45 protein-coding genes (2 of these 45 cut by a window edge) are annotated in these 57,671 nt (G+C 71.4%); 19 read left to right on the forward strand and 26 right to left on the reverse strand.

Annotation, left to right across the window (positions count from 1 at the left end; all coding sequences use genetic code 11):
• Positions 1-56, forward strand: the end of a protein-coding gene (locus tag G515_RS0116685) for an IclR family transcriptional regulator (protein ID WP_028661066.1). It extends 757 nt beyond the left edge of the window; the window shows 56 of its 813 coding nt (coding positions 758-813); its start codon lies off the left edge, out of view; the stop codon is at positions 54-56.
• Positions 57-149: 93 nt separating this feature from the next.
• Here the strand turns inward: G515_RS0116685 and G515_RS22015 are convergent, their stop codons facing one another.
• The 3 genes from G515_RS22015 to G515_RS22020 form a co-directional block, all read right to left on the reverse strand.
• The gene (locus tag G515_RS22015; RefSeq protein ID WP_211221067.1) at positions 150-1,862 is read right to left on the reverse strand and encodes an FAD-dependent monooxygenase; all 1,713 of its coding nucleotides are present in this window, start codon (positions 1,860-1,862) and stop codon (positions 150-152) included.
• Complete coding sequence (locus G515_RS0116695) at positions 1,859-3,184, reverse strand: MFS transporter (RefSeq protein WP_028661067.1); 1,326 nt, start codon at positions 3,182-3,184, stop codon at positions 1,859-1,861. The genes G515_RS22015 and G515_RS0116695 overlap by 4 nt, the downstream gene beginning before the upstream one ends.
• Before the next feature lie 168 nt (positions 3,185-3,352).
• Complete coding sequence (locus G515_RS22020; RefSeq protein ID WP_051218500.1) at positions 3,353-4,258, reverse strand: fumarylacetoacetate hydrolase family protein; 906 nt, start codon at positions 4,256-4,258, stop codon at positions 3,353-3,355.
• A gap of 88 nt (positions 4,259-4,346) precedes the next feature.
• On the opposite strand from G515_RS22020, the gene G515_RS0116705 reads away from it, so the two are divergent.
• From G515_RS0116705 to G515_RS22030, 5 genes are all read left to right on the forward strand, one after another.
• Entirely contained in the window at positions 4,347-5,051 is a 705-nt protein-coding gene (locus tag G515_RS0116705) for a FadR/GntR family transcriptional regulator (RefSeq protein ID WP_028661068.1), read from the forward strand.
• A gap of 115 nt (positions 5,052-5,166) precedes the next feature.
• Complete coding sequence (locus G515_RS0116710) at positions 5,167-6,408, forward strand: DUF3500 domain-containing protein (RefSeq protein ID WP_028661069.1); 1,242 nt, start codon at positions 5,167-5,169, stop codon at positions 6,406-6,408.
• A gap of 79 nt (positions 6,409-6,487) precedes the next feature.
• Positions 6,488-7,339, forward strand: coding sequence for an ATP-binding cassette domain-containing protein (locus G515_RS22025; RefSeq protein ID WP_084653668.1), 852 nt, complete (start codon positions 6,488-6,490; stop codon positions 7,337-7,339).
• A 3-nt stretch (positions 7,340-7,342) separates the two neighbouring features.
• Positions 7,343-9,883: an ABC transporter permease gene (locus tag G515_RS0116720; protein WP_028661070.1), complete on the forward strand. Its 2,541-nt coding sequence runs from the start codon at positions 7,343-7,345 to the stop codon at positions 9,881-9,883.
• Between the two features lie 107 nt (positions 9,884-9,990).
• On the forward strand, positions 9,991-11,019 hold the full coding sequence (locus G515_RS22030; protein ID WP_051218502.1) for a M28 family metallopeptidase: 1,029 nt from the start codon (positions 9,991-9,993) through the stop codon (positions 11,017-11,019).
• Between the two features lie 27 nt (positions 11,020-11,046).
• On the opposite strand, the gene G515_RS22035 is transcribed toward G515_RS22030, so the two are convergent.
• The 4 genes from G515_RS22035 to G515_RS0116745 form a co-directional block, all read right to left on the reverse strand.
• Positions 11,047-12,189, reverse strand: coding sequence for a CapA family protein (locus G515_RS22035; protein ID WP_051218503.1), 1,143 nt, complete (start codon positions 12,187-12,189; stop codon positions 11,047-11,049).
• 98 nt (positions 12,190-12,287) lie between these two features.
• Positions 12,288-13,046, reverse strand: coding sequence for a SurA N-terminal domain-containing protein (locus G515_RS0116735; RefSeq protein WP_051218504.1), 759 nt, complete (start codon positions 13,044-13,046; stop codon positions 12,288-12,290).
• Between the two features lie 201 nt (positions 13,047-13,247).
• Positions 13,248-14,393, reverse strand: a complete 1,146-nt coding sequence (locus tag G515_RS0116740) for an acyl-CoA dehydrogenase family protein (protein WP_028661072.1) — start codon at positions 14,391-14,393, stop codon at positions 13,248-13,250.
• 10 nt (positions 14,394-14,403) lie between these two features.
• The gene (locus tag G515_RS0116745) at positions 14,404-15,576 is read right to left on the reverse strand and encodes an acyl-CoA dehydrogenase family protein (protein ID WP_028661073.1); all 1,173 of its coding nucleotides are present in this window, start codon (positions 15,574-15,576) and stop codon (positions 14,404-14,406) included.
• A gap of 368 nt (positions 15,577-15,944) precedes the next feature.
• Between G515_RS0116745 and G515_RS0116750 the strand changes: the two genes are divergently transcribed.
• From G515_RS0116750 to G515_RS0116760, 3 genes are all read left to right on the forward strand, one after another.
• Entirely contained in the window at positions 15,945-17,738 is a 1,794-nt protein-coding gene (locus G515_RS0116750; protein ID WP_211221068.1) for a thiamine pyrophosphate-requiring protein, read from the forward strand.
• A 77-nt stretch (positions 17,739-17,815) separates the two neighbouring features.
• Positions 17,816-18,076 carry a hypothetical protein gene (locus G515_RS22040; protein WP_211221069.1) on the forward strand — a complete coding sequence of 87 codons (261 nt, stop codon included), beginning with the start codon at positions 17,816-17,818 and terminating at the stop codon, positions 18,074-18,076.
• Positions 18,073-19,551, forward strand: a complete 1,479-nt coding sequence (locus tag G515_RS0116760; protein ID WP_028661075.1) for an MFS transporter — start codon at positions 18,073-18,075, stop codon at positions 19,549-19,551. The genes G515_RS22040 and G515_RS0116760 overlap by 4 nt, the downstream gene beginning before the upstream one ends.
• A gap of 61 nt (positions 19,552-19,612) precedes the next feature.
• On the opposite strand, the gene G515_RS23365 is transcribed toward G515_RS0116760, so the two are convergent.
• Positions 19,613-19,786 (reverse strand): hypothetical protein, encoded by a 174-nt coding sequence (locus G515_RS23365; protein WP_157571158.1) that lies wholly within the window; start codon positions 19,784-19,786, stop codon positions 19,613-19,615.
• A gap of 650 nt (positions 19,787-20,436) precedes the next feature.
• On the opposite strand from G515_RS23365, the gene G515_RS0116770 reads away from it, so the two are divergent.
• Positions 20,437-20,682 (forward strand): hypothetical protein, encoded by a 246-nt coding sequence (locus tag G515_RS0116770; protein ID WP_157571159.1) that lies wholly within the window; start codon positions 20,437-20,439, stop codon positions 20,680-20,682.
• Between the two features lie 9 nt (positions 20,683-20,691).
• Here G515_RS0116770 and G515_RS22815 read toward each other — a convergent pair whose 3' ends face one another.
• From G515_RS22815 to G515_RS0116790, 4 genes are all read right to left on the reverse strand, one after another.
• Positions 20,692-27,123 (reverse strand): DUF7927 domain-containing protein, encoded by a 6,432-nt coding sequence (locus G515_RS22815; protein WP_157571160.1) that lies wholly within the window; start codon positions 27,121-27,123, stop codon positions 20,692-20,694.
• A gap of 310 nt (positions 27,124-27,433) precedes the next feature.
• Positions 27,434-28,276 (reverse strand): hypothetical protein, encoded by an 843-nt coding sequence (locus G515_RS0116780; RefSeq protein ID WP_028661077.1) that lies wholly within the window; start codon positions 28,274-28,276, stop codon positions 27,434-27,436.
• 1 nt (position 28,277) lies between these two features.
• Positions 28,278-28,952 carry a hypothetical protein gene (locus G515_RS0116785; RefSeq protein ID WP_157571161.1) on the reverse strand — a complete coding sequence of 225 codons (675 nt, stop codon included), beginning with the start codon at positions 28,950-28,952 and terminating at the stop codon, positions 28,278-28,280.
• A 179-nt stretch (positions 28,953-29,131) separates the two neighbouring features.
• Positions 29,132-30,910, reverse strand: a complete 1,779-nt coding sequence (locus G515_RS0116790) for a peroxidase family protein (protein WP_051218506.1) — start codon at positions 30,908-30,910, stop codon at positions 29,132-29,134.
• A 166-nt stretch (positions 30,911-31,076) separates the two neighbouring features.
• Here G515_RS0116790 and G515_RS0116795 point away from each other — a divergent pair, with 166 nt between their 5' ends.
• The 5 genes from G515_RS0116795 to G515_RS0116815 are packed head-to-tail and all read left to right on the forward strand — an operon-like array spanning position 31,077 to position 36,392.
• Complete coding sequence (locus G515_RS0116795; RefSeq protein WP_028661080.1) at positions 31,077-31,856, forward strand: SDR family NAD(P)-dependent oxidoreductase; 780 nt, start codon at positions 31,077-31,079, stop codon at positions 31,854-31,856.
• A 26-nt stretch (positions 31,857-31,882) separates the two neighbouring features.
• Positions 31,883-33,253, forward strand: a complete 1,371-nt coding sequence (locus G515_RS0116800) for an FAD-binding oxidoreductase (protein ID WP_028661081.1) — start codon at positions 31,883-31,885, stop codon at positions 33,251-33,253.
• Positions 33,250-33,681 (forward strand): ester cyclase, encoded by a 432-nt coding sequence (locus G515_RS0116805; protein ID WP_028661082.1) that lies wholly within the window; start codon positions 33,250-33,252, stop codon positions 33,679-33,681. Before G515_RS0116800 ends, G515_RS0116805 begins: the two co-directional genes overlap by 4 nt.
• A gap of 15 nt (positions 33,682-33,696) precedes the next feature.
• On the forward strand, positions 33,697-34,959 hold the full coding sequence (locus tag G515_RS0116810; RefSeq protein ID WP_028661083.1) for a hypothetical protein: 1,263 nt from the start codon (positions 33,697-33,699) through the stop codon (positions 34,957-34,959).
• Positions 34,941-36,392: a Dyp-type peroxidase gene (locus G515_RS0116815; protein WP_051218507.1), complete on the forward strand. Its 1,452-nt coding sequence runs from the start codon at positions 34,941-34,943 to the stop codon at positions 36,390-36,392. The genes G515_RS0116810 and G515_RS0116815 overlap by 19 nt, the downstream gene beginning before the upstream one ends.
• 15 nt (positions 36,393-36,407) lie before the next feature.
• Here the strand turns inward: G515_RS0116815 and G515_RS0116820 are convergent, their stop codons facing one another.
• On the reverse strand, positions 36,408-36,788 hold the full coding sequence (locus tag G515_RS0116820) for a hypothetical protein (protein WP_028661085.1): 381 nt from the start codon (positions 36,786-36,788) through the stop codon (positions 36,408-36,410).
• A 154-nt stretch (positions 36,789-36,942) separates the two neighbouring features.
• On the opposite strand from G515_RS0116820, the gene G515_RS24025 reads away from it, so the two are divergent.
• On the forward strand, positions 36,943-37,179 hold the full coding sequence (locus G515_RS24025) for a S8 family serine peptidase (protein ID WP_425411235.1): 237 nt from the start codon (positions 36,943-36,945) through the stop codon (positions 37,177-37,179).
• A gap of 9 nt (positions 37,180-37,188) precedes the next feature.
• On the opposite strand, the gene G515_RS0116830 is transcribed toward G515_RS24025, so the two are convergent.
• From G515_RS0116830 to G515_RS22820, 4 genes are all read right to left on the reverse strand, one after another.
• Positions 37,189-38,550 (reverse strand): lanthionine synthetase LanC family protein, encoded by a 1,362-nt coding sequence (locus G515_RS0116830; protein ID WP_028661086.1) that lies wholly within the window; start codon positions 38,548-38,550, stop codon positions 37,189-37,191.
• The gene (locus G515_RS0116835) at positions 38,547-39,500 is read right to left on the reverse strand and encodes a T3SS effector HopA1 family protein (protein WP_157571164.1); all 954 of its coding nucleotides are present in this window, start codon (positions 39,498-39,500) and stop codon (positions 38,547-38,549) included. The genes G515_RS0116830 and G515_RS0116835 overlap by 4 nt, the downstream gene beginning before the upstream one ends.
• Positions 39,497-40,369 (reverse strand): phosphotransferase family protein, encoded by an 873-nt coding sequence (locus G515_RS0116840; protein WP_169570671.1) that lies wholly within the window; start codon positions 40,367-40,369, stop codon positions 39,497-39,499. Before G515_RS0116840 ends, G515_RS0116835 begins: the two co-directional genes overlap by 4 nt.
• Positions 40,370-40,482: 113 nt before the next feature.
• A complete protein-coding gene (locus tag G515_RS22820) occupies positions 40,483-42,147 on the reverse strand; it encodes a S8 family serine peptidase (protein WP_051218509.1) in 1,665 nt (554 codons plus the stop codon).
• Between the two features lie 370 nt (positions 42,148-42,517).
• Between G515_RS22820 and G515_RS0116850 the strand changes: the two genes are divergently transcribed.
• The 3 genes from G515_RS0116850 (at position 42,518) to G515_RS23375 (ending at position 44,083) form a co-directional block, all read left to right on the forward strand.
• On the forward strand, positions 42,518-43,516 hold the full coding sequence (locus tag G515_RS0116850) for a DUF2278 family protein (protein WP_028661089.1): 999 nt from the start codon (positions 42,518-42,520) through the stop codon (positions 43,514-43,516).
• A gap of 197 nt (positions 43,517-43,713) precedes the next feature.
• A complete protein-coding gene (locus G515_RS0116855) occupies positions 43,714-43,869 on the forward strand; it encodes a hypothetical protein (protein ID WP_028661090.1) in 156 nt (51 codons plus the stop codon).
• Positions 43,870-43,930: 61 nt separating this feature from the next.
• Positions 43,931-44,083: a thiazolylpeptide-type bacteriocin gene (locus G515_RS23375; RefSeq protein ID WP_157571166.1), complete on the forward strand. Its 153-nt coding sequence runs from the start codon at positions 43,931-43,933 to the stop codon at positions 44,081-44,083.
• 63 nt (positions 44,084-44,146) lie between these two features.
• Here G515_RS23375 and G515_RS0116865 read toward each other — a convergent pair whose 3' ends face one another.
• The 9 genes in view from G515_RS0116865 to G515_RS23665 are tightly spaced (at most 11 nt apart) and all read right to left on the reverse strand, a layout consistent with a single transcriptional unit that may run on beyond the window.
• The gene (locus tag G515_RS0116865; RefSeq protein ID WP_028661091.1) at positions 44,147-45,364 is read right to left on the reverse strand and encodes an amidohydrolase; all 1,218 of its coding nucleotides are present in this window, start codon (positions 45,362-45,364) and stop codon (positions 44,147-44,149) included.
• Between the two features lie 8 nt (positions 45,365-45,372).
• Entirely contained in the window at positions 45,373-47,196 is a 1,824-nt protein-coding gene (locus tag G515_RS0116870; RefSeq protein ID WP_051218510.1) for a TOMM precursor leader peptide-binding protein, read from the reverse strand.
• Positions 47,193-47,942: an ABC transporter permease gene (locus tag G515_RS0116875; RefSeq protein ID WP_028661093.1), complete on the reverse strand. Its 750-nt coding sequence runs from the start codon at positions 47,940-47,942 to the stop codon at positions 47,193-47,195. The genes G515_RS0116870 and G515_RS0116875 overlap by 4 nt, the downstream gene beginning before the upstream one ends.
• Positions 47,939-50,179: an ATP-binding cassette domain-containing protein gene (locus tag G515_RS23660; RefSeq protein WP_211221070.1), complete on the reverse strand. Its 2,241-nt coding sequence runs from the start codon at positions 50,177-50,179 to the stop codon at positions 47,939-47,941. Before G515_RS23660 ends, G515_RS0116875 begins: the two co-directional genes overlap by 4 nt.
• On the reverse strand, positions 50,176-51,216 hold the full coding sequence (locus tag G515_RS0116885; RefSeq protein WP_028661095.1) for a lantibiotic dehydratase C-terminal domain-containing protein: 1,041 nt from the start codon (positions 51,214-51,216) through the stop codon (positions 50,176-50,178). Before G515_RS0116885 ends, G515_RS23660 begins: the two co-directional genes overlap by 4 nt.
• A gap of 1 nt (position 51,217) precedes the next feature.
• A complete protein-coding gene (locus G515_RS22055; RefSeq protein WP_036555904.1) occupies positions 51,218-53,890 on the reverse strand; it encodes a lantibiotic dehydratase in 2,673 nt (890 codons plus the stop codon).
• On the reverse strand, positions 53,887-55,476 hold the full coding sequence (locus tag G515_RS0116895) for a SagB family peptide dehydrogenase (RefSeq protein WP_028661096.1): 1,590 nt from the start codon (positions 55,474-55,476) through the stop codon (positions 53,887-53,889). The genes G515_RS22055 and G515_RS0116895 overlap by 4 nt, the downstream gene beginning before the upstream one ends.
• An 11-nt stretch (positions 55,477-55,487) precedes the next feature.
• Positions 55,488-57,425: a TOMM precursor leader peptide-binding protein gene (locus G515_RS0116900; RefSeq protein ID WP_051218511.1), complete on the reverse strand. Its 1,938-nt coding sequence runs from the start codon at positions 57,423-57,425 to the stop codon at positions 55,488-55,490.
• Positions 57,415-57,671, reverse strand: the 3' end of a protein-coding gene (locus tag G515_RS23665) for a TOMM precursor leader peptide-binding protein (RefSeq protein ID WP_051218512.1). 2,068 nt of this gene lie beyond the right edge of the window; the window shows 257 of its 2,325 coding nt (coding positions 2,069-2,325); its start codon lies beyond the right edge, outside the window; its stop codon occupies positions 57,415-57,417. Before G515_RS23665 ends, G515_RS0116900 begins: the two co-directional genes overlap by 11 nt.

The raw sequence follows: 57,671 nt of genomic DNA on the forward strand, positions 1-57,671 counted from the left end.
CCACCCGCGCGATCTCCCGCACCCTCGGCGCGCGCCGGTCGATCGGGCTGACGTGACCGCGGCGGACCCCCTTCGACCCCCGAGCCGACGCGGTGGCCGGCCTGGTGGCCGGTGCCAGCGCCCGGGCGCGAGCCCGGGCGCATCCGGGGTCACCCGACGGGCTGCGTGAGCGCTCCACTCCCCCGGCGTACCGAGACTTCCCGACCCGTGGCGCGGAGCAGGGCGTCGAGGAGTCCACCGGCGTTCTCGCCGCGCCAGGCGACGTGCTGGTCGGGCCGCACGAGCACGAGACCCGCCTCCCATGCCTCGCCCGCGCCGATCCCGTCGGCTCCGCCGACCCGGCGCACGGTGAGCGGGATGCCGACCCGCTCGGCCGCCTCGACGACCCGCGCCAACTCCGCGTCCGGCAGGTCGCGCTGCTCGTCCACGAGCAGGGTGAACCCGTCGCCGAGCAGGTCGTACAGAGCCGACCCGTCGGGGAGCCAGTGGTGCGGCAGCAGGCAGCCCGGCGCGGCGGAGGCGACGTAGGTGACCGGGTGCGGCGCGGGTGCCGTGCTCCCGGCCGGCGTCACCAGCGGCGAGTCGGGGTAGGAGTAGCCCAGGACCAGACCCAGGGAGAGGAACTCGGACTCCTTGACCGCGAGCGCCTCGCCGGCACGACGGCGGGCGACGCGGCCGCGTTCGTCCTCCGCGTCCAGGGCGGGGTCGATGAAGTCGTCGGCGAGTGCGGTGCCGTTGGTCGCCGCATCGTCGATGGTACGGCGGGCGACGGGGCGCCGCTCGGCCTCGTAGCTGTCCAGCAGGTCCGGTCCGGCCCAGCCGCGCAGTTCCGCGGCGAGCTTCCAGGCGAGGTTGGCGGCGTCGCCGATGCAGGTGTTGAAGCCGTGCCCGCCCCAGGGCGGGTTGGCATGGGCGGCGTCACCGACGAGGAACGTGTCGCCGTGCCGGTACGTCGGCGAGAGCAGCATCCGGGCGGTCCAGGGATCCTCGGCGAGGACGTCGAGGTCGACCGTCCCGGCCGCCGGGCTACCGATGAGCTCGCGCAGGATCGTGTCCCTGGGGACGCCGGCGAAGGCCGGGGCGTCCGCGTCGTACCCCTGGATGATCGCCCACCAGAGCCCGTCCTGGTCCATCTGGCCGACCATGCCCGCGTAGCGGCGTCCCACGACCCAGTACTGCACCGCGGGAGCGAGCTCCACCAGGTCGGCCAGCCGTTCGGAGCGGAACAGCAGGCCGAGGTTCGACTTGCTGGCCGACCCGCCCTCCAACCGGACCCCGAGTCCGCGTCGTACCGCGGAGGAGATGCCATCGGCGCCGATCAGGTAGCGGGCCGAGATCCGGTGGACGCCGCCGCCGGCCCCGCGGAGGGTCGCCCGGGTCCGCCCGGTTGCCACGCCTTCGGCCGCCTCGAAGGAGACTCCGAGGACCAGGCTCACCCGGTCGCTCTCCTCGGCCGCCTGCCGGAGCACCTGCTCGACCACCGGTTGGGCGACCTGCTGGCCGCATTCGGGCTGGTGCGGGTAGGCGCCGTCGTACAGCTGGAAGGCTTCGGGGAACCGGGTGAGCTCGTGCCCGGTGAGCGCGGTGCAGAACGCGACGCTGTCGGAGTAGGACACCGGCAGTGGGGCAGCCGCCCGGAGCCGGTCGGCGAGTCCGAGGCGGCGCAGGTGGGTCATCGTGCGGGCGTTGGTGGTCTTGGCCCGCGGCCGCAGCCAGTCGAGCTCCTCGCGCGGCTCCACGACGACCGAGCTGATCCCGCGGTGGGCGAGGTCGAGGGCCAGGAAGAGGCCGCTCGGGCCGCCGCCCGCGATCAGGACGTCGGTCTCGTCGGGCAGGGGGGTCAGACCGTGGTGCAGGGTCAACGGAGGATCTCGCTGTTCTGGGACGGGGATTCGGGACGGGGTCGAGCAAGGGAGGCCGACGGCGCGGTGCGCGGGACGAACAGCATCAGCAGTCCGCCCAGGAGCGCGGTCAGTGCGAACGCGACCGCGGTGGCCGTGAGCGGCTGGGCGAATCCGACCGCCCAGGCGCCGAAGGTGGGGCCGATGATGCCGCCGAGGCGGCCGACCCCCAGGGCCCAGCCGAGCCCGCTGGCGCGGGCGTGGACCGGGTAGAACCTGGCGATGAAGTCGTTGAGAATGTTCTGGGTACCGAAGCCTCCGAAGCCGGCCAGCAGGAGCAGCACGACGAGGGGTGCCGTCGCCGGCTGCAGCGAGACCACCAGCAGCGCGGCCGCCGCGACGACGAAGCCGACCACGACCACCGGCTTGGGGCCGACCCGCTCGGCCACCACGGCGGCGACCACCGTGCCGATCACCGCGCCCAGGCAGTAGACCAACAGGAACTGGATCGAGGAGCCCAGCCCGTAGCCGGACCCGCTCATCGCCTGGGGCAGCCAGGTGGTGATGCCGAAGACGGTGAGGAGGCTGCAGAACGTGGTCCCCCAGATCAGCAGGGTCGGGAGCAGCATCGGCCCCGACACCAGGGTGGCCACCGAACTCCGTCGCGCCCCCGTGGCGGACGGCCCCTCCGAGCCGATCGCCGGTGCCTGCAGTCCGTACGCCGCACGCACCCGCTCGGCGGAGGCAAGGTCGCCGCGGACGGCCAGGAAGCCTGGGGATTCCGGGAGCAGCCGGACCAGGAACGGCACCACCAGCAGCATCGACCCCGCGAGGGCGTACACCGGCCGGAATCCGTGCTCGGGCACCAGCCACGAGGCCAGCAGGCTGGCCAGCACCATGCCGACCGGCGGCCCGGTGAGGACCAGACCCAGCGTGCGGGACCGCACGGCCGGGTCGGTGAACTCGCTGGCGAGGGCGACCGCGGTCGGCAGCAGGCCACCGACCCCGACGCAGGTGAGCACCCGGAAGGTGACGAAGAGGCCGACGCTCGGGGCCAGAGCGGTGAGGATCATGCCGAGGGAGAAGGCGGTCACGCTGAGGATGAAGATCCGCCGGCGGCCGACCCGGTCGGTCAGGGTGCCGGCGAGCAGCGAACCGACCAACATCCCGGCCAGGGCGAGACTGCCGATGTGCCCGGCTTGATCGGGGGTGAGCCGGAAGGGCTCACCCCCGATCAGGGCCGGCAGGGTGGCGCCGTAGGTCATCAGGTCGTACCCGTCGGCCACCAGGCACAACCAGCACAGCACGTACACGGGGATCCTCGAACGATGGCTGGTCGGCATGGTTCTCCTCGACGGGATGCGGTGGGATGCCGTGGTCTGCGCCACAGCACGACCCGAGGGTGGCGGCGATCACAGTCAGCGAGAACCCCGGTTTCCGATCATCGGGAGAGCTGGCCCGCCTCAGGCCTCCTCAGACCTCCTCGGCCACCCGCGGGCGGGACGGCCCGGTCACGCCGTCGCCCCTCCGGGAGCCACCGGCACGCCGGCCAGCTCGGCGCGGGCAGAGCCGGCCACCACGTGGTTGCGCAGCACGCCCAGCTTCTCCACCTCGACCTCGACCACGTCGCCGGGCTGCATCAGCCACGGTGGCGTGCGTGCGTAGCCCACGCCGGACGGCGTACCGGTGGCGAGCAGGTCCCCAGGACGCACGGTGAAGGTGCGCGAGATCAGCGCGAGGGTGTCGCCGACGGTGTAGACCATCTCCTCGGTGCTCCCCTGCTGCACCGTCTCGCCGTTGACCCGGGTCTCCACCCGCAGCCCCTCACGGAGGTCGCCCACCTCGGCGGCGGGCACCATCGGACCGAGCGGCCCGGAGCGGTCCGCGTTCTTGCCCAGAATCCACTGCGAGGTGAGCTTCTGGGCGCGGCGTGCGGTGACATCGTTGAAGGTCGAGTAGCCGAGCACGGCGGCCAGCGCGTCCTCCGGCGAGGAGTCGACGAGCGTCTCTCCGACCCAGGCGACGATCTCACCCTCCCAGTCCAGCCCGGCCTCGTCGGCGGGCACGGGGATGGCGGCTCCGTCCACCGTCAGGGAGGCCGGCCAGCGGGCGAACAGAGTGGGGTACTCCGGCAGTTCCTCGCCGGCGAAGGTCCCCTCGGCGACGTGCTTGAGGTAGTTCAGGCCGATGCAGATCACCCGAGCGCCGGGCAGCACCGGCGGGACCAGTTCGACGTCGTCGACAGCCACCCGCTCGGACGACACGGACTCCGAACCGGCCCGGTCCAGCATCGCCGCCGGCGCAGCCCAGAACTCCTCGAGCCCTGCGATCACCGCGACCTCGCGGCCGTCCTCACTCAGCTGTCCAACCTGCACCGAACCGTCGGCGCGGCGGAACCCCACCATGCGCGTGGTCATGACGTGTCCTCACTCTCGCGTTCCAGCGCCGGGACCGGCGCGACATTCACACTAAAACATTTAGATGGTTTGTGGTAGAACTGGGGTCGTGGCCACGACCCGTCCCGTCCTCGGCGATCTCAGCACCGCAGCGGCGCCGTCCCGTGCCGAGCAGCTCGCGAGCGCCGTCGAGCGACGCATCCGCGAGGAGTCGCTCGCGCCGGGCTCCCCGCTCGGCACGCTCGAGGACCTCCAGGGCGCCAGCGGCTACTCGCGTCCCACCGTCAACGAGGCGGTCCGCGTGCTGCGGGACCGAGGCCTGGTCCGGATCAAGCCGGGACGTGGCGGCGGACTCTTCGTGGCCGAGCGCGGCCCCGTCGTACGCCTGCGGCACACGCTGCTGGCCGTCGACGAGGAGCCGACCACCGTGACCGAGGCGATCGAGCTGCGCGACCACCTCGAGCTCCTCATCGACCTCGGTGCCGCCCGCTGCCGTACCGAGCGGGACGTCACGGCCCTGCGCGCCCTGCTCGCGCGGATGGCCGAGGCATCCGACTGGGCCGGCTTCATGGCCGCCAACTGGGCCCTGCACGAGCGGATCGCCGCCGTCTCCCCCAACGCCATGGCCCGCGCCGTGTACGTCGGGACACTCGGCCACCTCTCCAGCACCTCGGCGGCCTACGACGAGGGCCCCGACTCGCGCGCCTATCGCGCTAGACGCCACCAGGCCCATGTCGACCTGGTCGCGGCGATCGCCGACGGCGACGAGCAACGCGTCCGTACGGCGGTCGAGCGCCATGCCACACCGTCCTGAGACAGATCAGGCCCCGGGAGGCGCCAGCCGGTCCCGACCGCTCAGCGGTCGTAGTCCTGTGTCGTAGTCCTCAGGTTTCCAGTTCCACCCAGTTCCGTATCAGGGAGTCAGCCACATGTCGGAGTTCCGTAGCTACCTCTATCCCCCCGGCCACCCGCGCATCGCCGACCTCGTCGGCGTGGATGCCTACGCCTACCGCGACCTGGCCCGCGAGGATGATTTCACCGGCGGCCTGATCCGCGGCTGGACCCCGCTCTACCGCAACCCCTTCGTCGGCGTGACCGAGGAGGGCACCGTGCGCGAGGGGCTGCACCCGTTCGAGCCGGCCCGGCCCGGCGAGGAGGCGCCCACCAGCGGCATGGTCGCGGCGGCCGAGCATCTGCTGGGTCTCCTCGACGAGGCGACCAGCGCACGGCTGCGCCATGCCGTGGACGCCGTGGAGTGGCAGACCTGGGCGAACCCGGAGTTCATGCAGTTCGACACCGGCCTCCGGCTCGACCAGCAGCCGGAGGAGGTGCGGGAGGCCGCCCTGGCCCTGGTGCGGGCCTCGCTGAGCGAGGAGGGGTATGAGATCACCCGCCGGATGATGCTGATCAACGGCTTCCTCGGCGACGTGGTCGGGCTGCCCGAGATCCTCAACGACTTCAGCTACAACATCGCGCTCTACGGCACTCCTGACCAGCACGCTCCGTGGGGCTGGCAACTGTTCGGTCACCACGCCGCGCTGAACTGTCTGGTGGTCGAGGGCCGGATGAGCCTGAGCCCGGTCTTCCTGGGGGCCGAGCCGGACCAGATCGACGAGGGGCCCCACGCCGCCACCGGCTCGCCGTTCGCCGCCCGGATCGCCCCGGCGATCGAGCTGATGGCCGCGCTACCCGAGGACCAGCGGCGCGCGGCGGTGGTCTATCAGCAGATGGTGGACCCGGCGATGCCCGAGGGCCGGGTCCACCCCGGCGACGAGCGCCATCTGGCCGGTGCCTTCCAGGACAACCGGGTCATCCCGCTGGAGGGCACTCCCGTCGCGGCGATGCCCGAACCGGCCCGCCGGCTGATCCTCGACCTGCTCGAGGAGTTCCACCGGCTTCTGCCTGCGGGGCCTCGCGCCGCCCGGATGCGGGAGCTTGAGAGCCACCTGGAGGAGACCTGGTTCAGTTGGATCGGCGGGCACGCTCCCGGGGACGTGTTCTACTACCGCATCCAGTCCCCCGTGGTCATCGCCGAACTCGACCACCATTGCGGTGTCTTCCTCGACTACGACCAGCCCCAGCCCTTCCACATCCACACCGTGCTACGCACCCCGCACGGCAACGACTACGGCCGGGCCTGGGTGCGGCAGTGGCAGGCGGCGCACGACTGACCCCAACGGTCCGGCGCAGCGGTCCCGCGCACGCGATCCGGCCAGCGCGGGCCCAGGGACACCATCTGGGTCATTTCCCATGTACGCCGCCCGCCGGATCCGGCAGGCTGGGACCGTGACCCAGGAACCAACGGTGGCCGCCCACGCGACCGATCTGCGCAAGGTCTACGGCTCCGGCGACTCGGAGGTGCACGCCCTGGACGGGGTGAGCATCGAGCTCCGGGCCGGCGAGTTCACCGCGATCATGGGCCCCTCGGGCTCCGGCAAGTCGACGCTCATGCACTGCCTGGCCGCGCTCGACACACCCTCGGGCGGCGAGGTGGTCGTGGACGGCACCGCGCTGTCGAGTCTGAGCGACAAGGCGCTGACCCGGATCCGTCGGGAGCGGATCGGGTTCGTCTTCCAGGCGTTCAACCTGATCCCGACGCTGACCGCCGAGGAGAACATCACCCTCCCCCTGAGCCTGGCCGGTCGCAAGCCCGATCCGGCGTGGTTCGACCTGGTCGTGGACACCGTCGGCCTGCGGGACCGGCTGGACCACCGCCCCAGCGAGATGTCCGGTGGCCAGCAGCAGCGCGTGGCCTGCGCCCGGGCGCTCATCGCCCAGCCCTCGATCGTCTTCGCCGACGAGCCCACCGGCAACCTGGACAGCACCTCGGGCGCGGAGGTGCTCGGTTTCCTACGCCGCAGCGTCGACGAGTTCGGGCAGACGATCGTGATGGTCACCCACGACGCGGTCGCTGCGTCGTACAGCGACCGGGTGGTGTTCCTCGCCGACGGCAAGTTCGTCGATGAGATCACCGCCCCGAGCCGGGAGGAGATCCTGGCCCACATGGCCGAGCTCCACGCCCCGACCGCACCGGCCTCCCCGACCGCCCCGACCGTCTCGCCGGAGGGCGAGGCGGACGCGCCGCCCGCCAGGAACGAGTAGGACGTGCTGCGCCTGACGCTGCGCAACCTGTTCGCGCGCAAGCTGCGGCTGCTGATGAGCGGCCTCGCGATCGTGCTCGGTGTGGGGTTCCTGTCCGGGGTCCTGGTCTTCAGCAACGGGCTCTCGACCACCTTCGACCGGATCATCAACGGCTCCACACCCGATGGCCTGGTGCGCGCCGAGGGCGGCGAGTCGTTCTCCGGCGGCGCCCTGGGCACCGCCACCGCCACCCTCGCGCCGGGCGACGTCGAGGCGTTGGCCGCGCTGCCCGAGGTCGAACGCGCCGACGGTGGTGTCGACGGCTTCGGGATGAGCCTGCTGGCCTCCGACGGGTCGCTGGTCGGTGGGACCGGCGCACCGACGCTGGCCTTCAACCGCAACGAGGCGCCGAACATGGCCGGGGAGCCCATCCTCGAGCTCACTCAGGGAGCCTGGCCCGACTCCTCGACCGAGGTGGTGCTGGACGACGCCTCCGCCGACCGGGGTGGCTACGCGCTGGGCGACCAGGTCCGCCTGATCGCGCCGTACGGCGAGCTCGAGCGTGCTGCGACCCTGGTCGGCACCGCCGAGCTCAACGGCGGCGGCACCGCCGGCGCCACCCTGCTGGTCTTCGACACCGAAGGGGCGCAAGAGCTCTTCCTGGACGGCCAGGACCGCTACACCTCGGTCAGCCTGACCGCCGCCGAGGGCGTGTCCCAGCAGGAGCTGGTGGATGCGGCCGAGCGGGTCGTCCCGGACGGGTTCGTCGCGGTCTCCGGCGATGATGTGGTGGAGGAGTCCGAGGACGCGATCGGGGCCTTCCTCGACGTGATCTCGACCTTCCTGCTGGTCTTCGCCGTGATCGCGGTCGTCGTCGGCGGGTTCATCATCGTCAACACCTTCACGATCCTGGTCGCCCAGCGCACCCGTGAGCTCGCTCTGCTCCGGGCGCTCGGAGCGTCGCGGGGCCAGGTGACCCGCTCGGTGCTGGTCGAGGCCGCGGCGCTGGCCCTGCTCGCCTCCACGGTCGGCATCCTGCTCGGCTGGGCCCTCGCCCGCGGGCTGGCGGCGGTCTTCCGTGCGGTCGGGCTGGACATCGCCGGCGGTGCCCTGACCCTCACCCCCGGCGCCGTGCTCACCAGTTACGCCGCCGGCCTGCTGGTGACCCTGGTGGCGGCCTATCTGCCGGCGCGCCGGGCGGGCAGGGTCGCCCCGGTAGCGGCGATGCGGGTCGACCAGGTGATCCACAAGGGGTCCTTGCGCCGTCGCACGCTGTACGGCGCGATCGCGCTCGCGGTGGGTGCCGGCTTCGTGGCCGCGGGGCTGGCGGGCGCCCCGAACGGCACCCTTCTGATCGGGATCGGCGCGGTCCTGTGGATCCTCACCGTCGCGGCGATCAGCTCCGTGGTCGGCAGGCCCGTGCTGATCGCCTGCCGCGCGGCGTTCGGCCGCCTCTTCGGCACCACCGGCCGGCTCGCCGGCGAGAACGCGCTGCGCGACCCGCGCCGTACGGGTGCCACCGCCTCGGCACTGATGATCGGCCTGGCGCTGGTCTCGACGATCGGGGTGCTGGCGGCCTCGCTCAACACCTCCGTCGACGACCTCGTGGACGAGGAGTTCACCGCCGACTACCTCGTGCAGAGCACCGCCTTCATGCCGTTCTCGACCGAGATCGGCGACCGGATGGAGCAGGTCGAGGGCGTCGAGACGCTCAGCCGGCAGCAGTGGGCGGGGGCGACCCTGGACGGGGACCTCGTCGTGGTGTCGGGCAACGACGACGCCTTCACCGACGTGTACGACCTCGATGTTCTCGAGGGTGACCCCGAACTCGGGCAGAACGGCGCGCTGGTCTTCGAGGAGACCGCCTCCCGCCACGGTTGGCACCCCGGCGACTCCTTCCGGCTCTCCTTCCCCGGCGGAGCCGTCGCCGAGGTCACCGTCGCGGCGGTGATCGCGGAGAACCCGTCCACCTCCGACATCTCGGTGCCGCTGGCACTGCTCACCCGGGAGGGCCTCACCCGGCAGGACAGCACCCTGAGCATCCTGGTCGAGGACGGCGCCGACCGCGCGAGCGTGGAGGCCGATCTGGAGGACGCGGTGGGTGCCGCACCGGTGGTCGGTGTCTTCGACAAAGAGAGCTTCGCCGAACAGATCCGCGGGCAGGTCAACCAACTCCTCTACATGATCTACGGCCTGCTCGCGCTGGCGATCGTGATCGCCGTGATCGGCATCGTCAACACGCTCGGCCTGAGCGTCATCGAACGCACCCGCGAGATCGGTCTGCTCCGCGCGGTGGGCCTCGATCGGCCGAGTCTGCGTCGGATGGTCACCCTGGAATCGGTGGCGATCGCTGTCCTGGGGGCCGTCCTCGGCCTGGTGCTCGGCGTCGCGATCGGCACGATCCTGCGCCAGCAGTTGCGCGAGGACCTCACCAGCCTCGCCATACCGATGGGCCAACTGGCCGCCTTCCTCGTGATCGCCGTGATCGTCGGGGTCCTCGCCGCAGTCATCCCGGCCATCCGAGCGGCCCGGCTCAACGTGCTCGAGGCCATCGCGGAGGAATAGGCGGCAACGGCGGTCGCACGCCACCGGTCGCCGGCAACCCCCGGGTCACCTTCGCGGGACCTTCGCCTCGGCCCGCAGGCGTCCTCACGCCTGTCAGACTGGTCTGCGTGACCCGGGCCGTCGTGGGGCTGTTCGTGCTGGTGCTCCTCACCGGCTGCTCCGGGGAGGACGCCGAGGACGCCGGCTCCGGATCGGCTCCCGCGGTTCCGCCCGCCACGGCCACCGCCGCGCCCGCCCCGCCGTCCGCCCGGCCGACCGCCCCACCGACCGCACCACCGACCGCACCACCGACCGAGACCAGCACGCCCGCAGCCCCCGAGCCCCCGCTCGTCCGGCCGGGGGACGCCCGGCCGGCGACGGCGATGGCCGCGGTGCGACACCTCGCCGGGGCGATCGGGCCGCGACCCGGCACCTCGGCGGCGTACCTCCGTGCGGCCCGGTGGACGACGGCCGAGTTCGGGCGGTACGGGTGGCGGGTGCGCGGCCAGTCCTTCCCCACGCCGCCCGGGGTCTCCTGGGGCGTACCTGTGCGCGGCGGCGACTCGATCAACCTGATCGCGACCCGCGGGAGGCTCCCGCCGGGCCGGAGGTGGCTGCTGGTCGGCGCCCATCTCGACACCGTGCCGCAGGCACCGGGCGCCGAGGACAACGCTTCCGGCGTGGGTTCGCTGCTCGCGGTGGCCGAGGCGCTCGCCGACCGGCGGACCAGCCTGCCGGTCGTGCTGGTCGCCTTCGGCTCCGAGGAGCCCCGCGGGCCCGGGGACGACGACCACCACTACGGCTCCCGGTTCTACGTCGATTCCCTCTCCCCCGCCCGGCGCCGCAGCCTGCGCGGCATGGTCTCCCTGGACCGGGTGGGTGTGGGCGGCGTCCTGCCGGTCGGCGCGGCCGAGGGTCGCAACCGGGTCGCCCGCGAACTGCTCGCCGCAGCCGGCCGGGCCGGCGTGCCAGCGCGGTTCGAGGGTGAGCAGCGCTCCAGCGACCACTGGTCCTTCACCCGGGCCGGCCTCCCCGCCGCCCGCCTCGGCAGTACGCCGTACGCCGACTACCACTCCCCCGGCGACGTGCCCTCCGTGGTCGATCCCGACCAGCTCGACCGCACCATCCGCACCACGCTGGCCTGGCTCGCCCGATGATTCCCGGCCGAGGGCTCCAGGGAGGGCTCACGGTGCCCACCGGCCCGAGGAGGTGCCTCGTAGATCGGCCAGGATCTCTTCGGCGCGGGCCCCACGCACCACCCGCGGCGCGAACGTGCCGGGCGTCATCGCGTAAGGAACGAACCGGATCCGCCGCAGTTCACCACCGCGCCAGGTCGTCTCCAGCACGATGCCCTGCATCGTCTCGGCCATGAAGTCCATGTCGAAGACGAAATTGCCCAGCGAGTGCACCACCGGCACCCCGCGGACGCTCTCGACGCCCTGCACCCAGTGGGGGTGGCCGCCGACCACCAGGTCCGCGCCGGCCGCGACCAGCCGCCGCGACACCGCTCGCTGGATCGGTTCGGGCTCGTGGGTGTACTGCGTGCCCCAGTGGGGCAGCACGATCACCGCATCCGCCTGCCGGTCCGCCTGCCGGATCACCCGGGCGAGGTGGGCGAGGTCCGCCCGGACCAGCGGGCCGGTCCGCGGCGGCATCCGGACGCCGAGGGCTCCCGCGTCCGTGCTGGTGGCGCGGGGCGTCTCGCCGATCGCGTTGAAGCCGAGCAGAGCGAACGTCGTACCGCCCACCCGGAGGTACGCCGGCCGGCTCGCCGCCACCAGATCCCGACCGACCCCGAACGGCACGATCGGGCTCTCCCTGATCCGTGCGACCGTGTCGAGCATGGCGCGCCGGCCGTAGTCGCCGGAGTGGTTGTTGGCCAACGACAGCGCATCGAACCCGGCACGCCGCAACGGCCCCAGCACGGCCGGCCCGGAACCGAACGAATCATCGCCCTGGGTCGGGGCGCCGTCGGTGGAGAGTGTCATCTCCAGGTTTCCCACGGTGAGGTCCGCGTTGCGCAGTCGGGGCGACATCGGGGCCAGCGCGTCCGACGCGTCGGGCACACCCCGGGTGAGCATCAGGTCGCCGACCAGGGTCACCGAGACCGGGCCCCGCGGCACCGAAGGGGGCGGGGGCTTGATCGCCTCGGGTGAGTTCGCGGGCAGCGGGTCGGGTGGTGGCACCGCCGGCGCGGACGACGTGCTCGCCCCGGGGGAGGCGGGCGGAGACGAGGAGTCGCCCGGCGTACTGGTCGTACAGCCGGTCGAGCAGCCGGCCGCCAGCGCGCCGATCACTGCCGGGAGCATCCAGCCGGGTGCGCGCATCGCTCCACGGTACGGCGCCCGGCTGTGTCCGGCTCGCTGCGGCCGCTCGCCTCGGGCCGCGGGTGGGTTGTCACCCACCCGGGGCACTCAGGCGCCGGTCACAGGTTGATCGTGACCTTGCCCTTGCTGCGAAGCGAGGTCACCAGCTTCTGCGCGACCTCGTTCTGCTTCTCCGACTTGGCCTGCTCCACCAACTGGGAGCGGACCTTGTCGAAGGCGGGGAGTCCGCCCTTCTGGCCGCTGGCCTGCTGCTGCTTCTTCGCCTGGTCGTAGATCTTGTGCAGCTCGGCGTCGGTCGGCTTGGCGTCGCCGCCCTCCTTGGCGAGCAACTGCTCGATCTCCTTCTGCTCGCCCACCTCGGTGCGCACCTCGTCCGCGTCCATGCCCTGCTTCTTCAGCGCTGCGAGGAACTGGTCCGCGCTCTTCAGCCCGTTCTGCTTCGCCAGGTCGGCCAGGGCCGTCTCCACCTCGTCGGCGGAGGTCGTGAAGCCGCGCCGCTCGGCCTCCTGGGTGAGCAGGAGGGTGCCGACCATGGTCTCGGCGACCTGCTTCTTCAGCTGGTCCTGGTCGACGGGCGAGCCGGACTGCTGCGCCTGGGTGGAGGCCTGTTGGAACTGGCTCTCATACATCTGGCCGAACTCGCCCTTGGAGATCTTCTCCCCGTTGACGCTGGCCACCACGTCCGGCACACCGCTCAGGTCCGCCTTCGCAGCCTCCGGCGAGGAGGATGCCGAGGCCGACCCGGACTTGGCCCCACCACTGTCACCGCTGTCGTCGCCCCCGCAGGCTCCGGCCCCGAAGAGGACCCCTGCCACGAGCAGGCCCGACACTGTCTTCTTGATCGAGTTCATGCGCATCGGTCCCACCGTGTCACACGAGCCAAACCGGCCCCTCATCCTCGATCCGGCGAGACCCACCCCATGCCCGGCCCGGCCCGGCACGCACGTACGGCGGCCCCTCGACCACCGGGTCGAGGGACCGCCGTACGTGAAGGCTCCTCCGGGACCACCGCCCGGGACTGGGACCCGGGACCAGGACCCGGGACCACGGCCCAGTGACTACGGGACGGGCTCGAGCTCCGCGTAGTCGCCGACCCGGCAAGCCAGCAGGCCGAGGTGGTGGTTGCCGTCGCCGAAGAGGTGGTCGAGGGCGGTCAATCGGCTGGTGTAGGCACCGATGCTGTACTCCGCGGTCATGCCGATGCCGCCGTGCAACTGGATGGCCTCCTGACCGACCTGTCGGCCGGCCCGGCTGATCCGCAGCGACGCCCGGGCCGCCGCCTGGGCGACAAACTCGTCGGTCGACGACTCGGCCAGCACCATCGAGGCCCACACGGCCACACTGCGGGAGAGCTCGAGCTGGACGTAGAGATCGGCCGCACGGAACGTCAGCGCCTGGAAGGTGTTGAGCGGGACGCCGAACTGCTTGCGGCTGGTGAGGTACGACGAGGTCGTGTTGATCGCGACCTCCATCAGCCCGATCGCCTCGTTGGCGGCCGCGATCCGGGCCCCGTCGAGCACCCGAGCGATCACGCCGGTCCTGTCCTCGGCCGCCCCGAGCGGGGTCGCGGCGGCGCCGTCGAGGACGACCCGGGCGGCCCGCCCGCCGTCGTGGGTGCGGTAGCCCTCGCGGGACACGCCCTGGGCGGACGGGTCGACCACGAACAGGCCGGTGCCGCCCTCGGGCAGCGCCGCGCTCACGATCAGGACGTCGGCCCGGGCGCCCTGGATCACCGGCTCCTTGGTGCCGGAGAGCGTCCAGGTGTCCCCGCCGTCGGTCGCGGTGACCACCGACGCGGTCGGCTCCCAGCGGGAGCCGGGCTCGGCGTGGGCGAAGGCCACGATGCTCTCACCGGCGGAGATGCCGCCCAGCAGCTCGGTCTTCTGCACCTCGGTGCCGGCCGCGGCGATCGCGCCACCGGCCAGCACGACCGTGGTGAGGAACGGCTCGGGCGCGACCACGCGGCCGAGCTCCTCGGCCACGATCCCGACCTCGATCGCGCTCGCGCCCATGCCGCCGTACTGCTCCTCGAAGGGCAGGCCCAGCAGGCCCATCTCGGCGAGCTGGCCCCAGACCTGCTCGCTGAAGCCGGGGTCCGCGGCGACCGCACGGCGCCGCTCCTCGTAGTCGGAGTAGGCCTTGCCGATCAGGCCGCGGACGGCCTCGCGGAGGGCCTGCTGCTCGTCGTCGTAGTTGAAGTCCATCGTTGTCCCCTCAGAGTCCCAGGATGGTGCGCGAGATGATCTGACGCTGGACTTCGTTGGAGCCGCCGTAGATCGTCGTCTTGCGGGTGTTCAGGTACGCCGGCGTCGACCGCCGGGCCCACAGCGGGACCGTCGAGTCGTCGTCCGCGCCGCTGGCCAGCGAGGCCGGACCGGCGAGGTCGACGGTCAGCTCGGTGACCGCCTGCTGCAACTCGCTGCCCTTGAGCTTGAGCACCGAGGAAGCCGGGTCGGGCTTGCCGTCCGCGGAGTTCGCGGCCACGCGCAGCGCGGTGAGCTCGAGCGCGAGCAGGTCGGTCTCGAGCTCCACGAAGCGCGTGGAGAACTGCGGGTCGTCCAGGAGGGTGCCGTCCCCGACCTTGATCGAGGCTGCGAACTCCTTGGCCTGAGCCAGGCGCGCCTTGGTGGTGCCGACCCGGGCGATGCCCACCCGCTCGTTGCCGAGCAGGAACTTGGCGTAGTCCCAGGCCCGGTTCTCCTCGCCGACCAGGTTCTCGACGGGCACGCGTACGTCGGTGAACCAGACCTCGTTGACCTCCTTGCCGCCGTCGATCAGCTCGATCGGGCGGACCTCGAGGCCGGGCGACTTCATGTCGATGAGCAGCATCGAGATGCCGGCCTGCTTCTTCACCTCCGGGTTGGTGCGGACCAGGGTGAAGATCCAGTCGCCGAACTGCCCGAGCGTGGTCCAGGTCTTCTGACCGTTGACGACGTAGTGGTCGCCGTCGCGGACCGCACGGGTCTTCAGCGAGGCGAGGTCGGAGCCCGCGTCGGGCTCGGAGAAGCCCTGGGACCACCAGATGTCCATGTTGGCGGTCGCGGGCAGGAAGCGCTCCTTCATCTCCTGCGTGGCGAACTGCGCGAGGACCGGGCCGATCATCGAGGCGTTGAACGCCAGCGGCTCGGGCACGTAGGCCCGCTGCAACTCCTCGTGCCAGATGTGCTTCTGCATGAGGGTCCAGTCCTTGCCGCCCCATTCGGTCGGCCAACTGGGCACGGCCAGGCCGTTCTCGTTGAGGATCCGCATGCTCTGGACGAGCTGCTCACGGGTGAGTTCGCCGTTGTCCCGGACGACGTCGCGGATCTCCTGGGGGATCTTCGTCGTGAAGAACTCCCGCAACTGGTCTCGGAACTCGGCGTCCTCGGCTGACAGGGTCAGCTGCATCGGTGCACCTCCTGCTTCAGGGATGGTCAGTGGCCGGATCTGATCATGGCGCGCCCGAAAAAGCGACCGCTCAGTAAGTCAGACAGATCACATCAAACCTTACGCCCAGTACCCCCGCGCACGCACCCGGTCCCAGAGGGACATCGCCGACCTCGTCGTACCCTCGCCCACGACTTCGCGAGTCCGCTCGGCGCACCCATCGGGAAGGCCGGTGTGGATTCCGGTCCGCGTTGGGTACGCCGTCCCCATGGAAGCCTCGATCCACCCCGACGGCCGCGGCCGTCGTGGGCGTGCGTGTGCGGTCCATTCCGATCAGGCCGGGGCGATTCGTCGACCAGCGCCGGCAACCGTCCCGAAGGAGCATCGCCATGCCCACTGTCGCTGATCACCTCCTGACCCGGCTGAGGGACTGGGGAGTCACGCAGGTCTTCGGCTACCCCGGCGACGGGATCAACGGGATCCTCGGCGCCTTCTCCCGAGCCGATGACCAGCCGCGCTTCATCCAGAGCAGGCACGAGGAGATGTCGGCCTTCGAGGCGGTCGGCTACGCCAAGTTCAGCGGCCGGCCGGGGATCTGCCTGGCGACCTCCGGCCCCGGTGCCATCCACCTGCTCAACGGGCTCTACGACGCCAAACTCGACCATGTCCCGGTCGTGGCGATCGTCGGGCAGACCAACCGCAGCGCCATCGGCGGCTCCTACCAGCAGGAGGTGGACCTGCTCAGTCTGTTCAAGGACGTCGCCAGTGACTACGTCCAGATGGTCACCGTCCCCGAGCAGTTGCCCAATGTCGTGGACCGGGCGATCCGCATCGCGACGGCTCGACGCGTGCCCACCGCCGTGATCGTCCCCAACGACGTCCAGGAACTGGACTACTCCCCTCCGACCCACGACTTCAAGATGGTCCCCTCCAGCCTGGACATCACCATGCCCCAGGTCTCACCCGACGACGCGGGAGTACGCCGGGCGGCCGACCTGCTCAACACCGGGGACCGGGTCGCGATCCTGGTCGGTCAGGGCGCACGGGGCGCGGCCGCCGAGATCGAGGAGGTGGTCGGCCTCCTCGGCGCAGGTGTGGCCAAGGCACTGCTGGGCAAGGACGTGCTCAGCGACGAACTCCCCTGGGTCACCGGATCGATCGGTCTCCTCGGCACCCGCCCGAGCTACGAGATGATGCGCGAGTGCGACACGCTGCTCACCGTCGGCAGCAACTTCCCCTACAGCCAGTTCCTGCCGGAGCTCGACCAGGCCCGCGCGGTCCAGATCGACGTCGATCCCTCGTTCATCGGGATGCGCTACCCCTACGAGGTCAACCTGGTGGGCGACGCCGCCAGGACCCTGCAGGCCCTGATCCCCCTGCTGAAGCACAAGCCGGACCGCAGCTGGCAGGACACGATCGTCGGCAACGTCCAGCGCTGGTGGGAGGTGATGGACGCCGAGGCCCGGGTGAGCGCGGATCCGGTCAACCCGATGCGCATCTTCAGCGAGTTCTCGGCGTTGTCGCCCCCCGACGCGATGGTGACCGCGGACAGCGGCTCGGCCGCGAACTGGTACGCCCGGCAGGTCAGGTTCCGTGCCGACATGCGAGGCACCCTGTCCGGCACGCTGGCCACGATGGGGCCGGCGGTCCCCTACGCGATCGGCGCCAAGTTCGCGCATCCGGACCGACCGGCGGTCGCGTTCGAGGGTGACGGCGCCATGCAGATGAACGGGCTGGCCGAGCTGATCACCATCTCCCGCTACTGGCAGGGCTGGAGTGACCCCCGACTGGTCGTGGCGGTGCTGCACAACAACGACCTCAACCAGGTCACCTGGGAGCTCCGCGCGATGGGCGGGACCCCCAGGTTCGTCGAGTCCCAGGCACTCCCGGACGTCGACTACGCCGGCTTCGCCGCCGGCTGCGGGCTGGGCGCCCTGTCCATCACCGACCCGGAGGACCTAGCCGAGGCGTGGCGGACGGCGCTGTCCGCCGACCGGCCCTACGTCCTCGATGTCCGGTGCGATCCCGACGTACCGCCCATCCCGCCGCACTCCGACCTGGAACAGATGACGGCGACCGCCAAGGCGCTGATCAAGGGCGACACCAGCCGCTGGGGCGTCGTACGCGAAGGCATCAGGATCAAGGCCCAGGAGTTCCTTCCGGGCCGGAAGGACGAGTCGTGAGGAACGACGGCCCGCGAGAGCGGCGCGCCGATCGGAACGGTGTGTCGAGGTGGCGGTGTCGTCTGTTCGGCCATCAGGTGAGGTTCTGGGCCCAGGACGGCTCGCTGTGCTGGGCCTGTGCCCGGGACTGCGGTCACCAGGGCTCGAAGGGGTACGACCGCTCCGAGGACGCGGCTCGGTACGCGACCGCGTTCAACCGGCGCGACACCGAGGCCCTGGGACGGCGTGCTCCGCTGATCGGCCTGCTGCCGCTGCGGGTGGCACGCTGGCTCAAGCCGACGCCCTCCCCCACCGGCTCGGGCTCGACGGCCACAGGGTCGAGCAGGGGGCGGTCGTGAGCGGGGCCGCCGAACTCGGCACGATCGAGACCAGGATCCCCGGGCGACTCGATCGACTGCCCTGGTCCCGCTTCCACTGGCGGGTGGTGCTGGGACTGGGCTGCGTCTGGTTGCTGGACGGGCTCGAGGTCACGATGGTCGGCAGTGTGGCCTCCCGGCTGACAGAGAGCGGCAGCGGGATCGATCTCTCAGCCGGTCAGATCGGCGTCTCCGCCGCGATCTACATCGTCGGCGCCTGCCTCGGCGCCCTCTTCTTCGGGCAGCTCACCGACCGCTTCGGACGCAAGCGCCTGTTCATGCTCACCCTGGGCGTCTACGTCGTGGCCACCGTCGCGACGGCGTTCGCATTCGCTCCGTGGTTCTTCTATCTGGCCAGATTTGTGACCGGGGCCGGCATCGGCGGTGAGTACGCCGCCATCAACTCCGCCATCGACGAGCTGATCCCCGCCCGCGTGCGCGGCCGGGTCGATCTGATCATCAACGGCTCGTACTGGCTGGGCGCCACCTGCGGCGCCGCCCTCGCGGTGGTGTTGTTGAACACCGCCTGGTTCGCGCCTGACCTCGGCTGGCGGCTGGCCTTCGGCCTGGGCGCGGTGCTCGGCTTCGTGGTGCTGCTGGTGCGGCGCAACGTCCCGGAGAGTCCGCGCTGGCTGTTCATCCACGGTCGTGAGGAGGAGGCGGAGCGGATCGTCGACGACATCGAGAAGGAGGTGCGCCGCGAGACCGGGGACGACCTGGCGGAGGTCACCGAACGGCTCCCGGTGCGCCAGCGCCGGACGGTCAGCTTCCGCCAGATCGCCCAGGTAGCGTTCACCAAGTATCCGCGCCGCGCGGTGCTCGGCCTGGCGCTCTTCGTCGGGCAGGCATTCATGTACAACGGGGTCACCTTCAACCTCGGCACCTTGCTGAGCACCTTCTACGGGGTCGCCTCGGCGACGGTCCCGGTGTTCATCGTGATCTGGGCCCTCGCCAACTTCCTGGGCCCGGTCACCCTCGGCAGGTTCTTCGACACGGTCGGGCGTCGACCGATGATCTCGCTGGCCTACCTCGGCTCCGCTGCCGTGGCCGCCGTGCTCGGCGTGTTCCTGGCCGTGGGGCCGGACAATGCGTGGTTCTTCCTGGCCATCCTGGTCCTGTGCTTCTTCCTCGCCTCCTCGGGCGCGAGTGCGGCGTACCTGACGGTCAGCGAGATCTTCCCGATGGAGACCCGCGCGCTGGCGATCGCCTTCTTCTATGCGGTCGGAACGGCCGCGGGAGGGATCGTGGGTCCCCTGCTGTTCGGGCAGTTGATCGAGGTCGGGGACCGAGGCGTCATGGCGATCGCGTTCTACGTCAGCGCCGGCGTGATGGCCCTCGGCGGCCTCGCCGAACTGTTCCTCGGCGTCCGCGCCGAGAAGGCCGAACTCGAGGACATCGCCAAGCCCCTGTCCGTCGAGGAGGCCGAGCAGGAGGGGCCGGGCACCGCGGAGCAGTGACCACACGGGTTCGGGTGCGTCCCGGTCCCGGCGCCCGCACCCGTAGGGAGCCCTCTGCGTCTCACCGAGCCTTGCGCCACCACGATCCGCGTCCGCGGGTGCGGCCCTCCCCGGACACCCGCTCGGGATCGTTCTGGACCTCACGCCCCCGGCGTCTGTCCGCCACGGCGGCGAGGACCAGCAACACCGCGACGGCGATCAGGACCACGACCATCACTACGACCATCTTCGACATCTCTTACCTCCTGGGCGTGCCAGTACCCGATGGCGCCTGTGTCAGACAGGCCCGTCCATGTCTGCCGGGATACTGCGGATCCCTCACCGGGGCGGGCGGGTGCGCTGCGGGCGAGTACGGGGTCCCCGCTGCGGCGGCGTACCCGACTGCTCCGCCTCCCGACGCCAGGGTGTGCCTCTGCGACGAGAGGGCTCTGGCCGCCGGGGTGACGGTGGCTCGACCGCGCTCGCGCTGGATCCTCCCCCGGCCCCCGGGGCCGAGGGCTGGTTCGGGTCCTGACGCAGCCGGACGAGATGTCGGAGGCCCCGCCGGTGCGCTTCGGCCCGGCCGTTCTCGACGGCCTCCTGGACGGACTCGAACTCGCCGGGGAGCTGATCCCCGTCCCTGACGCGATTGCGCCACAACCCTCGGACGAAGTAGGTCTCGACCAGACCACGATCCATCGTTCCGCTCCTCGGTGCTGCCCCGTGCCCCCGGGGGACCCGTGCAGTACCCGATTCGGGGGAGGATCACACTGCGAGCGGAGAGGAATTCCGAGCGAGGTGCATCTCCCCCACGCCGCACGCACGGTCGCAGGCCCCGCTCGGCCTCGCGTCGTCGCCGCCCAGGTGCCCGCGAGTGTCCACGGCGGATTCGGGTACGGCGGGACCATGGACGAGATGAATCAGGATGCCGCTCGCGGCGAAGCCCTCCGTCGCGTGCTCGAACGGGTGACGGCCTGGCAGGAGACGGCGCCCGAGGGAACCATCGGCACGGAACTCGACAGGGCTCTGCGCGAAGCCGGCGTGACGCTGACCGACGACCAGAGGGAACTGGTGATCGGGCAGGTCAGCGCCGGCGAGCGCGTCGACATCGAGATGCTCCAACCCCGGACCGGCGAAGGCGGCCCGGCCTGACCAGCGAAGTCAGCTCCGGCGACGGATGAGGAGCGTCGCCCCGGATCCGAGCAGCAGGAGGCCGAGCAGCCCCAGCCACCACGCCGGTCCACCGGTGTCCGGCAGCCAGGGGTTGTTCGGGGAGGTCGGCCCCTGTGGGGTCGGTCCGTCCGGCGTCGGTCCGTCCGGCGTCGGGCCGTCCGGCTTCGGCGGCGTCTCGTGGTCGGTGCTGCACCGCTTCACACAGCTGCCGCCGTCGCCGGGGGTGGCGACGTTGCCGATGGTCGCGGCATAGGCATCGGCGTCGATCTCGACGACGTAGCGCAGGTCAGCGGTGCCGCCGGGCCGCAGGGTCGGAACGGCCCAGGTCAGGGTCGTGCCGCGCAGGGTGCCTCCCTGACCGATGCGGATCACCTCGGCCTCGTCCAGTACGTCGGACAGGTCGTCGGTCACGACCGCGTTGCGCACGACCGCGTCCGAGATGTTCTCCACCTGCAATCGGTAGGTGATCCGGCTGCCGGGGTCGACGGTCGAACCGCTCGCCGGGTCGCTGGACTTGGTCAGCGTCCACTTCGGGGTGAAGTGGTGGGTGCTGTCACAGTCCTCCACGACGCGGGCCACCCGTCGGGCCACCGGCTCCCCCGGGACGCACGGCTCGGAGCCCGGGCTGGTGACGAGGTTCTCCAGCTCCACGCCGTAGGCGTCGTCGTCGACCCTCACCTGGTAGGTGAGGGTCTCATCGCCCGACAGTTCCGGGATGTCCCAGGTCAGCGTGGTGCCGCCGACCGACGCGGTGCCGGTCGAGGGGGTGATGCTGCCCTCGACCAGCGAGGCGTGGTTCAGGACGTTGCTCAGGTCGTCGGTGACGACCACGTCTGTCGGGTCCGTGCCCGCCAGCTTCGAGGCGGTCACTGTATAGGTGATCACCTCCCCCGGCTGCACGGTCGAGCCCGAGTCCGGGTCACTGGACTTGGTCACCGTCCACGAGCCCGGCTGGGCGGTGTTCGTGATGGTGCAGGTGGCATCGTCTCCCAGACCGATCGTGACCGAGTCCGTGCTGGACCCCTGCGCGCCGGTGCACACCCAGTCGGAGGCTTCGTACCCGGCCGGGCCGTCTTCGGACAGGTCGTAGGTGCCGACCTGGGCCACGCTGGTGGTGCCGGTGCCGACCGTGATCGTGGACGGCCCGTCGGCGGTCAGTTCCCACTCATCGGCGGTGTGGGTGGCGCCGGTGTCCCCGTTGTCGACCACCTTCACCAGCGTCAACCGGGCCTGCTGGGCGGTGTTGGTGATCGTGCAGGTGACATCGCCGCCGACCGGCACGGTCACGGTGGCGCCGGTGAGCGCGGCCTCGCCACAGACCCAACTGGAGGCGTCGTACCCGGCGGGCCCGGTCTCGGAGAGGTCGTAGTCGCCGGGCACGACGGCCGCACCGGTGACGGCGTCCTCGCCGGTGGCGCCGGTGACGCCCTCGGTCGGTCCGTCGGCGCTGAGCGTCCAGTCGGTGGCCGGGGTCGTCGCGCCGGTCTCCCCGTTGTCGACCACCTTGACCAGCGTCAGCTGAGCGGGCTGGGCGGTGTTGGTGATGGTGCAGGTGACGTCCCCGCCGCTCGGCACGGTGACTGTCGTGTCCGTGACGGTGCCGCCGTCGCAGTCCCAATCGGAGGCGGTGTAGCCGCCCGGCCCGGCCTCGGAGAGCTCGTAGTCACCCGCGTCGACCACCCGCGCGGTGACGGCGTCCTCGCCGGTGGTGCCGGTGACGCCCTCGGTCGGTCCGTCGGCGCTGAGCGTCCAGTCGGTGGGCTCGGCGGTGCCACCGTTGGCGTTGTCGACCACCTTGACCAGGGTCAGTTGGGCGGGCTGGTCGTCGTTGACGATGGTGCAGGTGACGTCCCCGCCGCTCGGCACGGTGACTGTCGTGTCCGTGACGGTGCCGCCGACACAGGACCAGTCGCCGGCGGTGTAGCCGCCGGGCCCCGCCTCGGACAGGTCGTAGTCGCCGGCGTCGACGGTCGCGCCCGTGACGGCGTCCGCACCGGTGGTGCCGCTGATCGGCGTGGGCCCGTCGGCACTCAGCGTCCAGTCGGTCTCCTCGGCGGTGCCGCCGTTGTCGTTGTTGATGTCCTTGACCAGGGTCAACTGGGCCGGGGCGTCGTCGTTGACGATGGTGCAGGTGACGTCGTCGCCCTGCGCCAGGGTGACGGTGCTGGCCTCCAGCGTGCCGCCGTCGCACTCCCAGTCGCCGGCGGTGTAGCCGTCCGGCCCGGCCTCGGAGAGGTCGTAGTCGCCGACCTGGACGGTCGCGCCGGTGACGGTGTCCTCCCCGGTGGCGCCGCTGATCGGCGTCGGGCCCTCGGCGCTCAGCGTCCAGTCGGTCTCATCGGCGGTGCCGCCATTGTCGTTGACGACCTCCTTGACCAGGGTCAGGAGCGGAGAGACCGCGGTGTTGGTGATCCGGCACACGACGTTGCCGCCGCTGGGCACGGTCACGGTGCCGGCGCCGGGGGCTCCCCCGGAGACGACGCCGCCCTCGCAGACCCACGTCCCGGCCTCGTAGCCGTCCGGACCGTCCTCGGCGAGGTCGTAGTCGCCGGCGAAGACCTCGACCTCATCGACGCCGCCGGGGGTCGTCGGGTCGCCGTTGCCGGAGACCGTGCCCTGGCCCTCGATCGCATCGGGCTCGGCGGTCAGGGTCCAGTCGGCCGGCACGTGCGTCGCGCCGCTCTCCCCGTTGTCGACCTCCTTGATCAGGGTCAGCTGGGCGGGCTGGTCGTCGTTGTTGATGGTGCAGGTGACGTCCCCGCCGTTGGGCACGGTGACGGTCTGCCCGGACATGGTGGCCTCGCCGCAGTCCCAGTCGCCGGCGGTGTAGCCGCCGGGCCCGGCCTCGGAGAGGTCGTAGTCGCCGGCGTCGACGGTCGCCCCGGTGACGGCGTCCGCACCGGTGGCACCGGTGATCGGCGTGGGACCGTCAGCGCTCAGCGTCCACTCGGTCGCGGCGGCGGTGCCGCCGTGGTCGTTGGTGACGGTCTTGACCAGGGTCAGCTCGGCGGCCTGGTCGTCGTTGTTGATCGTGCAGGTGACATCCTCGCCCAGGCCCACGGACACGGTCGCGCCGGACATCGTGGCCTCGCCGCAGTCCCAGTCGCCGGCGTCGTAGCCGCCGGGACCCGCCTCGGAGAGGTCGTAGCCACCGATCTCCACCTCGGCGTCGGTGACCTCCTCGGCACCCGTCGCGCCGGTGACGCCCGCGGTCGGCCCGTCGGCACTCAGCGTCCAGTCGGTCGCCGCCGCGGTGCCGCCGTCGTCGTTGGTGACGGTCTTGATCAGGGTCAGGTGCGACTGTTGCGCGGTGTTGGTGATGGTGCAGGTGACCTCGCCTCCGGTGGGCACGGTGACGGTGGCCCCGTCGACCACGGCAGTGCCGCAGTCCCAGTCGGAGGCGTCGTACCCGGTGGGCCCGGCCTCGGAGAGGTCGTAGGAGCCGGCGAGCACCTCGACGCCGGTGACGTCCGCGGAGTTGCCGGCGCCGGACACCGGGGTGGGTCCGTCGGCGGTCAGGGTCCAGTCCCCGGGAACATGGGTGGCGCCCGTCTCCCCGTTGTCGACCTCCTTGACCAGGGTCAGGTGGGCAGGGGTGTCGCGGTTGGTGAAGGTGCAGGTGCCGGATGCGAGGGCCGGGACCTGCACAGAGGTCGCATCCTGGGACGGGCTGCCGGCCACGGTGCACTCGAGGTCGACCAGTTCGTACCCGGACGGACCGGACTCGGTCAGCTCGTAGGTGACCCCGGGCCGGACGTTCACCGACGTACCCAGGAGGCCGCCGGTCACCGTCTGGGGCTCGACGCCCTCGGACCCGGGGCCGGTCGGTGTCGCGGTCAGCTGCCAGTCCGCCGGCACCGCGGTGCCGCCGAACTGGTTCTGTACGACCTTGCGCAGGGTGAGGGTGGCGGTCTCGTTGACCGCGGTGCAGTTGACCCAGGATCCCAGCGGGACGGTGACGCCGCCGTTGAGACCGTCGGAGAAGCCGGGGATCACGGTCGTGCCGTCGGACTCGACCTCCTGGCAGTTCCAGCTGCCGGTCGATCCAGGGATCAGGACGGCGTTCGGATCGACCTCCTGCACATAGTTGGGGTCGCCGCCGCTCTCGGCCAGCGGGTAGGTCACCTCCGGCGTCACCGCGACCCCGGTGGCCCCGGGGCTACCGGTGGCACCGTTGGGTCCGGCGAGCGCGCCACCGGGCGCGACCGCGTCGAGGATCCACTCGGTCGGGTCGGCGGTGCCGCCCTGGACCTCCTTGGTGAGCGTCAGCTTGGTCTCGCAGGTGATCGTGTTGGTGATGCCGTACCTGTTCGTGCCCGCGGCCAGGGTCTGCGTGCTCGGCAGGCCCTGGTCGACGGTGGCGCCGTTGGCGCTGGTGAGGCGGCTCGAGACCAGCGTGCACTGCGGCGGGTAGGTGAGGTCGCTCTCGTCGAGTGAGACCGTGTCGCCCTGATCGAAGCCGGTCCGCTCGATGCCCCAGGCCTGGGTGGTCGCATTGATCGTGCCGCCGGCGTGGAAGGTCGTCGGCTGGGCGCCCTCCGGGTAGCTCGTGCCGTTGATCGTCCAGGTCTTGTCGAGCACCACGGAGGCGACCGGATTGGGTGCGCGGTTGTAGACCGTGCAGCTGACCGGGTAGCCGCTGGCCGCGGTCACGGTGAACCCGAGGGCGCCGGAGTTGGTCACCGGCACCGCGGCACCGGTGTCGGTGCGGCTGCACACCGCGTTCGCGCCGCCCACCTGTTGCAGCGTGTGGCCCGGCTGCTGGGTCTCGGTGAACGTCGTCGCACCGGTGGTCTGCCCCGAGGCGAAGGTGAGCGGGAAGTTGACCGCGCCGGTCTGCTCCGCCGTCGTGCGAGTGGTCGGCGGATCGACCGTGACGTTGGCTGATCCGGTGCCGGCGAAGGCCCACCCACCGGCGGGCTGGGCGCCGGCGACGGACCCCGGTGGCGCGGTCGAGGGGACGACCTGCTTGACGACCGTGACCGAGCCCTGGCAACTGCCCAGCGCGAGCTGCCTCAGCTGCGCGGCGGCGGCGGAGTAGTCGGCGGTCTGGAAGTAGTCACTGTTCAGGGTGGGCCCCGAGATCGACCGCAGGTTGAGGCCGCTGCCGGGGTTGCCCACCCCGTCGCCGACCCCGAAGGCGATCAGCCTGGTGCCCTCGGCCTTGACCGCATTGGCGGAGAAGATGCCGTTCTCCACCTCGCGGAACCGGGTCCGGTTACCGGGACCCGTCACCGGGCTGTCGTACTGGGTCGGGTTGCCGTCGGTGATCACGATCGCGACGTCGTAGGACGCCGCGGAGCTGGCGATCTGATAGATCCCGCGGTCCCAATTGGTGCCGCCGAGGGCCGAGGTGGGCCGGGTGTAGCCGCTGATCCTGTTCGTCACGACGGCGGCGCCCGCGGTGGTCGAGACGGGCGAGAGTCCGAGGGCGTCACCGCTGCTCGCCGGTGCGTTGCTGGCGAAGGTCGAGACCGCGATCTGGGACGGGGTGCCGGTCAGGGCACTCACGAAGCCGTTGGCCGCCGCCTTCAGCTGGACCAACTGCTGGTCGGTGACGGAGTTGGAGAGGTCGAGCACCAGGCCCACGTCGATCCCGCACTGGGCGGGCAGGGTGGGGTTGTTCAGCGAGTTCTGCCAGATACCGCCGGACGCTTCGTTGTTCGTGTTACCCGTGGCCACCATGAACTCGTCGGTCGAGCTGTACACGTTGCCGGGACGCAGCTCGGTGCCGGTCTGGAACCGGTAGGGATCCGAGGCGACGGGGGAGCCTGTGCCGAGGTTCTGGTTGGCGTACCAGCCGCCGGCGGGCGCGATCTGGCGGACCCAGAAGCGGCGATCCCGGTTGGCGCCGCCCTGCTGGGTGTTGGGCACGATGATGCTGCAGTCGCCGTCGGCATCCGAGGTGCAGGTGTACGCCGGCGAACCACCGGTCGCGTTCGCGTAGAAGCCGAGCTGGACGCCGGCCAGCTCGCTCACGCCGCCGCCGACGGTGCGGTTGCCGCCGACCTTGACCGTGATCACCGCGCTGTTGCCGCCGGGCACGGGGACACTCTGGGGGGCGATCTCCGCCCGCGAAGGGGCCGTGGGGCTTGCCGACTCCGTGACCACCGCGGGCGGCTCCGGCGCGTCGATCTCGCCCGCCGCCGACTCGCTCGGGGCGACCGACTCACTCGGGGCGACCGACTCACTCGGGGCCGTCGACTCGCTCGGCTCGGGGGACGCCTCGACGCCACCCGGCTCGGCGGGCGCCTCCGACGCGGACCCGGTGGCCGCCACCTCCGGGGAGGCGGCCTCCGTCGCGGCCGAGGGCTCGGCACTCGGATCCGCTGAAAGCTCCGCGGCCATCGCCGGCGAGGCGAGCAGACCCGTCGTCACGATGCCTGCGATTCCCCAGGCGACGATCCTGCGTGCCGTCACGCCCTGTAGGCGCACGCGGCCGCGTCCCCGCTTGACCCTCACTGATCAACCCCGGCTCTCTGTCACGGGCCGCAGGTCGTCGACGCCGGGCCCAGGATGCTCGGGTGGAAGTATGACAGAAATTTCACCCTCGGAGCGTGGCACCAACCGGGATCCGCCTCGACGATCTGGACGTCGAATCGGACCTACGGCGTGAGGATCTCCATCGCCGGCGACCGCAGCGGGGTCCCGACGCGTCAGGGCACCGGTGCCCGCCCTCGGCAGCGCACCGGCGAGCCCGCGCGAGCGGTCGGCGCAGACCACGCACGGGTCACGGCGGCTGGTTGACGAAGCGGTACTTGATCCGCACCTGCGACATGTCGAAGACCAGGGTCGAGTTGCTCGGAGTCCACCGCTCCGGCACGAGGAACATCCGGTCACCGGACTGCACGAGCAACCGGAGCCCGTAGTACCGATAGCGGAAGGTCTGCCCCTCCGGGACCGTGCCCTGTGGCGGTAGCGACTCCTGCCGAGTGACCCCGTCCCGCAGATAGAGCGGCTCGGTGGTGTCGAGTACGACGGCGGGCAGGTCGTCGAGGTTCTCGGCGGTGTTCTCGGCCAGACCCCGGCCGGTCCATTGGGCCAGGGTCGCGGTGGCCCAGAACGTCGAGACCACCGCGACCAGTGTCACGAAGACCACGACACCGAGTGGGAGGCCGCGCTGGCGGCCGACGATCGCGACCAGCCCGGCCCCGAGGCTGATCACCAACGGCGTGACCAGCGGATACCAGATCCACGCGCCGATCCAGGCGTAGAGGAAGACCATCACCAGGCCGGCACCGCCGAGCACCGCGCCGCCCAGGCCCAGCCGACCGATGCTCCGCTGACCGACTCTCCCGGATCGGACTCCCGCCAGCAGCGCGGCGGTCGCCGCTCCGATCAGCAACAGGAGCAGGGCCGGCACCAGCAACGCCGGAGGGCTGCGCATCACATATTCGCGGGTGTCGAGCCCGAGAGTGTCGACGTCCACGCCGAAGTAGGAGAACTGGGCGCGGGAGGAGACGTAGCCGAAGTAGAAGAGCAGCGCGCTGATGAAGGTCGCCGGGGCGATGAAGCTCGTCGCGATGCCGTACCACCGGTCCCACCCCGTCGACGTACGCTCCCGGTCGCTCATCTCACGAGCTTTCACCCGTCGGATCCAGCGCCGGATCGGTGGACTCCTCCGGCTCGGGGGCCTCGCTCTCCTCCCCGGTCTCATCCTCCGGCTCCGGTGAGTCGGTCCACTCCGAGGTCTCCTCGGATTCGGACGGCTCGGGCAGCACCAGGGACGCGGTTCCGCCTGCCTCCGCCAGGCTCCTGACCTCCTCACAGATCTCCTGGAGTTCGCAGCTCACCTCCCCACTGGCGCTGATCGTCAGCTCCTCCTCGCCCGAGGGCGTCCCGTCCCAGCGGAACGCGACGGCGCAGTTCTGCTGCTCGGCCGAGAAGCTGTCGCCGCCCAGGCAAGGTGGCCCGTCGCACGACGCGTCCTCGACCTCGACCCCGCTGGGGAGGCCCAGCTCGCTGATCCGGACCACGACCCCGCCCGGCAGCTCCTCCCCGCTCCAGGCCAGATAGGCACACGTCGAGGTGTCCGGGGCGGTGATCTCCACGTCGCCACCGATCGGCAGCGTCGGCAGCTCGGCCGAGCCCTGGTCGTCGGCGGCCACCGGATCGTCCTCGCCCCCCGCCGCCGGATCCTCCTGCACGGAGTTCGTCTCCTCACCGGGCGTGTCCGGATCCTCCCCCGGGGCACACGCCGCCAGGACAGTGGCCGCCAGGCATGCGGCCGCCGCAATCCCAAGCCTCATCGCCGCCTCCTCGCCGCGGGTCTCGGACGAGGCCCCTGATGGAGAGAGTGCGAAACGACACCGCAGGTACGGCCGGTTCGCAGACAACCAGCGTACTGCTCAGGACACCCCGTGCGAGCAGCCCAAAGTTCCCCGTGCGATGGGGCGCACGGGCCGCCGGGCGTCGGCATCGACGGCGCTCACGCCGTCGCCTGCCAGGGAGCGAACGCGTTGCGCACCCCTCGCAGAGCGGGGGCGAGTTCCGGATAGTGCCGGAGCAGGACGGTCGACATCGTGGTGGTGTCCAGCCAGTCCATGCCCTCGGGGGTGTAGACCTCCGGCCGGAAGTCGATCGTGTAGAAGCGGTCGCTCTTGAGCCGCCGCGACGCCATCAGGAGGAAGATCCGGAAGGCGGTGTCGCTGAAGCCGAACCCGCGCGGCAACTTCTCGCCGAACATGCCCACGGTGAGGTCGACCTTCTCCAGGTCATCGTCGTAGATCGACCTCATCCGGGCCCGCGTCTCCTCGTCCACGCCGAAATCCTCGAACCCCCGAAGCGGGCGCATGTGCAGCTGCCGGCGGAACTCGGCGTACCTCGGGACGCCGCGCTCCCGGGAGCGCAGGACGTCCAGGGCAGCGAGGTCGATGTGCTCCCCGTCGGTGCGTGCCAGCCGGTGCATGAAACGCGGGCTGTTGTGCAGTGTCACGGCGCCGGGGTGGGCGATGCCCAGGGAGTAGAACGCGTTGGCGATGCCGATCCGGTCGATGGTCTCCCGCGAGCCGAGGCCGAACAGGCTCATGAACTCGAGTTCCTCCAGGGTGCTCCCCCGCGCGGCGTCGGCCATCACGAAGTCGTCCGGGAGGAGGGGGTGCATCCGGTAGACGCTCACGAAGTCCTCGGTGATGCTGTACGGCGCCGCGTGCTGCTCGGTCTCCGAGCCGGGAATCCCGAACAGGAAGTCGCCGGTGCCGAACCGGCCGAACCGCCGGTACACCCGCTCTCCGGCGATCCCCCACCAGTTTGCCCGCATCCCGAGCTGGAGGGTCGGATGGCCGAGGATCGCCGGGGTCCACTCCACGGTGTGGATCTTCGCGATCAGGGCCGCATTGATCAGTCGGGCCTTCCCGAAGAGCTGCTCGTCGTTCCATGACGGGTAGGTCCTGGCGAGCCTCGCGCAGATGGCGTTGTGCTCGCGCATGAACACGGTGTGCATCAGCTCGAGCCCCAGCCAGAAGCCGTCGGCACCACCGGAGCTGCTCAGCAGCGCCGGGTCGACGTCGACCAGGCCGTCGGCACCGATCCGGACGGTGCCGCCCGATCCGGTGCGGATGGCCTGCTGGAACTCACGCGTGCTGCCGTACAGCTGGGAGGCGTCCCACCAGTGCGTCTCGGTGTTCAGGAACGTCTCCGTGCTGCCGTCGGGCAGCAGCCTCGCCGTGTGGTCGGGCACGGTCCTCGGCATCCGGATCGGGTCCTCGGGCCAGTCGTCGCCGGAGGGTCGCGGGACCTCGAGGGCCCGGTCGAGCTCGGAGTGGCCGTGGCTGAACCAGTCGCGGGTCTCGAACTGCAACCAGGCTCCGGCGAGCACGTTCAGCGTGGTCGCCGGGATGAAGTCATGGCGCAGGAGGAGCTCGGTGGAGACGGTCCGCGGGTTGGGGTCCAGCAACCGGTCGCCGGTCTCGGGGCGGCCCGCCGCCACGGTGACGTTCCGGCCGAACCGGGTGCCGGCCATCCCCATCGTGGGCGACTCCAGGGAGGTCCAGGAACCGTCGACGGTGCGCACGTCCGTCACCGGCATCGGACCGGGGTCGGGGGTGGGGCCGAACCCGTCGTACAGGTTGTCCTCGCGCAGGGTCTCGCGGATTCCCAGTAACGCCAGCAGCCCGGGGTACGCCGGCAGGCGGTCCCACCCCCAACGGTGGTCGACCTTCTCCGCGACACGGGCGATCGTTCTCTGCAGAAGCGAGGGACGGTACATGTGATGACCCCCTGGTCCAATCCCGATGGTGGACCCGATCCGGAGCACCTGTAAAGACCCACTGGTCCGGTCTCCCCCGCACCTGCCGGTGACTCGTTGACGGCCACCGCCGGTGGTGGAAGCGTACGTAGGAGACCTCGGGGGGAGGTCGGGCGAAGGGGGTTTCGTGGACATCCATGGTGCTCGCGCCCTCGTCACCGGCACGTCGGGAGGTCTCGGCGCCGTGATCGCGCGCCGGCTCCACGCCGAGGGTGCCCGCGTGGTGCTGTCCGGACGCCGGGAGTCCGCCCTGGCCGCGCTCAGCGGCGAGCTCGGTGGCGCGCCGTACGTCGTCGCCGATCTCGCCCGGCACGGCGAGGTGGTCCGGCTCGCCGATGAAGCCGGTGAGGTCGACCTGCTGGTCGCGAACGCCGGGTTGCCGGCCAACGGCGACCTCGTCGACCTGTCCGTGGACGACGTGGTGCGCGACGTCGACATCAACGTGCGCGCCACCCTCGTGCTCGTCCGCCTGCTGCTGCCCGGCATGCTCGCCCGCGGCTCCGGCCATGTGGTCGTGATCGGGTCCCTGGCCGGCCTCGCCCCCACGCCGCGTTCCTCGGTCTACAACGCCGGCAAGTTCGCCCTGCGCGGCTTCGCCCACGCGCTGCGCGAGGAGATCCGCGGCAGCGGGGTCGGGGTGTCGCTGGTGAGCCCGACGTTCGTCTCCGGCGTGGGGATGTGGGCCGACACCGGCCAGCGGGCGGCCCATCCCGAGGTGTCACCGGAGCGGGTCGCCGAGACCTGCGTCCGCGCCGTGCGCCGGGATCGTGCCGAGATCCTGGTGGCCCCGCTGCTGCAGCGGTGGGGTGCCCGGGCCTCGACCCTCGCTCCCGGGCCGATGCAACTCCTGCTCCGCTCCTCCGTCGTCCCGCCCGAGGCGGTGGAGGCCCAGAAGTCGAAGAAGTGACCGTCCTCGAGAAAGCAGGCACCGAGATGACCGCAGGCCCGGTACAGAACTGGTTCGGCAGCATCACCTCCTCGCCCCGGCAGGTGGTGGAGGTGACCTCCGTGGAGGAGATCGTGGCCGTCCTGACCGACCCCCAGCGCTACCCCGCACCGGTCCGGGCGGTGGGCTCCAACCACTCCACGACCGCCTGCGGCGTCGCCGACGACGGCACTCTGGTCGTGACCCGCAAGATGGACCGCATCCTGGAGATCGGCGAGGACACCGTGACCGTGCAGGCCGGTGCGCTCTACATCGACGTCAACTACGAGCTCAGGAAGCAGGGGCTGCAGTTCTTCGTCAACGTCGAGCTGGGCAACCTCACCATCGGCAGCGCCTGCTGCGGAGGCACCAAGGACGCCTCGATGCCCGGGGAGTTCGGCCAGATCGCGTCGTACGCCGTCGGCGTCAAGATGGTGCTGCCCGACGGATCGCTCCTCGAGGTCGACGAGAGCGACCCCGACCTGCTCCAGGCGGTCCGGTCGAGCTACGGGCTCTTCGGGATCGTGTACGAGGCGACGTTCCGGGTGCGCAAGCTGGCCGCGATGAGCCTGCGCCACGAGAAGTTCACCTTCGAGGAGTTCGCCGCGCGGCTGCCCGAACTCCAGGCCCGCGGCGACTCGATGATGATGTACATCAACCCCTTCCGGGACACCATCACCATCGAGTTCCGGCGCTATCGCGAGGCCGCGTCCACCAGCCGGCTCAGCGAGTGGCAGTGGAAGCTGCGCAACTACGTCTGGAGCCACATGGCTCCGCTCTACGGCTACCAGGTGACCCGGCTGGTCCCCTGGCGCCGGTTGAACTCCGCACTGATCGACTTCTACAACGGCCTGATCGTGTTCGCCCTGACCCGCGTGATCAAGGGCCGCTCGACCCTGCCGCAGGCCCAGCAGATCCTCTATCCGCCGGTCTCTGACAACGCGCGCTACACCTTCAGCATCTGGGCCTTCCCCGAGGAGCGGTATCTGGAGGCGCTGCGCGCCTACTACGACCTCTCCCTGGAGCACTACCGCCGGACCGGCTACCGGATCAATCTGCTCAGCGTCGGCTACCGGATCCTGGAGGACCAGAGCTCGCTGTTCTCCTACAGTTACGACGGCACCGTGATCACCTTCGACCCGGTCTCCACCGGCAGCCACGGCTGGGACGTGTTCCTGCGTGAGTACAACACGCTGTGCAGCGACCTTGGCGGCACACCCTTGTTCAACCAGACCAACCTGCTGACCCGCAGTCAGGTCGTCGGCGCCTTCGGCGATCGGCTTGAGACCTTCGAGCGGTTCCGGGACCGCTTCGATCCCGACTGTCGACTGATGAACGGCTTCTTCCGCGAACTGCTCACCCCCGGGAGCCCGTCATGACCGTCGAGGAGACCCGCGCGGTCGCCCGCAGCTACTTCGATGAGCTGACCAACAAGCAGGACGTCGACTACGCCGATCGGCTGTTCACCCAGGACATCGCCTTCCACGATCCCGCCATCGTGCCGGACGGCGTCGCGCACGGAGTCAAGGAGGTCAAGGGCTTCTTCTCGGTGTTCTTCAAGGTCTTCCCCGACGTGCACTTCCACATCGACGACTTCCTCGCCGAGGACGACAAGGCCGCGATCCGCTTCACCTGGACCGGGACCCACCGCACCGAGTTCCTCGGGATCGAGCTCAAGGAACGCCGGGTCGCCGTCCCCGGCATCGACATCTTCCACATCCGGGACGGCCGGATCGCTGAGGTGCGGGTGGCCTTCGACCGCGGCCACCTGCTGCAGCAGCTCGGCGGCATCAACCACCCCTTCTGAGCGCCGGAGGTCCCGATGTCGCATCAGGTCGGCCTGACCTTCACCGCCGCGGTCGCGCCCGGTCGGGAAGAGTCCCTGCGCGCCATGCTGCGGCACCTGGACCTGGACCCCGCCCACAACGACGTCCTCCCCTTCGCGGAGCTCCCGGACGTGCACTTCGCCCGTTTCCTCGTCCTGCCGGAGGGGACCGCCGGGTTCGGGGCGACGACGCTGGTGCTCACCGTCGACGCCGACGGACCGGCGGGCCCGCGGGTGCGCGACCTCGCCGAGGAGGTCGGAGCCGGCATCGACGCCGTCTTCGGCCACTGCGCCGGTTACCCGGCCGACCCGACGTCGCGACAGCGGAGGTCGTGGCTCGCCGCCCACCAGGAGAACTCGGAGGTCTTCTACATCCACGCGGTCGGCAGGACGCTCACCCAGATCCTGGACGAGGCGCGGTTGAGATCGGCGGTGGTGGGCTTCGTGGACGCCGAGCACGCCCGTCTCGCGGCCCTCGACGACCGGGGCGTCCGCGACGCGATCCGGGCCTTCGTCTCCGAGACACCGGGTCTGGCCCCGGCACTGGAGCCACCGGCCGCGCCCGGGCTGCTCTTCCGTGTCCGCGAGAAGAGCCACAAGCTCGCCGTACCGGCCCTGCTCGTGGTCGGGCTCCCGATCGTGGTGCCGGCTCTGCTGCTGTGGGCGGTGGCCTTCCGCGTCCGCGAACTCCGTGAACCGGTCCCCCTCCAGGTCCTCGACCCGGACCGGCTGCGCGCGCTGAGCGACCGGGAGGACTTCGAGGTGATGAACCAGTTCACCAGCATCGCCCCCATCCGTCCCGGCCCCCTGCTGCGGATCACCTCCCAGCTCACCTTGTGGATCGGCAACTACACCGCCCGACATGTGTTCACCCGCGGCAGCCTGTCGGGGCTGACCACCGTGCACTTCGCCCGCTTCAAGCGGTTCGGGCCGCGGAGGCACCTGCTCTTCACCAGCTACTACGACGGCAGCCTGGAGAGCTACAACAACGACTTCGTCGACCAGGTGGCCTGGGTGCTCAACGTCGTCTTCGGCCAGCAGGAGGGCTACCCGCGGACCCGGTGGATGGTGCTCGACGGTGCGCGCGACGAGCGCGGGTTCAAGGCCTTCATCCGCGGTCACCAGATCGAGACCCAGGTCTGGTACACCGCCTATCCCGATCTCGCCGCGGTGACCCTTGACCAGAACGCCCGCCTGCGCGCCGGCCTCGGGGACGACCTCGACGGGGAGGAGCTACGAGCATGGCTCGAGCTGATCTGAGGCAATTGCTGAGGTGGCCTCGCCGACCGTCCGCGCGGATCGACGTCGACGACGTCCAGGCCCTGGTCATGCAGGGGTACGGCAGGCTCCGCGGGGCGGCGTACCTGCTCCTCGAGGTGACCGACCCGATCCCCGCGCGCTCCTGGCTGGCAGCGCTGGTCGGGGAGGTCACCCTGGGCGAGCGCCGGCCGGTGGGCACCGCCACCAACGTCGCGTTCACGGCCACCGGGCTCGGCCGCCTCGGCGTCACCGACGACGTGCTCGCCGGGTTCGCACCGGAGTACGTCGAGGGCATGACCAGCGCCCACCGCACCCGACTGCTGGGCGACGCCGGTGCCGCCGCGCCCTCCGCCTGGGCGTGGGGCGGCCCGCAGGGACCCTCGGTGGACGTGCTCGTCCTGCTCTATGCCACCACCGCCGAGGAGCTCACCGGGCACGTGCAGGAGCAGCGGTCCAGGGCCACGGCGAGCGGGCTGCGCGAGGTGGCCCTCCTGGACACCGAGGACATCGGTCTGGGCGAGCACTTCGGCTTCCGCGACGGCATCTCCCAGCCGGTCCTGGCGGGCACGGGCCGGCCGAGCGGGGATCTGCACGTGGTCGCCCCGGGTGAGTTCCTGCTCGGCTATCCCAACCAGCACGGGCAGGCGCCGAGCAGCCCGACGGTCGCGGCGGACGACGACACTGCCCGGCTCCTACCCCCGGCGAAGGACGACCGGGACCGCCGCGATCTGGGCCGCAACGGCACCTACCTGGTGATGCGCACGCTGAGCCAGGACGTCGGCGCCTTCTGGAGGTACGCCGATGCCCAGACCAGGAGAGCGGACGGATCCAGCGACCCGGCCGCCCGCACCTCACTCGCCGCCAGGATGGTCGGCCGGTGGCCCAGCGGCGCTCCGCTGACCCTGAGCCCCGACCGGGACCGCCCCGAGCTCGCCGAGCAGAACGACTTCGGCTACCACGAGCACGACGCCGAGGGCTTCGCCTGCCCGATCGGCGCGCACGTACGTCGTACCCATCCCCGGGATTCGCTGCCTCCGCGGCCGGGGTCGGACACCTCGGTGGAGGTCGGCAAGGGCCACCGGCTGCTCCGCCGAGGCCGTCCCTACGGACCGCCGGTCGACCTGGGGGACGCGCTGACCGCGGAGGAAGCCGGCGACGTCAGGGGCCTGCACTTCATCGCGCTGTGCACCGACATCGCCCGCCAGTTCGAGTTCATCTCGCACACCTGGGTGCAGAACCCGCACTTCGCCGGCCTCTACGACGACTCCGACCCACTGCTCGGCGGACACACCGGTGAGGGGTCCGGGTTCACCGTCCAGCAGCGGCCGGTTCGCCGGCGGTACGTCGAGACGCCCGCGGTCGTCACGACCCGCGGTGGCGCCTACTTCTTCCTCCCCGGCGCCCGCGCGCTGCGCTACCTCAGCGGCGGCTGACCAACCCCGACCCGCTCAACGCGGAGCCCACCGCCGCGCCGCGACCGCGAGCGCGGTGTTGACCGCCGAGATCGCCACCGTCATCACCCCGACCCGGCGCGGCACCTCCCCGCGCAGTGCCCCGACCAGCGCAGCCGCGGTGTCGGCGCCGTGGATGACCACCGCCTCCGTGCGGGCCCGTTGGCCCTGCTCGCCGGTGAGCGCGAGCAGGTCGACGCCCAGCACGATCGTGCGTACGCCGAACATCCGGAACGCGTAGTAGGGCGAGGTCGCGTCCGGATCGGCGGAGGTGCGCCGTACCAGGAATCCCGGCGCCAGCAGGCCGAGACATCCGTTGATCAGCCGGACCGCCGCCAGTGCGCGCACGGCACCGGTCCCCAGAGTTGCTCGATCCATCCGCCACCTCCAGGTCATCGTCTCCAGACAGCGACCATCGTAGGGATCCCGGACGAGGCCCCGCCAGAACTTCGCGCGAGCAACCTGCGAGGGACACTCGATCGTTCCGGCCATGGCCTTCCCCGCGTCGGCTGCGGCGGGGATGCTTGGGGGCATGACACGACGCGTCGTGGTCGGACTCATCGACAGTTCACAGCTAGCGGCTGTTCGGTCAGATCTACGGGCATTGGGGCTTACGACCGTCGAGGGTCCGCGTCCGGAGCTTCCTGATGTCCTCGTGGTCACCCCGCAGTCCGAGGATGCGGCCGAGCAGGTGGCCGAGGAGGTCCAGCGGCTCGAGGGGGTCAGTTACGCGGAGGTGGAGTCCATCTCCGAGGGCTTCATCGAGTAGGCCGCTGTGCTATTCGGACCGGGTTCTCGGCGGGAGGTGTCGAGGGAGGGTGACCGGTGGCACGAGGTCTGGCTGGTCGCTGCGGAGGAGGGTGAGGACGATCCCCGCCCGACCGACGAAGAGCCCGGGGGGTTGCGGGTCCGGGATGGTTGCTGCCGGCTGCGTCCCCGGTGGGGTGGGGAGTCCGCAGGGCCAGTGGTCGAGCGCCGCACGGGTCTCCACCAGCAGGTCGGCGGATTTTCGCGCCGCACGGAGGTGATCCTCACCGGTGGACAGGGCTGCCGCTGACGTGAGGAGCTCGACGGCTCCTGCCAGACCGTGACACAGGCTGCAGTCCTCGCCGACACCGTGGCGCAGCGCGGCCCGCGCCGCCATCACCCGCTTGCGGGCGGCCTCGATCGCTGCGGCGACCTCCGCGACCATCAGGCGCGAGCCGAGGACCTCGCCATCCCATCTCGGTTCGGCGAGCAGGGCTAGCCGAGACAGTCCGATCCCCACGGCCCCGTGGCACCACGCGGTGGGGTACGGCAGGGTGGACGGCTCGGTGTCTGCGCCGTTCGCGAGGTCGGCGGTGGGGCGCAGGTCTGGCCAGCCGGGCAGATGGGGCTCGAACCAGGACCGCTCGTACTCCAGGGCCTGGGATGCCACTTCGACCGTATCCGGATCCCGCGTGGTTCCTCGACCGGCCACCAGGGCCAGGGCCGCGCCGGAGGTGCCGTGCGCGAGTCCCAGGAGTCCGGTCCGCGCAGTGCGGGCGGGCCAGTGCACCCCCCAGGGACGGTGCTCAGCCGTCTCGGCGATCCGTCTCGCGGTGAGTTCCACGACGCGGACGACGGCGGTGTCCGAGGGAAGGACGGCCCGGAGCGCGAGAGCCACACCGGACGTGCCGGTGAGGAAGTCCGGGTCCGCCCCGGCCAGGACTTCCCGCTGGAACGCGGTCGCGGTGCTCCGGGCCAGCGCGGCTGCCTGGTTGCCGAGGTCGTCCAGGTCGAGCAGCCGCGCCGTCCACGCTACGGCGTAGGCGATCCCGGCGGCTCCCGAGGCGTAGTCGAACCGCCCGCCGTCGAGCATGACCTGGCCGGCTCGAAGCGCGTCTGTGGCGGCTGCCGCGGCGACGGCTCGCGTTGCCGGAGTGGCGCCACATCGTGCGGCCGCGGCCAACGCCAGCGCGATTCCCGCGGTTCCGGAGTAGAGACCTTCGGGTGCGACCGTGTCCGCGATCCGCCAGGTCGTCCCCTCTTCGATCACGTCGGGCCCCACCCACGCCGGTGGCCCCCCGGTGGCCGACCACGGTTCACTCGTGCCGCGACCGAGAGCCTCGCCGGCGATCTCTGCGGCGAGAGCCAGTGCCGCGTCACGACGTCGGCTCATGGCACCGGCTCACGCCAGGGTCGGGTGGGATCGATACCGGCGGCGGCGAGCGACTCGGTGAGTGCACGGACCGCGTCCTGGCCGGTGAGCCCCTCGGTGGCGACGGCCCTGACTCCGGTGGTCAATGCCCGGCATCGGCTGGTTCCGAAGCTGATGTCAGGACCGGGGTCCTCGGCGTAGCCGACCCCTGAGGCGATGGGCATGGTCAGCGGCGGGGCGCTCGACTGCAGACTGTCGGTGCCCAGCCCGGACGTCAGGTCGGTGACGGCTGCGCAGGCCGTCTGGCTGTCCTCCCGCGGTGTGTACAGCACGATCGCATCGGGACGGCGGTAGCCGCGTGGGTCCGTCGACGCCTTGATCGACCAGCGGAGGTCGGAAGCAAGGAGCCGAGTCGTGAGCTCGTGGACGACGGCAGGCGCGGAATCGGCGTACGGATGGAGATAGAAGCGGCCCAACGGCCCTTCGGGCTCACCCTGCGGCGAGCGGGTGGCCCACCACCGGGTGGCGTCATCGGTGGTATCGACCCGCATCGTGACCGCGACCTGCTCCCCCGGCGCGACCGGAACTCCGGGCCGGGAGACGCTGACGTACTCCGTGTGGTGCACCACGCGGCGCTCCTCGCCGCGCCCGACCAGACATTCGCCGTGCTCGCCCCGAGTCAGCACGACCCAGCCGGGCCCGAAGAGCCGCGTGCCTGCATGGGCGGCGCGCAGGTAGCCGACCAGTCGTCCGCCCAGCAAAGCCTCCTCAGTCGGGTCGGGGGGTGCGCCGGCAGCGGGCGCGCCACCGAGGTACCACTGGACGTAGAGGGCGTCGCAGACCTCGTCGTCACCGACACCGGCCCCGGCTGCGCCCGGTACGACGTTCTCGCCGATCCGGAGGCCGCCCCCCTCGACCCGGACGAGTGAGAGCAGGCCAGTCAGGTCGGCGAGCACCGTCGACGGGATCATCGCGCCCACGTGTCCAGCTCGTGACCGACCGCTGCCAGGCTCCGCACGAGGTCACACGCGTGCTGGAGCAAGGAGCGGGCCGTCTCCTCGGCCCCGGCTTCGGCGCACTCCAGGGCGAGATGGACCACCCGGGCTGCCCAGAAGGCGGGAACGCGGGGGATCACCTCGGCCCGCTGTCGCTCCGGGTAGTCGCGCAGCAACGCCTGCTGGTGTTCGGTGGTGGATCGTCGGGTGACCGTGGACAGCGAGCTGAGTTGTGCCAAGGCGGCGGCGACGTCCCACGCCGGGTCCCCCCAGCCGGACATCTCCCAGTCGATCAGGCGGAGCCTCACCTCCCCGTGCGGATCCTCGACCAGGCAGTTGTCCCACTTCACATCGGCGTGCACGAGGCACGAGGGTGCCCACGCCGCGCGCGCCGCCGTGAGATGGGGGCCGAGGAGGGGATCGCGGCCGATGCTCACGGCGAGGGACACGGCGTGGCGGAGTTCGAGGTCCTTCTCCTCGGAGACCGGAAGGTCGAGCACGCCCGCTGCGCCGGGGAACGGGATGACGGCATCCGAGGTGGCGGCGTGCAGCTCCCCGAGCGTGCGTCCCAGGGCCCGGCACACCTGCGGAGGTGGTGCGGTGCCGTCCATCAGGCTGCTGGCCACCGCTTCATGAGGTGCTGCCTGGGTCACGATGACGCCACGGCTCTCGTCGATCAGCAGAGCGGGCGGGAGTACGGCAGCGAGACCGGGCTGCCAGGACGCGAGTCGGTACACGAACGCCTCATGCGCCAGCGAGCGACCTGCGGCGGTGGTGCCGGTCATCTTGACGACCACGGCTCCCCCGTCGGTCTCCACGCGCCGCACCTGATGCGATTGCCCCACGTCGAGGACGCGGGCGGACCGCGCCCCGGCCAGGCCGGCCGCGGCCGCAACCGCGCGCGGATCCGGGCCTGCCTGGCGAGGGTCGGGGCTCGCCCCCGTGGTCGCTACCGCCCTCAGCCGTTCTCGTCGTAGTCCACGCCGTAGGGGTCATCGGCGCTGGCGCCCGCCGCCCCTGGCCGGTCCGGAAAGTCCGGAAAGTCCGGAAAGTCCGGACCATCGCACGCCCGCGTGCTGGCGCAGCCGGCGAGTGTGGAGGGGCACACCGACGAGACCGAGGGGCACCGGACCGATTCGGACGGGCAGAGGACGACCGTGCTGGGACACCGGACGGCCTCCGACGGGCACACCAACCCCACCGAGGGACAGAGCACGGCCTCCGAGGGACACCGCACGCTGCTGGAGGAACAGATGATGGTCACCGATGGACAGCGGATCGACTCCGACGGACACCGGAGGAACCTCGACGCGCACGAGATCGTGATCGACGGGCACCTGATCCCCTCCGAGGGACAGGTGAGCCGCAGTGACCGGAGCACGGGAGGACACGCCAGATCCACCGCGGCCTTGGCATCGACAAGGCCCACTCCGTACCGGTCGTTGGGCACCGGGTCGGCGGCGACGTCGCGTAGGGCCCGGGCAGAGCTGCGGATCATCTGGGTCAGCTGTGCCGACGTGAGGTTCGCGTTGCACGAGAGCATGAGCGCCGCGATGCCCGCCACGTGCGGGGAGGCCATCGACGTGCCGTTCTTGCTGCCGAAGGTGTTGTCCCAGTCGGTGCTCAGGATGTCCACACCGGGCGCGGACACGTCGACGTGTGGCCCCATCGAGGAGAACGCGGCACGCCGATCGTTGATGTCCACCGCCGCGACCGAGAGCACATCGGGCAGGGCGGCCGGGAACTGCGGGACCGCGTCACCGGTGTTGCCCATCGCCGCGACCACCAGGCAGCCTCGACTGACCGCATAGGCCACTGCGTCTGCCGTCACCGTGTCATTGGTCGGGCCCCCCAGACTGAGGTTGATGATCTGCGCACCGTGGTCGGCCGCCCAGCGGATACCGGCCGCGATGTCGACGGAGGTGCCGAATCCGGAGATCCGGTTGTCGGACAGACGCCGTGCCCGGTTCAGCACCTTGACCGGCATCACCCGGCAACCCCACGTCACCCCCGCCACGCCCGTGCCGTTGTTCGAGGCGCAGGCGATCGTTCCGGCGACGTGCGTGCCGTGTCCGACCTCGTCCTGCGGGACGTTGTCACGCCCGTTGAAGTCGCCCTCCCACACCCAGCCGGGGATCGGCGGTCCCGGATTCGGGCCAAGATCCACCAGGTCCTGGCCAGCCGCCAGCAGGCCGGACAGCTCCGGGTGGTCCAGGTCGACCCCGCTGTCGACGACGGCGACCGTCACGTTCGCCGACCCCGTCGTTCTGTCCCACGCCTCCGGGCAGCGGATCTTGGTCAGGCCCCACTGCTGGGCGAAGCTCGGATCGTTCGGCGTCACGAACGCCTCACGCAGGTACACCGGCTCGGCGAAGGTCACCTCGTCCAGCTTGTTGAGCCGGTCCACGGCAGTACTGACCTTGGCCCGACCCGCATAGCGGATCCGGAAGGTCCCCCCGATCGCCTCGTCGATCTCATCGGCCAGTACGCCCATCGGCGCCGGCGACGCAGGACCGTGCACACGGCGAATATCGACCACGTTCAGCCCGGACAAGACACCGTCCAGACCACTCACGCCCATCTCAGTCACCGCGAAGGTGCCCCGGCTGGGCCCGCTGGTCATGCTCACTTCCAAGCCACTGCTGACGCCGCCGGTGACGCCGAAAACGACCTCACCCGGGACTTCGACAGGCTCACTACCCAAAAGACTGAAGTCCGCCATCACTAGGCCTCCTGTGCCAGAGATGGTCTACAAACTCATCGACTCAGAACCTCACCCACGCGCTCCTGCGATGGGGGACGTCGAACGCACCGCAACATCAAGACTTTACGGCTGCCCACGCAGCCTTGTAAACGGCTCCGAGCACGGCCCGACCCCGCCGGCGTGGGGTGTCCGATCCAGCGTCCGGCTCCGTTGCGGAGGCGGGGTGACCCAGCTAGCGTGAATAGGCTGCGCGAACGACGCGGCAGCCCGTGGACCCGGGGGGGGACCCATGCCATTGAAGTCGTACGGGGTCCTGCGCGGCCGCGCGGTCGCCAAAGTGCGTGAGGGCGGCACCGACAGCCCGCACTACCAGGTGCACATGGTCGCGGACGGCACCGATCATCGGATCGCGGTCAACGTGCTCTCGCAGCTCGCTCCTTCGGAGCTGCTCTACCTCGCGGTCGAGGACTTTCGACACCCGCTCCTCGACGCGCTCCCCGACGTCGACGGCTGGACGCCGCTCCCGTCGGGGCCGGGCGGCGCGAGCCTCGACTTCGTGCGGGGCAACATGTTCGCCCCGACCGACATGCGCGAACTGCCGCCGGACCTCACCGGACCCGACAACGACCTCTCCGACCGTCTAGACCACTTCGTGGAGCGGGCGATCGGTGATCCGGAGGCGCTGCTGTATGCGTTCGGGGAACGATGGGGCCCCGAGCGGGGTAAGCGCGACAAGGTCTTCGGATTCGAGCCCGGCAACGGCGTGCACGACATCCACATGAACCAGGGCAACTCCGGGCGATTCGCCGGCGACAACGGCGTGTGGCAGGACGGCGGCCTGCTGATCCACTTCACGCGATCCTCCTCCTGGGTCGCGATCTTCCTGGCCTTCCAGAGCCAGGCCTGGCACACCGACGACGTCACCGGACACCCGATCACCGACCCGGGCCGACAGATCGAGGGCGACGGGCGGGTCCGGATCGTCGGCGCGCTCGTCAACCCGGTCGGGCCGGCCCCGGAGGCCGAGATCGTCACCCTGCTGAACACCACACCCGCGGCCATCGACCTGACCGGCTGGACATTCCTCGACCGGCGGCAGAATCGGTGCCCCACGCCGACCGGGAGCCTCGCGGCCGGTGCCACCATCGCCTGCACGCTGACGCCCCCGGTGGCGCTGGGCAACAGCGGGGGCACGCTCACGCTCCTGGATCCCGGCGAATTGAAGGTCGACGGTATCGCCTACACCGGCGCGGACATCCGCGGCGAGGGATGGACCGTCGTCTTCTGATCTCTCGAGCTGTCCTCCCCTACGCGTCGTTCCGGTCAGCTGCCGCCATGGGTTCTCGGGGAGCCGCTGACGCCGGATGTCAGCGGCATGTCAGTCAGACGCATGTGCGGTGGCAGTGGCTTGCCAGCGCCCGCTGGTGGACTGGTCGAGCCACCGGATCCGCCGGAGGCGCAAGCGTTCCGAAAGGGGGAAGCACCATGTCGCACAAGGACCTTGCCCGGCTCTCCGCCGAGATCCTGGAACTGGAGTCCGAGACCTTCGAGGTCTCCGACTACACCGAGACCAACGACCTGTACCTGGCCTCGTCGAGCACCTGTTCAAGCACCACGAGCACGACGAGCTGCTCGGCCTGACTCGCTGGTCCGGGCGCCCAGCGATGCCTGGCACCCATCTCACGTCGAAAGGAGGAGGACCATGGAGCGCAAGCTCAACTCTCTCGCCCGCGAGATGTCAGAACTGGAGTCGGAGACCTTTGAGATCGCCGACTACACCGACGCCGACGACCTGTTCGTCAGCGCGTGCAGCACCAGCAGCACGTCGAGCACGACCTCGAGCACCTGCGCCTGAGCGCGACCCGAGCGCCGGCGTACTCCACCCAGTGGAGTACGCCGGCGCTTCGGTTCGCCGAGGTCAGGCCGTGGTGAGCTGGGTGAGCGCTGCCGCCGTGAGTGCCTCGATCCCGGTGGAGAGTGCCGGCCCGGGTGCGGGGGCGAACCGAGGCGAGTGGTTGGGTGGCGCCTGGGCGAGCCGTTCTGCCGTGGAGCCGGACAGCGCCTGCCACTGCGTGCGGCCGATGCTGCCGAGCATCCAGTAGCACAGCGCGACGTCGGACTCAGCGAATCTGCCCACGTCCTCGGCCGCCAGCGACGGCCACGCCGTGGTGACCCGCGGCCGGCCGAAGTGATCGCGGTGGGCGGAGGCGACGGTTGCGGTGAGATCCTCGTCCGGGACGAGCACCGGGGAACGTGACTCCACGCAGATCTCCGGTGGCCGTTGGCAGCCGGATGCGGCGGCCTCGGCCATGACGATGCGGCGTACCGCCGCCTCGGTGCGAGCCAGGCTGGCGACGCTCAGCGCGCGGAGCGTCACCTCCAGTTCGGCCTGGTCGGCTATCAGGTTCGGCGCCGTGCCAGCACTGATCCGGCCCACCGAGACGACGATGAGTTCGCCGGGAGAGCTCTCCCGGGCCACGACGGTCTGCAGCCGCATCACGATCGCGGCCGCGGCGACCACGGCATCGACGCCGTGCTGCGGCGCGGCAACGTGGCTGCCCGTGCCGTGCACGACCACGCGCAGGGTGAGGCTGCCGGCAAGCATCGGCCCCGACGTGTGCGCGACCATCCCGGCCGGCATCGGGATCAGATGCTGGGCGAGCACGGCCGAGGGCGTGCCGAACCGATCGCGGAACCCATCGTCGAGCATCGCCTGGGCACCGATGAGTGTCTCCTCGGCCGGTTGGCCGACCACCATCAGCGTGCCTCGCCAGTCGTCACGGACGCCGGCGAGCAGCCGGGTGGCGCCGGCGAGCGCCGCAGTGTGCAGGTCGTGGCCGCAGGCATGCATCACTGCGGTGGGGCTCGCATAGGGCAGTCCGGTCTGCTCGGCGACCGGCAGAGCGTCGAGTTCCGCGCGCAGCATCACCGTCGGCCCGGGTCCGTTGCGCAGCAGACCGACCACGCCGTGGCCACCGACGCCGCACGCGACCTCCAGGCCGTCCTCACGCAACCAACCTGCCAGCCGCGCGGCGGTGCGCTCCTCGGCGCCGGAGAGCTCGGGGTGGCGGTGCAGGTCCATGTAGAGCGCCACGGTCGGCACGAGGACGGTGTCGGCGGCGGGGATCGACGTCATGGGCACTCCTAACAGAAGGGATGGGGAACGAGGTGGAGATCGGCGTCGGTCAGGTCGCCCGTGGCGAGACCCGCACGCTGGTGGGCGGTTCGCAGGCGCGGCATGGTCAGCGCCCGCTGGCGGCCCCAGCCGAAGTCGATCGGCAGCAGACCCGGCGTGATGGTGCGGACGGTGGTCAGACCGAGCCGCGCCTGCTCGGGGGTGGTCTGGTCGACGACGATCAGGTCGCATCCGGTCGCGATGATCTCGGCGCCGAGCCTGTCCAGGTCCTCGCGTACGTCGGCGGTCCTCGGTGTCGGCTCGTAGACCTCGGTGAACGGCAGCACTCGAGCGGGCTCCACGAACCGGCGGGCGTGCGCGACCGACCCGGTGTGGGCGTAGAGCAGCGCGTGGTCGCGCATCGTCACGACGTTGTCGAAGTCGGCGGCCAACCGCTCGATCCGCGCGCGCTGGTGGACCGCGTCGGAGCGCAGGTGCGGGAGGTAGGTCAGAGCCTCGGCCAGCGCTGCTGCGGCGGCGTCCGCTGGATCCAGAGCCGCCCCGGCGGCGAAGGAGAGCGTGCCCGGCCCTCCGTCGAGGCGTATCGCCATCGCGGTCACGACCGGGACGGGCAGGTCTACTCGGCTGTCGACGAGACGAACCTCGTAACCATGCAGGGCGGCCCGGTGCAGCAGGTTGCGCACTGCCGGCACCGGCAGGGTCGCGGGGTCGATCCCGGTGACGGGACGGCCGGCGTACCAGCCGAGCAGGAAGGCGTCGCGTTCGACCAGTTCCAGCAGCCCGTGGAGCACCGCCTCCTCGAGACAACTGCCGGTGGCGCAGCCGTTGGAGCACTCGAAGACGAAGTCGTCACCCCGGGTGCGGCGACCGTAGAACGTGGAGCGCGCCGGAACCAGGATCGGCCGGTCGTCGCGCAGCGAGTGACCCTGGACCCAGGCGATCTGCGCGGTGGGTGCGAACCGTTGCAGGACGGGGTCGTGCCGGTAGGTGGCCTCCGGATACTCCCCGCACTCGCGGGGGTCGAGGGCGGCCAGGCCCCGTTCGACGAGCTCGTTCAGCGATGCCAGCACGGGTGGGTGGCCGTTGCGCTGGCGGGTGCCGGCGTACCGCTCGAGGCCCTCCAGAAGTCCGAGATCGCGGCTGGCGGCGAAGGTGTCGGACTTGCCGCTCCAGCCGATGTCGTTGACGCCCTGGAGGCCGCGCTCGACGAAGTGCCCGCTGACCGCCGCGGTCGTGGGCGCGATCAGGTCGCGGAACGTCGCGGGACCCAGTACGCCGCACACGGGGTTGACCAGCGCTCCGGTCGGCAACGCATAGTCCGCAGCCGGACGCAGCCTGGTGCCGGTCGTGCCGGTGGGCTTGGGGCGCGATCGCATCCGGACCGTGGGCGTGCCGTGGTTCGCCCGGTGCGCAGGGCACGACGGCTCGGGCAGCAGTTCATGGGCCTCGACGCGCAGCGTGACCAGGTCGAGGCGGAGCACCGTGCCGGTGGCCGGCGCGGACCGCACCAACGCCCAGGCCGCGTCGGCCACGAACGCGGTCGGCAGCGGCCAGGCACCGGCGGCCGTCTGCGCGGCGCCGGTCTCCAGCGCGTCGCGCTCGGGGATCGACCGCAGCCGCTGCCATCGGATCGCCAGGCACAGCCCGCACGCCTCTCCCCTGCCGGGGCCGACCAGCACCGCGTCGGCGGCGACGTGGACGCCGGCCGAGGGCCGCAGGTCGCGGAACCGGTCGCCCGTGCCGGTGACGTCGGCCCCGCCCAGTGGCACCACCACCGGAGCCGCCAGCCCGGCGGCGTGGGCCCGGTCGGCGAGTCCGGCTTCGAGGCTCATCGCTTGGCGTCCCACCGGAAGACGCGCAGCAGCACGAGCGAGAACACCACCGCGAAGCCCAGCAGCGCCGCGCTCGAGGTGGCCACCGTGGCGCCGGCGTCCGTGCCGTTGAGCGCCGCCATGGCAGCCTCGTTGAGGTAGGTCAGGGGCAGGACTCGCGAGATGTCCTGGAGGTAGTCCGGCATCGCCGCGAGCGGGATGAAGGCACCGGAGAGGAAGGCCATCGGAACCATCAAGATGTTGGACACGGCGGCGACCGCCTCCGGCGTCTCGGCGTACGTGCCGATCAGCGCGCCCACCGCCAGGAACGCCATCACCCCGCACACCAGTACCGGCACCAGCAGCGGCCAGGTCCGGGCCGGGCTCAGCCCGAACGCCGGAAGCATGGCGACCCCGATGAAGAGCGCCACCTGGCAGGCCGCGATCGCAAGCGTGATCAGCAGCCGGGCGCCGAGCACCGAGGGCACCCTGGTCGGGGTGAGTCGGATCAATCGCAACAGGTCGTCCCGACGCCACTGCATCAGCGTGAACGCGGTCCCGAACACCGCGGCATTGGCCACGCCCCACGAGAGCACCCCGGAGGCGACGTACTGGACGTAGGGAACCCCCTCGAGCTCCTGGTCGCGGTACATCGCTCCGAAGAGGACGAGGAACGCGAGCGGGAAGGCGAAGGTGAAGAACAGTGAGGCCTTGTCGCGCAGGTAGGCCCGCCAGCTCGAGGTGGTCAGGGCGATGGTCGCGCTCATCGTGGGTCCTCCGATCCGATCCGGTCGAGGTAGACGTCCTCGAGGGTGGGTGTGCGGGTCTGTACGGCGCTGCGCCCGACCAGGTCCTCCAGCGCCGGGCGCACGACCTCGGGCCGGTGGGTCTCGATGACCACCGAGGGGCCCTCCCTCGTGGCGGTGAGGACGCCGGGCACGGCCCCGGCCTGCTCCGGAGCGAGAGCCTGACGCGGCACCACGAGCCGGGTCGGCAGCCCGGCCTCGTCGATGAGCTGGTACGGCGCCCCGAGCGCGACGATCCTGCCCCGGGCGATGATCGCGACCCGGTCGCAGAGCGCCTCTGCCTCATCGAGGTGATGGGTGGTGTAGACGACGGTGCGCCCGTTGGCGTGCAGGGAGCGCAGCACCGCCCACAGCTCGCGCCGCGCCTGCGGGTCCAGCGACGCGGTCGGCTCGTCGAGGAAGATCAACTCGGGGTCGTGGACCAGCGCCGAGGCGATCGCGAGCCGCTGCTGCTGGCCCCCGGAGAGTCGCTCGGCACGCACGTCGCCGGACTCCTCGAGCCCGACCAACTGCAGCGCCTTCTCGGCAGCGGCCGGTCCGTAGCCGTACAGGGCTGCCACCGTGCGCAGGTGCTCGCGCGCGGTGAGCCGGACGAAGAACGCGGCGGTCTGGGTCTGCACGCCCAGGCGGGAGAGCACTGCGGTGCTGCGCGGCCACGGCGAGGCACCCAGCACGGAGACCGCTCCCCCGTCCGCCCGACGCAGGCCGACGGCGACCTCGACCAGGGTGGTCTTGCCGGCGCCGTTCGGTCCGAGTAGCCCGAGGAACTCCCCCGGAGCGACGCTCAGGGTGACCCGGTCGACGGCTCGTCGCTCGCCGTAGGTCTTCACCACGTCGGTCAGCTCGAGCACCGGCCGCTCCGTGCGATGCGCCGGGCGGCTCCCGCCCTCGGCCGGGTCCTGGCTGTGCTGCTGGGTCTGGGTCATCGGATGGGTCCTCTCTGGCGGGGTCTCGGCGCGGTGCCGGCCGGGCGTCGGCGCGGCGGGAACAGGTGCAGGCGCCGGGGCCGCGACCCGGCGCCGGGCCAGCATTCGGGCGGCGAGCGCACCCAGCACGGCGAGGCCGAGCACGGCGACCGCCGACCACAGCCAACTGCCGGTGAGCAGCTGGCCGAGGAGGACCAGCAGCGCGAGGGTCGCGGTCGCGGTGAGCACCCAGAACACGGCGAGGGCCAGGTAGCACCAGCGAACCCAGGACGGGTACCTGGCCACCAGCGGGTCCCGTCGCCCGAGGAGCACCACGAAGGTGAGCGTGTGCCGGGCGTAATCGGTCAGCGAAAGCGCATGGCCGAGCATCCGGTAGCCGTCCATCGGCGGGAGCGGCAGCGCGTTGAACAGGGCGTGCAGGCTGAAGAAGAACAGGATCGCGCCGAGGGTGTCTCGGGTCGGTCCCGGGTCGATCCGGGACCAGACCAGGAACACCGGCAGCAGCAGCGCGAGCTCGACCACGACCCCGGCGGCGGCGATCGCGACGTGGGCCCTGCGGCGCGGGAGGTGGAGATAGCCGTCGGTACGGCAGTAAGGGGTCACCAGCGGCGGGGTCCAGCGCACCCCGATCTCCAGGACCGGAACGCCGTAGCGACGCGCGGCCAGGCCGTGCGCCGCTTCATGGAGGGCCACCGCCACCCAGGTGGCGAGGCAGACCAGCAGCAGTGCACCGGGTCGGTGAAGAACCCGGCCGGCCTGACCCGTCAGCTCGTCGAGCCGGGTGGCCAGGACGAACTCCATGACAAGGATCGCGGCCAGCAACGGCACCATGAACCATGCCGACAGCAGCGGCCGGAGGGGCCGCAGGACGGCGTCGAGCATCGCGCCGGGTCGGCGAACCAAGGGGATCGATCTCCCCCAGGCACGCCCGCTCGGCTGCGGGGCAGCGGTCTCCCCCGAGTCCCGGGCCACCGGCTGCTCGGCCGGGTCGCCGGCGAGCAGACCGCTGCGTTGCAGGGTGCCGAGGATCCGGCCCCAGTTGGCCGGTCCCAAGCCCTTGCCGAACTCGGCCTGATAGTCGACGCCGATCTCGGCCAGAGAGCGGGTGCCGTCCAGCCGCACGATCAGGAAGTGCTCCTTGACGCCGACCTCGAGGGTGCGCGCCCCCACCCGGACCATGTGCACTCGCGCCGGTCCGCGGTGCTGAGCGGGTCCGACCACGGCGTCCGTCCGGAGCCGCGGCCGGGCGTCGAGGAGTCCGGTGGCGGTCATGGGGACACCGCCGTGGCGGAGAGTGAATCGCGCAGGGCTCGGGCGAGCAGGGCCGAGAGGTAGGCCTCGTCCCGGATCGTGATGTGCAGCCGGTTGTTGGTCATGTGGAGATAGGGCGACAGCAGCCGCACCCGCGCGTCGGCGGGGTCGGTGACGACCTCGTCGCGGGTGCGGTCGCCCGAGCGGAACACCAGCCGGCCCTCCTGCGCCAGAGCGGTCGCCCGTTCGCGGAGGTCGAGACAGTGGCAGGCCCACCCGGCGAGGTAGTCGGGCAGCCGATCGAGGTCGCCGGTCGTGATCGCCGCGCGGACCATGTCGACCCGGGCCCGCAGACCGGGGGTGTCCTCGTAGCTGGTGCCGTAGTCGACCAGGTCGGTGCCGGCGAAGGTGCGCCGCCAGAACCCGTGATAGCGCTCGAGGTAGGCGGCCAACTGCTCGCCGTCGGGCAGGAAGGACGCGGCCATCACCATCATCAGCTGGGCGGCGGTCCCGAGCGCAACCGTGCGGACGTGGACGTTGAGCGTGCGGACCGCGTGGAGGACCTGGTCGCTGGAGTGCTGGAAGTGCCATTCGGCGAGGTCGACGCCCGCGGGGCCGCCGTACTTTCCGTACTCGGGCTCGTAGGGCTGGTAGGCGAAACTGTTGTTGGGGCGCACGTTCATCCGACCGTCCGACCCGACGTATCGGTCCCGGTCGACGTCTTCGAGCTCCATGTCGAACAAGGTGTTGTAGAGATCGGAGAGGAAGCCGGTCTCGACGTTGTACAGGGCAGGACGTCGCTCGAGGAAGCCCGTGATCGCCGCCTCGGCGCGGGCCCGTACCTCGGCACCGGCAGCCGCGGTCGCCGGACGCAGCCGAAGCCGCACGTGCGGACCCTCCAGCCAGTAGTTGATGAAGAAGTGGCCGGCGAGCAGACCATCTGCCTTCAGGTCGTCGACCAGCGGACCGAGGCATTGGGCGAGCAGTGGCTGCGGGCTGGCTGCGTAGTAGATGTGTATCCCGAGCCAGTCGCCCGGCGAGGTGTGCCTGGTGGTCACGTCACGCGCTCCTTCGTGTGGTGCTGAGTGTTCGGATCCGCTCGACCGCGACCGTCTCCACGGCGTACTCCGCGACGTGGCGGCCTGCGCCCGAGCGGACCGTGGCCCGGTCCGGGTCGGGCAGCAACTCGGTGATCTCCACCCGCGAGTCCGGATCGGCGAGGAAGCCCCGGAACGAGGCCAGGGAGAGCTCGCTGGCGAGGTCGAGGAACTGCGGCTTGGGCCGGCGTCCGGCGGCGCCCTCGGGAGGATGGACCCTGGCGAAGACCCGGACCGGGAGGCCGAGCCGGGCGCGCCACCGTTGCCAGGCCAGGAACTGCTCCGCGGAGCTTCCCGTCTCGGCGGGCAGGTCCCGGACGCTCACCGTCCAGGAGCGACGGGCCAGCACCAGCGGGCCCATCCGCAGCCGCGGCAGTCGGACCGATTCCAGGGCGCCCGGTACGCCCGCCCAGGGCTCGAACCACAGCGTGGCGGAGGGTGAGAGGAGCAGCAGTGTGCGGGCGATCGCGGGCAGCGCCTGCGGCAACAGGTAGCCGAAGTAGACCGGCACCACCTCGACGCCGAGTCGGCGCGAGCGCAACACCAGCCGGTCGAGATCGGGGTCGTGCTCGACGACGAGGTCGGCCAGGTCGATGCGTTGCTCGGGCGGTGCCGAGCTGGTCTCACCGGGGCAGACGATCTCGTGGTCGGTGAGCCGGTGGTGGAGGTTGAGGTTGGTGGTCGCCGCGCCGCCGGTCACCTCCGCGAGCACCGTCCCCGGCGGGGTGAGCGCCCTGGCCCGATGCCGGAGCCGCTCGACCAGGCCGTCCCCGGCGAAGCAGTGGGTGAACCGGCTGAACGGGAAGCCGAGGCCGCCGTAGACCTGGTTGAGCACCATCTGGTCGCCGTCGGCGGGCTGCAGGAAGTGGGTATGGGCGGTGAGCCCGTCGCTCTCCGCGACGAGCTCGGCGGCGACGGCGTCGACCAGGTCGGCTCCGACCTCGACCTCCTCGGCCTCGGGGTGCTCGGCCAGGACGCGGCCGAGGCCCTCGGCGAAGACCCGGCGGGCCCGGTCGAGCGCGGCGACCCGGCGATCGCCGAGGAAGTTCGGATCATCGACGAGTCGACCGGAATCGTCGACACGGGAGTGGCGCGAGACCCAGGAGAGATACTCGTCGTAGATGTCCTCGTGGAAGTCGTGCACCAGGCGCAGCAGGTCCTCACAGCGCCCCCCTACTCCGTGCCGGGCGACGAAGAAGCCCCGCAGGGTGAGCCGGTGGCGCCTGGTCAGGTCGAAGGCGGGCAGCACCCGCTCCAGGGTCCGCAGCGCGTCGGCCACGCTCTCACCGGACCAGGGCAGCGGCGTTCGGGTGGCGCGGACGTCCTCATAGATCAGGGTGTTGGGCAGGTCCTGCGGATCAGCGCCGAGGGATGTCATCGCGGCGCCGAGTCCGCGCCGCAGCTCGGCGAGGAGGGTACGCCGCCGCGCAGGTGTCGCCGTCGGGTAGTCGTCCAGGCACTCCACCGGGTGGTCCAGCGCCGTGGCCAGCTGCCGGGACCAGGGCCGGTCGAGTTCGCGGAGCGCGTCGCGGAAGGAGCGCAGCGGGTCGACGGCATGGACGTTGGTGGCCAACACGGGCACCTGGAGCAGACCGAGCTCGAGGAGTGCGGTGACGTACTGCTCGCACTCCTGCGTGGCGGCGCCGAGTCGCGTGGCCAGGCCGGAGACCAGGTCGCGGTGGAGCAGGGCGGGGCCGCCGTCGGCCAGCGCGAGGATCTCCTCCAGGATGTCGCTGCGACGTAGGAAGAAGAGCTGGTCGCGCGCCGAGTCGAAGGTGACGGTGGCCGCGGTGTCACCGGCGCGCAGGGAGCGACGCACGTAGCGGACCCGGTCGGAGTCGCGCCCCCAGCCGGAGGCCGGACGCACCGGCAGGTCGCCGCGGCGGTCGGGGTCGGCAGCGATCGCCTCACCGAGCCTGGTCAGCGCGACGACATTGATCCGGACGCTGCTGGTCCATTCGGTGGGCACCTGTGGGTCGGTGTCCGGCGCGGCGACCTGCCCGAGAGCCACCCCGGTGAAGGTGCTGAACGGACTGGGCTTCGCGACGCTTCGGGACAGGTAGCTGACCGCCGACCGCTCCACCTTGCGGGCCCGCTTGGCGGGCGCGTCTGCGGACGCCCCGACATAGGCATCGATCTGTGCCTCCAACCCGGGTGAGGCGAGCAGCAGGCCGGCGCGCAGCCGGGGCTCGGCGAGCAGGCGGCGCAGCGCTGCCCGGGAGGCCGGGCCCTCGGCGGCCAGGTGTGAGTCACCGAGGGCCCTCAGCTCGTCCAGGCGCGCCACCTCGCACAGATGGTCGCCGACGCGGTCGCGCAGTCTGTCGTCCAAGGGGGTGTCCAGAGAGCCCAGCAGGGCCTCCAGATCGGTGATCCCGGGCATCCGCAGATTGAAGACGTCGCGGCGCAGCCTCAGCAGCCGGGCGCGCTCCGACTTCTCCTCGAGGCGTACGACGAGCTCGCCGAGCGCCTCGGCGAGGGCCGCAGCCGCGGCGCGCAGTCGCACCTCCTCGGCCAACACCCGCTCGGCCCAGGCGAGCGTCTGCGGACAGCGCAGCCCGGCCAGCGTCTCCACGGGCAGGCCTGCGACCCGCACCATCAGCTCGGGGGTCAGGGTCCAGTCGTCGGGCTCGGTCATCTCATGCACGCAATCTCGTAGCGGAAGTTCGCGGACCCGGGCCGTTCGGCGCCGAGCATCATCACCAGCAGTGGTGCCTCCCCGTCGGCGAGCCCCAGCCGCTCGACGTACGAGACGTTGTCGAAGCCGAGAGCGACGCCCACCCCCAGGTCGACGGCTGTGGCGGCGAGGTAGAAGTTCTGCGCGATGGCGCCGATGGTGGCGTTGACGAGGCGGTAGCCGCGCTCACCGACCGCGTCGATGACGGCCGCGGTCCGCATCGTCGGTACGACGACCGCGCCGGCCTGCTCCAGGTTGTAGTTCTCCAGGAAGTAGTTGGCCTGCAGGAACTCCCCCGGCGGGGTGGGGTCGAGTTGTCGCAGCCGTCCGTCGTGGTACCGATAGGTGCCGGGGGGCAGGCCGTCGACGTGGTTGACGAAGACGTAGTGCCCGACCAGATCTTCGCCGGCGACCTCGTCGGCGGCGCGGGCCGAGGCGGCCAGCGCGGTCGCCAGCGCGGCCGCCGGCATCGGGGTGCGCGCCTCGAACCGGCCGAAGCTGCTGCGTCGGGCGCGCAGGGCGGTGCGCAACGGCTGGGTCAGGTCGGCCGGGTCGCGAAGCGGCATCTCGATGCCGGAGCTCGGCGGTGACACCCGGGCCCGGTTCAGGGCGTCGGCCCCCGGTGCTCCGGAGTGCTCCTGCCGGGTGGTGTCCTGCATCCGGCGCACCGCGTCGAAGTCCAGCACCCGGCGGGATCGCTCGACGTCCTCGTGGACGACCCCCGGGATCTGCCCCGGCTCGGGGGGCCGGGTGCCGGCCCACGGTGGCGCGACGGCTCGGGGTCCGGTCCAGCGCAGCGGCAGCACGGCGAAGATCCCCTCCCGATCATCGACGCCGAGCAGTCGGGCCAGCCGACGCTCGTCGAAGAAGATCCGTGGCCTCGCCTGCAGTCCCGCGGCGCGCGCCCACGTGCGCATCGCCTGGGTCGCCGCGCCGACATCCATGCTGACCGCGTGGAAGGAGAAGTTGTTGTACTTGAACGCGTTCTGCCAGTACTTCACGCCGAGCACCAGGAAGTGCTCCTCCTCGCTACCCCCGAGGGCGCGGCGTACCTCGCCGGTGACGTCGCCCAGCAGCAGCGGGCGCAGGGCGTGCTGGTGCGGCGCGTAATGGTGCACCCCGGGCAGGACGGGTCCGCCGCGGCCGGCGATCCAGTAGATCGTGACCGGGTAGAGGCCTCCGCCGGAGGCGGCGCCTCGGTGCCAGTTGGCGTGGGTGTAGCGCGGGAGCGCCGCGAGATCGGTGTTGGCCTGGACCGCCAGCCGTCGGCCGAGGAGTCCATAGCAGTCGCGCAGCATTCCGCCGAGCGTGGCCACGGTGAACCCGCCGCCGGCCGCTTCGCCACCTTCCTCGCCGAAGAGCGCCTCCTGCACCGTCCCTGCGCCGGAGGTGGTCGGCGCGGCGTCGGGCAGTGGAAGCGACTCGAGGCCCGGGTAGTGCTTCCACTTGCGCGGCCGGTCGGTCCAGTCGGGGGCGAATCCCAGCGGAGGCATCGGCACCCGGCCGCGGCGCAGGATCGCGTCGGCGTACTCGCTCGCGTAGTTCATCGTGGCTCTCCTCAGGGGAACGGGTGCGGCACCCGGTGCAGGTCGGATTCGGTGAGCGCCCGGTCGCACAGGCCGGCCTCCCGCGGCGCGGTGCGGACCCGGTCCATGTGCAGGGCTCGCTGGCGGTCCCAGCCGAAGTCGATCGGGACCAGGCCCGGCACGATCACGTTGACCGTGACCAGCCCCAGCCGGCGCTGCTCGGGCAGGGTCTGGTCGACGACCACGACGTCGAATCCACGGCCGGTCACCTCGCCGAGGCACCAGACGAGGTCGTCGCGCAGGTCGTCGTGGAGAGGTGGCGCATCGGGGTACGCCGCCGCCAGCGACCGGACCGGCGCGGACCCGGCGAGCAGCCGCTCCGCGTGCACGGCCATCTCGGGGATGCCATAGGCCAGAGGGTGGTCGTGGAGCTCGGCCACCTGGTCGAAGTCTGAGCTCATCGAGCGCAGCCGGGCCTCGTCCTCGGCAGTCCGGCGGCGCAGGTTGACCGCATCGGTGGCTATCTCGCAGAGCGCGGCGGCCGCTGCGGCCTCCGGGTCGGGGCTCGACCCTCCGCCGACGCAGAGTGCCCCCAGGCCACCGTCGCGGCGGACGGCGACCGCGGTCACCACCGGGATCCGCAGGTCGATGCGGGTGTCGAAGAAGCGCGCGTCGTAGCCGTACATCGCCAGCCGGTCGACCATCTGCCGGGTGGAGGCGCGACGGCTCGTCCCTATGTCCAGTTCGGGCAACCGGAGGCCGGCGTACCACGCGATGAGAAACGCATCGCGCTCCACCGCCTCCAGCAGCCCGTGCAGCACCGCCTCCTCCACGCAGGCACCGGTCGCGCAGCCGCTGGAGGTGGACTGCACGAAGCGGCGTTGCTTCACCGGGGTCTGATAGTGGGCCAGCACCTCCGGCACCCGCACCGGCCGGTGGTCGCGCAGCGAATACCCGCGCACCCAGCGGATCGGCCGGGCGGGATCGAACCGGTCGATCTCGGGATGCGCTTCGTAGAAGTCGTCGGTGTAGAGCCCGCATTCACGGGGGTCGAGTGCCGTCACGCCGAGATCGACCAGGTCGTCCAGGGCTGCCGTCGTCGCGGTCGCCGTACCCGTTCGGTCGCTCCGCGCACGGATGCCGGCGTACCTCTCCAGACCCTCCAGGATCCCGATCCGGGTGCTGTGCGCGTAGCTGTCGGCGTGGCCGCCCCAGTGGGTCGTCCGCAGATAGCTGCCCGAGCGGGTGGTGAAGCCGCCGGCCGTGGCGGCGGTGGTCACCGAGCAGAGGTCGGTGACCACGCCCGGGCCGACCGCACCGCACACCGGATTGGCGAACGCGTCGACCGGGAGCTCGTAGGCGAGCAGGTCGCGGGTCCGGAAGAGGTCGTGCGCGAGTTTGGGGGCAGGACGCAGCTCCACGACCGCGAGCTCCACGTGCTGCGCGGGGTCGCCGGACTCGCACGGCTGGGTGGGCGGTGCACATGCCGGACACTCCGGATCGGCCACCAGTCGGTGTCGGCGTACGGCGAGCCCATCCAGGTCGACGGCGTGGACGGACGGGTACGTCGCGTCCTCTCCCCCGGCCGGGTCGGTGCTCAGTGCTGCGGCGATGGCAGCCAGGTGATCCGTGGCGAACGCTGTCAGCACCAGCGGCTCACCGGCCGGGTGCGTCGCACCGCCCAGCTCGAGGGCGTCGCGGAACTCGGCGGGGCGCGCGGCCTGCCAGCGGCGAGCCAGGCATCGCGGGCAGCCCGTGACCGGTCCGACGATCGCGCCGTGGCCGATCAGGTGCACCGGAACCGCTCCGGACCAGTCCTCGTCCCCTGAGACGAGGTACTCGTCGCGGCCACCGAGCACCTCGACCCGGACCCGCGCGTCGCTCCCGCTGTCCGGCGCGAGCGCCGTGAGCCGGTCCGAGACGCGAGTCTGCACCGCCGTGGCGGTGGCCCGCCACATCTCACTGCCCATCGGAACTCCTGCGCAGGACGACTCGCGCCACCCGCAGACCGCCGGCGGCGAGGTCCGGAGCCGGCAGGTCTGCGGCGAGCGGCTCGAGGCCGACGGCCCTTGCCCGGTCGAGGACCTCGGGGAAGGTGCGGACCAGTCCCGGGCGGGCGGCGATGTCGCCGCCGACGACGAGGGTCTGGGGCGCCAGGTCCGTGACCCACGGATCCCCGGTGTCGACCGCGTCGCCGCCGGGCAGCGTCGCACCGA

The sequence above is a fragment of the Nocardioides insulae DSM 17944 genome, from assembly GCF_000422825.1.
Classification (GTDB): domain Bacteria; phylum Actinomycetota; class Actinomycetes; order Propionibacteriales; family Nocardioidaceae; genus Nocardioides; species Nocardioides insulae.

What these genes read in the sequence shown, in the direction of transcription:
- G515_RS22820 (WP_051218509.1), bottom strand. Translation starts at nt 42,147, where the DNA reads ATGACCAGCGGGCCCAGCCGGGGCACCTTCGCGGTGACTGAGATGGGC.
- G515_RS23365 (WP_157571158.1), bottom strand. Translation starts at nt 19,786, where the DNA reads ATGTCGAAGATGGTCGTAGTGATGGTCGTGGTCCTGATCGCCGTCGCG.
- G515_RS0116710 (WP_028661069.1), top strand. Translation starts at nt 5,167, where the DNA reads ATGTCGGAGTTCCGTAGCTACCTCTATCCCCCCGGCCACCCGCGCATC.
- G515_RS23660 (WP_211221070.1), bottom strand. Translation starts at nt 50,179, where the DNA reads ATGACCGCCACCGGACTCCTCGACGCCCGGCCGCGGCTCCGGACGGAC.
- G515_RS0116805 (WP_028661082.1), top strand. Translation starts at nt 33,250, where the DNA reads ATGACCGTCGAGGAGACCCGCGCGGTCGCCCGCAGCTACTTCGATGAG.
- G515_RS0116865 (WP_028661091.1), bottom strand. Translation starts at nt 45,364, where the DNA reads ATGACGTCGATCCCCGCCGCCGACACCGTCCTCGTGCCGACCGTGGCG.
- G515_RS22020 (WP_051218500.1), bottom strand. Translation starts at nt 4,258, where the DNA reads ATGACCACGCGCATGGTGGGGTTCCGCCGCGCCGACGGTTCGGTGCAG.
- G515_RS0116830 (WP_028661086.1), bottom strand. Translation starts at nt 38,550, where the DNA reads ATGAGCCGACGTCGTGACGCGGCACTGGCTCTCGCCGCAGAGATCGCC.
- G515_RS0116745 (WP_028661073.1), bottom strand. Translation starts at nt 15,576, where the DNA reads ATGCAGCTGACCCTGTCAGCCGAGGACGCCGAGTTCCGAGACCAGTTG.
- G515_RS0116810 (WP_028661083.1), top strand. Translation starts at nt 33,697, where the DNA reads ATGTCGCATCAGGTCGGCCTGACCTTCACCGCCGCGGTCGCGCCCGGT.
- G515_RS0116735 (WP_051218504.1), bottom strand. Translation starts at nt 13,046, where the DNA reads ATGCGCATGAACTCGATCAAGAAGACAGTGTCGGGCCTGCTCGTGGCA.
- G515_RS24025 (WP_425411235.1), top strand. Translation starts at nt 36,943, where the DNA reads ATGACACGACGCGTCGTGGTCGGACTCATCGACAGTTCACAGCTAGCG.
- G515_RS0116780 (WP_028661077.1), bottom strand. Translation starts at nt 28,276, where the DNA reads ATGAGCGACCGGGAGCGTACGTCGACGGGGTGGGACCGGTGGTACGGC.
- G515_RS22025 (WP_084653668.1), top strand. Translation starts at nt 6,488, where the DNA reads ATGTACGCCGCCCGCCGGATCCGGCAGGCTGGGACCGTGACCCAGGAA.
- G515_RS0116875 (WP_028661093.1), bottom strand. Translation starts at nt 47,942, where the DNA reads ATGAGCGCGACCATCGCCCTGACCACCTCGAGCTGGCGGGCCTACCTG.
- G515_RS23375 (WP_157571166.1), top strand. Translation starts at nt 43,931, where the DNA reads ATGGAGCGCAAGCTCAACTCTCTCGCCCGCGAGATGTCAGAACTGGAG.
- G515_RS0116835 (WP_157571164.1), bottom strand. Translation starts at nt 39,500, where the DNA reads ATGATCCCGTCGACGGTGCTCGCCGACCTGACTGGCCTGCTCTCACTC.
- G515_RS0116870 (WP_051218510.1), bottom strand. Translation starts at nt 47,196, where the DNA reads ATGAGCCTCGAAGCCGGACTCGCCGACCGGGCCCACGCCGCCGGGCTG.
- G515_RS0116785 (WP_157571161.1), bottom strand. Translation starts at nt 28,952, where the DNA reads ATGAGGCTTGGGATTGCGGCGGCCGCATGCCTGGCGGCCACTGTCCTG.
- G515_RS0116770 (WP_157571159.1), top strand. Translation starts at nt 20,437, where the DNA reads ATGGACGAGATGAATCAGGATGCCGCTCGCGGCGAAGCCCTCCGTCGC.
- G515_RS0116855 (WP_028661090.1), top strand. Translation starts at nt 43,714, where the DNA reads ATGTCGCACAAGGACCTTGCCCGGCTCTCCGCCGAGATCCTGGAACTG.
- G515_RS0116800 (WP_028661081.1), top strand. Translation starts at nt 31,883, where the DNA reads ATGACCGCAGGCCCGGTACAGAACTGGTTCGGCAGCATCACCTCCTCG.
- G515_RS0116850 (WP_028661089.1), top strand. Translation starts at nt 42,518, where the DNA reads ATGCCATTGAAGTCGTACGGGGTCCTGCGCGGCCGCGCGGTCGCCAAA.
- G515_RS0116895 (WP_028661096.1), bottom strand. Translation starts at nt 55,476, where the DNA reads ATGAACTACGCGAGCGAGTACGCCGACGCGATCCTGCGCCGCGGCCGG.
- G515_RS0116695 (WP_028661067.1), bottom strand. Translation starts at nt 3,184, where the DNA reads ATGCCGACCAGCCATCGTTCGAGGATCCCCGTGTACGTGCTGTGCTGG.
- G515_RS0116815 (WP_051218507.1), top strand. Translation starts at nt 34,941, where the DNA reads ATGGCTCGAGCTGATCTGAGGCAATTGCTGAGGTGGCCTCGCCGACCG.
- G515_RS0116900 (WP_051218511.1), bottom strand. Translation starts at nt 57,425, where the DNA reads ATGGGCAGTGAGATGTGGCGGGCCACCGCCACGGCGGTGCAGACTCGC.
- G515_RS0116820 (WP_028661085.1), bottom strand. Translation starts at nt 36,788, where the DNA reads ATGGATCGAGCAACTCTGGGGACCGGTGCCGTGCGCGCACTGGCGGCG.
- G515_RS0116750 (WP_211221068.1), top strand. Translation starts at nt 15,945, where the DNA reads ATGCCCACTGTCGCTGATCACCTCCTGACCCGGCTGAGGGACTGGGGA.
- G515_RS0116790 (WP_051218506.1), bottom strand. Translation starts at nt 30,910, where the DNA reads ATGTACCGTCCCTCGCTTCTGCAGAGAACGATCGCCCGTGTCGCGGAG.
- G515_RS22035 (WP_051218503.1), bottom strand. Translation starts at nt 12,189, where the DNA reads ATGCGCGCACCCGGCTGGATGCTCCCGGCAGTGATCGGCGCGCTGGCG.
- G515_RS22055 (WP_036555904.1), bottom strand. Translation starts at nt 53,890, where the DNA reads ATGACCGAGCCCGACGACTGGACCCTGACCCCCGAGCTGATGGTGCGG.
- G515_RS0116740 (WP_028661072.1), bottom strand. Translation starts at nt 14,393, where the DNA reads ATGGACTTCAACTACGACGACGAGCAGCAGGCCCTCCGCGAGGCCGTC.